Origin of the sequence: uncultured Psychroserpens sp., assembly GCF_947494225.1 — a bacterium.
Lineage (GTDB): Bacteria > Bacteroidota > Bacteroidia > Flavobacteriales > Flavobacteriaceae > Psychroserpens.
In genome coordinates this window covers 865,070-909,340 of record NZ_CANLUG010000001.1, presented here as the reverse complement: position 1 = coordinate 909,340, position 44,271 = coordinate 865,070, and the positions used below count along the sequence as shown (strand labels likewise).

At 30.9% G+C, this 44,271-nt stretch carries 36 protein-coding genes and 1 pseudogene (1 of these 37 running past the window's edge); 21 read left to right on the top strand and 16 right to left on the bottom strand.

Translation table 11 applies throughout. From position 1 onward, the window contains the following. From Q0893_RS04010 to Q0893_RS04000, 3 genes are all read left to right on the top strand, one after another. A partial coding sequence (locus tag Q0893_RS04010; RefSeq protein WP_299272627.1) for a T9SS type A sorting domain-containing protein occupies nucleotides 1-1,275 on the top strand: 1,275 nt, incomplete at its 5' end. Between the two features lie 12 nt (nucleotides 1,276-1,287). Next, nucleotides 1,288-7,749 (top strand): RHS repeat-associated core domain-containing protein, encoded by a 6,462-nt coding sequence (locus Q0893_RS04005; protein ID WP_299272625.1) that lies wholly within the window; start codon nucleotides 1,288-1,290, stop codon nucleotides 7,747-7,749. An 11-nt stretch (nucleotides 7,750-7,760) separates the two neighbouring features. Further along, the gene (locus Q0893_RS04000) at nucleotides 7,761-8,210 is read left to right on the top strand and encodes a hypothetical protein (RefSeq protein WP_298900883.1); all 450 of its coding nucleotides are present in this window, start codon (nucleotides 7,761-7,763) and stop codon (nucleotides 8,208-8,210) included. Between the two features lie 114 nt (nucleotides 8,211-8,324). Here the strand turns inward: Q0893_RS04000 and Q0893_RS03995 are convergent. From Q0893_RS03995 to Q0893_RS03925, 15 genes and pseudogenes are all read right to left on the bottom strand, one after another. Beyond that, a pseudogene (locus Q0893_RS03995) lies at nucleotides 8,325-8,492 on the bottom strand (single-stranded DNA-binding protein); the annotation flags it as partial. Between the two features lie 45 nt (nucleotides 8,493-8,537). After that, on the bottom strand, nucleotides 8,538-9,962 hold the full coding sequence (locus Q0893_RS03990) for a carcinine hydrolase/isopenicillin-N N-acyltransferase family protein (RefSeq protein WP_299272623.1): 1,425 nt from the start codon (nucleotides 9,960-9,962) through the stop codon (nucleotides 8,538-8,540). Between the two features lie 364 nt (nucleotides 9,963-10,326). Next, the gene (locus Q0893_RS03985) at nucleotides 10,327-11,430 is read right to left on the bottom strand and encodes a hypothetical protein (RefSeq protein ID WP_299272621.1); all 1,104 of its coding nucleotides are present in this window, start codon (nucleotides 11,428-11,430) and stop codon (nucleotides 10,327-10,329) included. 1 nt (nucleotide 11,431) lies between these two features. After that, entirely contained in the window at nucleotides 11,432-11,938 is a 507-nt protein-coding gene (locus tag Q0893_RS03980) for a hypothetical protein (RefSeq protein WP_299272619.1), read from the bottom strand. 284 nt (nucleotides 11,939-12,222) lie between these two features. Then, complete coding sequence (locus tag Q0893_RS03975; protein ID WP_299272617.1) at nucleotides 12,223-13,551, bottom strand: hypothetical protein; 1,329 nt, start codon at nucleotides 13,549-13,551, stop codon at nucleotides 12,223-12,225. Nucleotides 13,552-13,698: 147 nt separating this feature from the next. After that, nucleotides 13,699-14,991: a serine hydrolase gene (locus tag Q0893_RS03970; protein WP_299272615.1), complete on the bottom strand. Its 1,293-nt coding sequence runs from the start codon at nucleotides 14,989-14,991 to the stop codon at nucleotides 13,699-13,701. Nucleotides 14,992-15,153: 162 nt separating this feature from the next. Then, complete coding sequence (locus Q0893_RS03965; RefSeq protein ID WP_299272613.1) at nucleotides 15,154-15,591, bottom strand: DUF1761 domain-containing protein; 438 nt, start codon at nucleotides 15,589-15,591, stop codon at nucleotides 15,154-15,156. Nucleotides 15,592-15,661: 70 nt separating this feature from the next. Next, entirely contained in the window at nucleotides 15,662-17,131 is a 1,470-nt protein-coding gene (locus Q0893_RS03960; protein WP_299272611.1) for an amidohydrolase family protein, read from the bottom strand. A gap of 34 nt (nucleotides 17,132-17,165) precedes the next feature. Further along, entirely contained in the window at nucleotides 17,166-18,731 is a 1,566-nt protein-coding gene (locus Q0893_RS03955; protein ID WP_299272610.1) for an amidohydrolase family protein, read from the bottom strand. A gap of 2 nt (nucleotides 18,732-18,733) precedes the next feature. Further along, nucleotides 18,734-20,287 (bottom strand): serine hydrolase, encoded by a 1,554-nt coding sequence (locus tag Q0893_RS03950; RefSeq protein WP_299272608.1) that lies wholly within the window; start codon nucleotides 20,285-20,287, stop codon nucleotides 18,734-18,736. 3 nt (nucleotides 20,288-20,290) lie between these two features. Next, on the bottom strand, nucleotides 20,291-20,869 hold the full coding sequence (locus Q0893_RS03945; protein ID WP_299272606.1) for a hypothetical protein: 579 nt from the start codon (nucleotides 20,867-20,869) through the stop codon (nucleotides 20,291-20,293). Then, on the bottom strand, nucleotides 20,862-21,674 hold the full coding sequence (locus tag Q0893_RS03940; protein WP_299272604.1) for an alpha/beta hydrolase-fold protein: 813 nt from the start codon (nucleotides 21,672-21,674) through the stop codon (nucleotides 20,862-20,864). Before Q0893_RS03940 ends, Q0893_RS03945 begins: the two co-directional genes overlap by 8 nt. Before the next feature lie 7 nt (nucleotides 21,675-21,681). Beyond that, on the bottom strand, nucleotides 21,682-22,380 hold the full coding sequence (locus tag Q0893_RS03935) for a GLPGLI family protein (protein ID WP_299272602.1): 699 nt from the start codon (nucleotides 22,378-22,380) through the stop codon (nucleotides 21,682-21,684). Nucleotide 22,381: 1 nt separating this feature from the next. Next, a complete protein-coding gene (locus Q0893_RS03930; protein WP_299272600.1) occupies nucleotides 22,382-23,872 on the bottom strand; it encodes a serine hydrolase in 1,491 nt (496 codons plus the stop codon). A 108-nt stretch (nucleotides 23,873-23,980) separates the two neighbouring features. Next, nucleotides 23,981-24,487 carry a hypothetical protein gene (locus Q0893_RS03925; RefSeq protein ID WP_299272598.1) on the bottom strand — a complete coding sequence of 169 codons (507 nt, stop codon included), beginning with the start codon at nucleotides 24,485-24,487 and terminating at the stop codon, nucleotides 23,981-23,983. A 119-nt stretch (nucleotides 24,488-24,606) separates the two neighbouring features. Here Q0893_RS03925 and Q0893_RS03920 point away from each other — a divergent pair, with 119 nt between their 5' ends. Further along, nucleotides 24,607-25,515, top strand: a complete 909-nt coding sequence (locus Q0893_RS03920; RefSeq protein ID WP_299272596.1) for an AraC family transcriptional regulator — start codon at nucleotides 24,607-24,609, stop codon at nucleotides 25,513-25,515. 39 nt (nucleotides 25,516-25,554) lie between these two features. Beyond that, on the top strand, nucleotides 25,555-25,812 hold the full coding sequence (locus Q0893_RS03915) for a hypothetical protein (protein WP_299272594.1): 258 nt from the start codon (nucleotides 25,555-25,557) through the stop codon (nucleotides 25,810-25,812). Here the strand turns inward: Q0893_RS03915 and Q0893_RS03910 are convergent. Next, nucleotides 25,809-26,645 carry a hypothetical protein gene (locus tag Q0893_RS03910; RefSeq protein WP_299272592.1) on the bottom strand — a complete coding sequence of 279 codons (837 nt, stop codon included), beginning with the start codon at nucleotides 26,643-26,645 and terminating at the stop codon, nucleotides 25,809-25,811. The two genes, Q0893_RS03915 and Q0893_RS03910, sit on opposite strands and share 4 nt — an antisense overlap. Before the next feature lie 169 nt (nucleotides 26,646-26,814). On the opposite strand from Q0893_RS03910, the gene Q0893_RS03905 reads away from it, so the two are divergent. The 16 genes from Q0893_RS03905 to Q0893_RS03830 all read left to right on the top strand — a co-directional run. Next, nucleotides 26,815-27,729: an AraC family transcriptional regulator gene (locus Q0893_RS03905; protein WP_299272590.1), complete on the top strand. Its 915-nt coding sequence runs from the start codon at nucleotides 26,815-26,817 to the stop codon at nucleotides 27,727-27,729. 111 nt (nucleotides 27,730-27,840) lie between these two features. Next, on the top strand, nucleotides 27,841-28,584 hold the full coding sequence (locus tag Q0893_RS03900) for a hypothetical protein (protein ID WP_299272588.1): 744 nt from the start codon (nucleotides 27,841-27,843) through the stop codon (nucleotides 28,582-28,584). Nucleotides 28,585-28,766: 182 nt separating this feature from the next. Then, a complete protein-coding gene (locus Q0893_RS03895; protein WP_299272586.1) occupies nucleotides 28,767-29,888 on the top strand; it encodes a hypothetical protein in 1,122 nt (373 codons plus the stop codon). A gap of 12 nt (nucleotides 29,889-29,900) precedes the next feature. Continuing rightward, on the top strand, nucleotides 29,901-31,070 hold the full coding sequence (locus Q0893_RS03890; RefSeq protein WP_299272584.1) for a TlpA disulfide reductase family protein: 1,170 nt from the start codon (nucleotides 29,901-29,903) through the stop codon (nucleotides 31,068-31,070). A gap of 8 nt (nucleotides 31,071-31,078) precedes the next feature. Further along, complete coding sequence (locus Q0893_RS03885) at nucleotides 31,079-32,257, top strand: VCBS repeat-containing protein (protein WP_299272582.1); 1,179 nt, start codon at nucleotides 31,079-31,081, stop codon at nucleotides 32,255-32,257. A 5-nt stretch (nucleotides 32,258-32,262) separates the two neighbouring features. Further along, complete coding sequence (locus Q0893_RS03880) at nucleotides 32,263-33,666, top strand: serine hydrolase (RefSeq protein WP_299272580.1); 1,404 nt, start codon at nucleotides 32,263-32,265, stop codon at nucleotides 33,664-33,666. A 76-nt stretch (nucleotides 33,667-33,742) separates the two neighbouring features. Further along, nucleotides 33,743-34,405: a DUF6090 family protein gene (locus tag Q0893_RS03875; RefSeq protein ID WP_299272578.1), complete on the top strand. Its 663-nt coding sequence runs from the start codon at nucleotides 33,743-33,745 to the stop codon at nucleotides 34,403-34,405. Between the two features lie 49 nt (nucleotides 34,406-34,454). Next, complete coding sequence (locus Q0893_RS03870; RefSeq protein WP_299272576.1) at nucleotides 34,455-35,378, top strand: hypothetical protein; 924 nt, start codon at nucleotides 34,455-34,457, stop codon at nucleotides 35,376-35,378. Between the two features lie 17 nt (nucleotides 35,379-35,395). Continuing rightward, on the top strand, nucleotides 35,396-36,649 hold the full coding sequence (locus tag Q0893_RS03865) for a TlpA disulfide reductase family protein (protein ID WP_299272574.1): 1,254 nt from the start codon (nucleotides 35,396-35,398) through the stop codon (nucleotides 36,647-36,649). A gap of 76 nt (nucleotides 36,650-36,725) precedes the next feature. Continuing rightward, on the top strand, nucleotides 36,726-37,742 hold the full coding sequence (locus Q0893_RS03860; protein ID WP_299272572.1) for an alpha/beta hydrolase-fold protein: 1,017 nt from the start codon (nucleotides 36,726-36,728) through the stop codon (nucleotides 37,740-37,742). Nucleotides 37,743-37,794: 52 nt separating this feature from the next. Next, nucleotides 37,795-39,006 (top strand): TlpA disulfide reductase family protein, encoded by a 1,212-nt coding sequence (locus tag Q0893_RS03855; RefSeq protein WP_299272570.1) that lies wholly within the window; start codon nucleotides 37,795-37,797, stop codon nucleotides 39,004-39,006. A gap of 197 nt (nucleotides 39,007-39,203) precedes the next feature. Then, a complete protein-coding gene (locus Q0893_RS03850) occupies nucleotides 39,204-40,442 on the top strand; it encodes a TlpA disulfide reductase family protein (protein WP_299272568.1) in 1,239 nt (412 codons plus the stop codon). Between the two features lie 2 nt (nucleotides 40,443-40,444). Beyond that, entirely contained in the window at nucleotides 40,445-41,293 is an 849-nt protein-coding gene (locus tag Q0893_RS03845; protein ID WP_299272565.1) for a LytTR family DNA-binding domain-containing protein, read from the top strand. A 76-nt stretch (nucleotides 41,294-41,369) separates the two neighbouring features. Continuing rightward, nucleotides 41,370-42,515 (top strand): serine hydrolase, encoded by a 1,146-nt coding sequence (locus tag Q0893_RS03840; RefSeq protein ID WP_299272563.1) that lies wholly within the window; start codon nucleotides 41,370-41,372, stop codon nucleotides 42,513-42,515. Nucleotides 42,516-42,695: 180 nt separating this feature from the next. Further along, a complete protein-coding gene (locus Q0893_RS03835) occupies nucleotides 42,696-43,910 on the top strand; it encodes a hypothetical protein (RefSeq protein WP_299272561.1) in 1,215 nt (404 codons plus the stop codon). Nucleotides 43,911-44,040: 130 nt separating this feature from the next. Then, nucleotides 44,041-44,271: the start of a sensor histidine kinase gene (locus tag Q0893_RS03830; protein WP_299272559.1), read on the top strand. 672 nt of this gene lie beyond the right edge of the window; 231 of the gene's 903 nt are visible here — the first part of the coding sequence; the start codon lies at nucleotides 44,041-44,043; its stop codon lies beyond the right edge, outside the window.

The following is a 44,271-nucleotide window of genomic DNA, read 5'->3' as shown; positions in this document are numbered from 1 at the left end:
AAAGTTGTCAATATTACAGATTTTAAGTTTGCTCCAACAACCACAAAATTGAAACATAGAGCTTATTTGTATTATGATACTAATACATCCGATAGACAGTTTTTTTATGCGCCTAGAGCAGAAATGGTTGATGGTAATGAGCCTCCTCTTGCAGATCTATTAGGACTAAATGAAATTGACACTAATCTTTTAGATGACTCAAGTTGGACAATTGGGTGTGGATCTGTTTCAGGGTTTACTCAATACGGGGTAACTTCAGAAAACTGTAGAGAATTAGGTGAAAATCATATTGGAAAAGACGTCGTTTTATGGAAGGCCATACCTAATAGTGATGGAGCTCAAAGTGGCGGTTTTGGATCATCATATATAAATATTAATCATACAAAGGATTATCGTTTATCTGTTTGGATGAAAAAAACAAATTCTAATGATGGGCTTTCATATTTTAAATTAACCAGTCTTACAGGCAGTTCTCATCATACCCTTAAGTTAAATGGTACTGTCCAAACCTGGCCTTCTTTTTGGAATGGTGACTTACCTCAACTTAATAGATGGTATTTACTAGTTGGTTATATTCATAATAGCAGTTATGCTTCATCTGTTAGTCATGGGAAAATTTATGATGGAGTTACTGGTGAAGTTGTCCAATCAATTACCGATTATAAATTCAAATCTACAGCTACCAATTTACAGCATAGAGCATTTATATATGGAGATACTAATATCAACGACAGACAATATATGTATGCGCCTCGAATGGAAGAGGTAAATGGTTCAGAATGGACTTTAGAAGAATTACTAAGTATTAATCCAGATTCAAAGTTAATATTCAGTTATGATCTTGCAGGAAACCAAAAACAACGCTTCTACTGTGAAGAAGAGGGCTTCTGCTCGCCAGTAGCTCCTGAAAGTAGAATGATCAACGAAGAAGGCGTAAAAATGGAAGAAGAAGGTGTTGTTGTGGCAGAACAAACAGATGTGCCTTTACCTGGTGAAGAAACAAAAGAAGATACAGATTTAACAGATGTAAAGCATACCATTTATCCTAACCCAACTGATGGGAAAATTGCCATTAAACTCTCAGGTAAGGATTACAATTTAACAAACTCTATTAATATTTATACGTCTAGTGGTGCTCTCGTTAGAAGAATCAATATTAATAATCCTACTAATCAAATAGAGCTAAACATTAGTGACATGCCATCTGGAACCTATCATATCCATATGCATTTTACTAATGGGACAGTAAAAACAGAACAAATCATCAAAAACTAAACAACTCAAAAAATGAAATTAAAAAATTACTTTATAGGCTTCATATTATTTTTTATAGGATTTGTTGGTTTTGCACAAACTCCTAATTCTATCCTCGAAGACCCTTCTAACACGATAAAGTTAGATTATAAGAAAATAAATACAAGTAAAAACCAAAAAGCATCTAATGCTAATCAACCAAACGGAGCGGCTAAACAACCATGTATAATCGATCCAAGCACTGGAGATTGTATAGAAACAGACCCTTGCGCAGATTGTGATGGTTTATGTAATCAAATAACAGGAGAATGTTTTGAAATTATTGACCCACCTCCAGGAGGCACTACATCATCTGGATATGCAGGAACGACGGCTGATAAGTTTTCAGTGTCACTGACTGGAGCTGCTACTTATAGCGTGCCTATTAATTTGCCACCTGGAATAAAAGATATAGCCCCCAATATTGGAATTTCTTTTAGTAGCCAAGCAACTAATGGTCTTGCAGGATGGGGATGGAATGTTTCTGGTTTGTCTACAATAACTAGAATCCCTGCCAGCAATCATCACGACGGATTAATTGATGCCGTGGATTTTGATAGTAGTGACAGATTTGCAATAGACGGACAACGACTTCTTTTAAAATCTGGAAGCTACGGTTCAAGCGGTTCAGAATATCAAACCGAAAACTATTCGAACATTAAAATTAAAGCATACGGAACATCACCTTATGGATCTTCTTATGGACCTTCCTATTTTATAGTGTTTTATCCTGATGGTACACGTGCATGGTATGGTAATGGAGGTTCTTCTCGTGGACGATTAGAATGGGCATTATACAAACGACAAGACCCTCAAGGCAATTATATAGAATACAACTACTCTCAAAGTAATAACTTACTTCGTATTAATAGAATTAAATACGGTTCAAGAACAGGTACAACACCACCTAATGATATCTATTTTTATTATAAAACAAGAACACGTCCTGAACTTTCTTACATCAAAGGTCTCACCTTTAAACGCACTAATATTTTAGATCGTATTGAAGTAAAAAGTGGCAATCAATTATATAGAAAGTATCAATTATCACATAATACTACTTCTCTTGGCTATCAAAGAGTGTCGTCAATTCGCGAATATAACAGTGCTAATCAATCATTTCCACCAATTACTTTTTCTTACGATTATTCTTATAGTGGAGTTCAAAGGGATGGTAACACCTTAGATATTTATCCAGGTATTAATTATAATACCGATGCATTAGCCGTTGGTGAATTTAACGGAGACGGAAAGATGGATTTTATCACCTATAACAAGAACACTAGAGATGAACTAAATGTTTTTATGGATATTTTTGATAACTATGGCACTGGAATCTCTATTGGGTATTCTGTAAATGTTGAAAAATTCGATCAAGTTTTTGCCAGTACAATTCTATCTTGGAATGGTAAAATCCTATCTCAACAAGGGGTGACAAATGTTAGAGAAACATTAAATAGTTCTAACTCAACAGCACGTTTTCGAACGTTTGCAATGGCAGCTTATGGGCCAGTACTTCAATATGATAAATTTGTTAATTTCCCAATTGGACCTGTTGGCGATTTTGATTGTGACCCTCCGTCAAATAATGATTATAGAAAAATTCCGAAATCTTATATCAGTGGAGACTTTAATGGCGATGGATTAACAGATGTATTAGCTATTCCTAAAAAGTATTATAAGAAAGTATGTGAATGGGAATATGATTATTGGGATGATTATGACGAGTGTGTTTGTGGTAATGAAACCGTTTCTCAAGGAAATTCTGAAGTTTATTTTGTCGATTTAAAACGTACAGCCAGTACAACTGCTGTTAATATAGGTTCGTTAGCGCATCGTATTCAAGATAGTACAGATAAGCTATTTGGTGTAGACTTCGATGGAGATGGTAAAACAGATTTAATGCATATTCGCGACGGTATAGTTAGGGTTTATTCAATGAACGCTTCAAATCAATTGGTTCAAATTGCTTATTTATCTAATAGTTATATAGATGAAGATAAACCAATATTACTTGCAGATTATAATGGAGATGGCAAAACCGACTTCGCTCAACCATCTGCTAATAATAGCTCAACTTGGCGTTTTTATTTATCTAGAGGCAACAATATTTATTATTACTCGAAAAATATTGGAGTGACTTACACTGAAAACTACGTACATGATGGCAATCGTTATGTTAATGGGGTTTATATGAGTAATCCTCTATATGAGTATCATTATATAGCACAAGATTATAATGGAGATGGTAAAGCTGATATTTTGAAGCATGAAGTCGTCTCCCCATATTCATCTTACATGGTAGTGAGTGATAGGTTAATGCTATACGCTAACAAGCATAATAGTAATGAGAGTACACCTTCTTTTCAGCTAACAACAAACTCTTTGGCAACAAACAATGGCGTTACAAAATTTGGGATTCCTTTGTTTTTAGAAGCGAAGTCTACCAATAGTAACTTAGAGTATGCTTATATAGATGGCAATAATGTCCATACGTATGTCTTTAATCGTGACAGTAAAAAGGATACTTCACTTAATAAAATCACAAATAATGGTCTTGTTACTGATATTTTATATGAACGTATAGGTGAAGATGATGGGTTACCTTATACTCCTACTGCATATTCTCCAGATTATGATGAAGATTACCCTTATGTCAATATTAACATTGCACCTCCTCTTAAAATCGTAAAAGAAGCTAAACAAACAGGTTCTGGGCATGTGCAAACTAAATTATTCCAATATACAGGTGCCGTTTCTCATGCTGATGGTTTAGGATTTTTAGGGTTCAAAGAAGTAAAAAGAACCAATTGGTTTGGATCTGGTGTTGCTCAACTTTGGGATGTATCTATACGAGATATGCAAATGAGAGGCGCGGTAACGCAGCAATGGGTCTCCTCGTCACCATCGAGTTACCCATCCTCAAATTTTGCAAATAGAACGACTTATACGTACTCGACACAATTACTTTCTAATAATGTTTTTGTTAATGTGCCAACTGAAATACTTAAAGAAGATGGGTTGCAAAATATAAGTTCTACAGATACTTATTCTTATGATACTTATAAAAATCCATTATCTATTAATACATCATTTACTGGTGGTTCTACAACAGTAAGTTATTTGTACACTAATAATGTATCTGCAACAAACCAATATTATCATGTTGGTCGCCCTACTAAACGAATTGAAAGTAGTACAATTAATGGCAACACTTTTAGTACAGAAGTCCAATTTACGTATAATAATAATCTAGTTACTCAAACTAAAAAGAAAGGAAATGGTACGCCTTGGCTTACAGCAGACTTTCAATATGATGCTTTTGGGAACAATACAAGAAAAACCTTAAGCGGCACTGGAATAACAAATAGGGTTGAAGAATTTGAATATGACTCTGGCGGTCGTTTCATGACTAAAAGTACTGATGTTCTTGGTCTAGAAACAACATACATATATAACGCAACGATTGGAGTTCTTACGTCTTCTACCTCGCCTTACGGGCAAACTACTTCATATGAGTATGATGCCTGGCAACGCCCATTAAAACAAACCAATTATCTAGGTAAAGAAACTAAATATGCCTATAATACCGAAACTGTTTCAGGTTTGGGTTCGTGTTTAACAAAAAGCACCGATTATCCCGATGGACAAGATGAAAAACTCTATTTCAACAAGTTTGGTTGGGTTGTGCAAAGTAAAAAATTAAGCATTAATGATAAATGGATTCAAAAGCGTTTTGAATTCGATGCTATGGGACGCCAAACGAGAGAAAGTGAACCTTATTTTAGTACAGATAGTCCAACACAATGGAATCAAGTGTACTATGATCAATATGGGAGACCTATTTCACACTCTTTATTTACTGGAAAAGTAATCAACACAACCTATAATGGTCTTTCTGCTACTGTAGATGATGGGACAAAAACAGTAACTACCACTAAAGATGCATTAGGTAATGTAGCAACCCTCCAAGATCCAGGTGGAACTGTTACTTATCAGTATCATGGTAATGGAGAAATGAAGTCGGCCAATTATGGTAGTCATACTGTTTCAGTAACCATTGATGGTTGGGGACGTAAAGCGTCATTAACAGATTCTTCCGCTGGAACGTATACTTATCAATACAATATTTTAGGTGAAATTATTGAAGAAACGACACCAAAAGGCACATCAACTTATACATATGACACACTTGGACGACTGGATTCAAAGGTAGTCACTGGTGACGAAACAGACCTAACATTGAATTACCAATACGATGGCACGACAAAATTATTGGATGTTATTAATGGGTCAAATAATAGAAGTGACACCTACTCTAGCTACACTTATAATTATTATTATGATACTTACAAGCGTTTAAGTAGAATTCAGGAAACCACCGAAACCGGGAATTTTGAAAAGCGATTATCCTTTGATGATTTTGGAAGAATTGAAAGTGAAAATTTCATTTCCAATCATTTAGGTTCTGGAACCAACAGTGACGTGAAAGTAAAGAATGTATATGATACTGCAGGTATTCGAACAGAAATAAGAGATTTTAGTTCCAATAATTTAATTTGGAAAATAAGTGAAGAAAATGCTAGAGGTCAAGCATTAGATATCGAATTAGGAAATGGTATTATTAAAACAAAACAGTATGACCAATATGGTTTTCTAACCCATATTTTAGATAAAGAAGACGCTGGTACAGGTAGTGCTCAAGCTCTAAAAATGGATTATAATTTTGATGCTGAACGAGGTATTTTAAATAGTCGTAAAAATTATGGTTTTTCTAATTGGAATGAAAGTTTTACACATGATAATTTAGACAGACTAACACAAGTTGATGCTCCTGTTTCAAATGTTAAAGCATATGATGGTAGAGGGCGTATTACTAACAACTCATCTGTTGGAGGTTATAATTATGCTAGTAGTAACATGTACCAACTTGCCAATATTGATTTAAATAATCAAGGCGATTTGTATTATCAACAACATAATTTACAACAGATTACTTATAATGCTTTTAAAAAACCTATTGAGGTTTCAGAAAATGAAAAAGGTCGCGTAAGTTTTGAATATGGTCCCTTAATGATGCGTACTCATGCTTTTTATGGAGGACTTCAAGAAGATAAAACGCAACGTCAATACCATAAACAATATTCAAGTATCATTCCTGTTGAAATGGTGCATGACAACATAAACGGAAGTATTAAGATCATTACATATATCAATGGAGATGCTTATACCTCACCTGCATCTTACATAAAGACCAGCGGTATGCCAGGTGGAACTGATATTGATGAATATGTGTATTTACATAGAGATTATTTGGGTAGCATTCTAGCTATTTCAGATGGTTCGGCTAATATTTTAGAAGAGCGTCAATTTGGAGCTTGGGGCAAGACAGATGCATTTAAGAAAGATAATGAGCTTGCAGAATTTAATCACGACTCCTTAATTGGTCGAGGATTTACAGGTCATGAGCATTTCTTTGAGGTATCATTACTACATATGAATGGAAGAATGTATGATGCGCAATTAGGTCGTTTTCTATCACCAGATAATTTCATACAAGACCCATTTAATACCCAAAGTTTTAACCGCTATGGCTACGTATGGAACAATCCGCTTTCATTTAATGATGCCACCGGAGAATTTTTCTGGGCTGTAGTTGCAATAGCAGCAGCAGTTTTTGCAGTTGGGAATACTGTTGCTCATGCTATTAGAGGAGATATTAGTAACTTTTGGGATGGTGTTGGTTACTTTTTCCAAGGTGCATTAGCAGGAGCTATTGTAGGTGCCGGAATTGCCGCGGCTTTAACAATTCCCGTCGTAGGAACTCTGGTCACATGGTCTGGAATTGCATATGGAGCATTTACCGGAATAAGCATTTTAAGCGGAGCTGTACATGGTGCCTTTACTGGCGATTGGAGTAGGCTTGGCAATGCGGCCGAAATACTTGTTGGGAATTTTTACCTCGATGAGAATAAGTCATTTTTTGGAGGTGTATGGGAAGGCGTAAGCAGATATTCATGGCAGTTTTTACAAACATTTGTTGGAGGTTCATATTCTCAAATTAAAAATACTTTTGGAAAGGTTGATAGAGTAGACTTTTTTGGAGGTGCAACTTTCGTGACCAATGAAAATGATTCTGAGACAAATAATGGTAACGGTGTTTCAATAGGTAATTTCATAAATATAAACATCCCAGGAGAAATAGATCAAGACTTTGACAATTATATATTGCAAGATCCGTTATTTATGCATGAATATGGACATTATGTTCAAAGTCAAATATTTGGACTGTCATATTTATTTGCTGTTGGAATACCTAGTGTTATAAGTGCAGCGGGTAATGGAAACCATGATGAAAGATGGTATGAAAGACAAGCTAATAGATATGCGTCAAGATATTTTAGAAGGCATTTTAATGTTGACTGGAGTGATTTTGAAGATGATTTTCCACTTTAAAATATAATAATATGAGACTCATTTTATTTACAATGCTAATTAGTTTAGCTTCTTGCGAAGTAAGTATGGATAATAGGTACTTTATTACTGTAGAAAATGACACGGATGAAACGCTTCAATTTCATGTAGCTAGTGAAAACTCTCCAGTAAAATATCCTGACACTATATTACCTATGAATATGGATGATATTAGTTTGCCTAGTGTAACAAGGACAGTAAATTGGGGTAATTCTCGAAGATGGGAAGATAGAGTTGATGCATTACCTTCGGATACATTGTCTATTTACTTTTTTCATCCTGATACACTATCAACTTATAGTTGGGATGAAATTAGAGATGACTACAATATTTTAAAGCGTTACGATTTGAGTATTGAAGATTTACAGGCGCTAAATTTTAGAGTGACTTATCCGCCAACACCAGAGATGCAAAACATAAGGCAATACCCTCCTTATGAATAGGTTAACCTAAGGAAGAAAAGATTATCATATTGAGAAATATCCTGTAATACAACACGTCTATGTAATAAAAAAGGGAAACTTTAAGTTTCCCTTTTTTATTACTCATTTATAGTTTTAAAACATCAATAACTCATTACAAATGATTTCTGTTGTGTAATGTTTTTTACCCTCTTTATCATCCCAAGAGCGGTTGGTGAGTTTACCTTCAATGGCAATCTCTTTTCCTTTAGTAACATAATCCTCTACAACTTTTACAAGTCCGCCTCGTACAACACTATTGTGATGAAATATATAGTGCAGTTAACTGCCCTTTAGAAATTAAAATTTTTATTTTTTTAAAACTATTTTAGAAACCCTAAACCCATTGGACAGTTTTTCAGAAGAAGGGTTTTTCGGATCTTCTACCCATTTCCCATCAACTTTAAATTTATACTTCAATACTCTTTCATTAGATTTAACACATGTTTTCCAAACCCCATCAATTTTTTTACAAACATTTGTATAGCCTTTCCATTCATTAAAATTTCCAAACAAAACGACAGAACGAGCATTTTTATGCCCTTGCAAAGCAAACCATTTTGTACAGTTGTTCTCACCACTATAGTCTTTATATAATCGATTTGCCCAATAGTTTTCTGGATTAATGTCAAGTGCCTTTTTGAAATGTATCAAAGCAGTATCTATCTCTCCTTTTCTAAGTAAAGATATCCCAACGGCTAACTCTGAGGTATCATTATCAGGAAATCTTCTTTGTATAAAGCTAATTATCTCTTCGTAGTCAAGATTTTTATTTTTTAGAAAAACGTATTCACTAAAATCAACAAGTTGCTGTACGTCAACCTGGTATAATGGCTTTGCTTTACTGTACTCCATTTCAAATTTTTCCATGACACCCTTTAACCGTTTTTTTCTATAAGTTTTAGTTAAAACATCAATCATTCTCATTTTAAATATTTCTCCTTCAAGAAATTTTGGCTTTTCATGTAAACTATCCCTAAAACTGATTGTGATTTTTTCGTTGAAGTTTGAATTATAATATAATTTGGTAGACTTCTCTTTTAAATCATAAATATTAGAATAGACTGTTGCAGCTGGATAGTTTTGACTTGTTTTACTTAATATTTCTTCAAACTCTACTATGGTGTTTTCAAAATGTGTTTTTAAAATACCTTTGGCTATATCATAACGATAACATGTATAATTTTTAGTATTCAAATTCTCCAAATGAAAGTTAGTAATGATTTTAAATTCACCTTCTTTTAAGTGCCCTATATCGGTAGTACCATTAGCTTTGACAATTAAATAACCTCCTGCGGCGTCAACTATTAATACTTGAGCTGTTCGTATGTAAGGGATAAAATATTTATCTATTCTTTTTGCCGCTTCCCCAACTGTTTTACATTCTTTAAGTATATTTTTAAATAGATGAACGGGAGCTGCTTTAAGTTTATGTCTACGCATATTATCTCTGTCAATCTCAATTCTTGACACATAAGTCCCATCAAACATAAGTCCTACTTCGTTCATTCCTCCTTGCGCAAATTTCCCATCTCCTTTAAAGCCGAAAAAAAAGGACTTGTACTTTTCTTCACTATTTTTTGGAACTTCGTACCAGTATTTCGCATTAGATTTGTACCAATCTTCATTATTTCCAACTAGTACTTTTCCATTTTTATATCCTATAACAATAGTACAGGAATGAACTTTTAATATGCATAATAGGAAGAATAAAAATATAACTCTGTTTTTCATTTCTTACTTACTAAATATCCAACAAAGGTTACTCCAGGTAGATACCAAAAATCTACAGTTCCAAAATTAAGAATGTAGGGACTACTTTTAACATCCTTAAAACCAAAAACATAATCAAGTATTAAAGCAAGTAAAAGCAATAGTATTGGAACAATAAAAATCCAAAAAATACTAATATTCAAAAAGTGCCAGATAATTACCAAATAGCTAAGACATATCCAAAAAGAAAAACTGAAAATAAAATAGCAGGATTGTTTAAATATTTTAGGGCTATCCTTGAAATTTATGTAGTTTCTCTTTAAAGATACACTCAAAGAAATTAGAACTAGAACATAAAATAAGCAATAGAATCTATAAACCATGATTACTGCATTATAAGCTTTCCTATGTAAGTTTTATTATCTTTATAATTTAGCAATTGATAGAAAAAAACACCTGAAGATACCTCTCCAAAGTCTAATGTATAATCTGTTTGGTTTGATAAAATTACTCTAGTTAGTGTTTTCCCCGTTGACGAAAGTAAAACAAAAACCCCATCAAACGGATTTTTAAAATTTAATTGGATATGGCCTTTAGTTGGATTAGGATGAATTTTAAACTGCTCTTTTTTAGAATTATTACTAGATAGATTTAAATTACTAATTGTCCTTATTCTGTTTAATTCAACAATATATAAGGTTTCTTCATCTTGCGAAAGACCAATTCCGGTGGGATTATTAAACGTTGCTAGGTTTAGATCCCCATCTATATTACCCTGTGTTCCGCTTCCTGCAAAAACGCTATAGTTTCCATCAAGAGACACATGATATAATTTATGATCTATTGAACCGGTAACTAAGATATCATCACCAAAAAAGGTTAAGTATTGAAATTTTGTATTTGGAATATTGACTAATTCAGTCTGAATTCCATTTGGAGTTATTTTATTAATGACATGTGAGGATTCATGAGATACATATAAATTGTCATTCTCGTCTATGATAATTCCAACAGGCTCGTCTGGTGTATTTGCAAAAATACTTGCATTACCATTTGGTTCAACTTTTATAATTAAATCATTTTGAAAACTAGCTACAAACAAATTCCCTTGACTATCAAAAGCAAGCCCAGCTGGTACTCCCATTCCAGAGGCATAAATTGAAGTAGAGCCGTTAGGTAAAATTTTCCATACTCGGCCTAAATTAAGTTCTGAAACATATAAATTTCCAGAAGAATCAATAGCTAATCCTGAAGCTCCAGAAATACCACTAGCGAATAGGGTTGTGATTCCATCTGGAGATGTTTTATATATTTTATCACCATTAAATGTTCCGTTTCCGAGAAGGTCTGTAGAATAAATACTACCATCATCTCCAATAACACAGCCGTGATTCATAGTAAATACAGGATCATTTACTAAAGTGCCTACTATTTGAGAAAAAGCATTAAAACATACTAAGGATACTATTAAGAGACTAAATTTTTTCATTTCATTCTGATTTAGTTAATTGTATTTCACCTCCGGTATGAAATCCTTCACAATCAGTTCCAATGAAATTTATAGTCATCGTATTAGATGTAAATAAACCTGTCCCAGTCAAAGTACCTTGACAGATAATATTGTTAATACTTGACGTTTGTTGAATAACTGCATTACTCAACTTTCCATCATCAAAATATTGTGCCGTAATCTGCCCATCATTTTCTTGTCCACAGCAGGATGTTATAGTGTCTGAGAAATAAATTTTTCCAATGATATAATCACCAGGAACATTACCGTCATCTATAATTAATTGTTGCTTCACATCAATTGTGAAATTTATACCATTGGGATAGCCTGTATTTTCGTTGTAAAAGCTATCTTTAAGATTGCCGTTCCATATACCAATTAAATTTGTTTGTTGTTCATTTGGTGTTACAGTATCATCATCATTGCTACATGAAGACATGCCAATAGGTAATATGACTAGCCAAAATAATAAGAAAGATTTTTTCATATTAATTGTGATTTGATTAATGAATATGGCTAAATAACCCAAAAAAGACGTGTATAAAGTGGTGATTATTGCTTGTTATTTAATGTTTAAAAGTTTTAACAATCACAGTTATTTATTTTGAAAATTTCTTCATTATCTTTTTTCCAATATGTAGGTATCTGAAACACTTTGGGAATAAAATATAGTGCGAGATATTAATAGGGATTTCATTATTAACTTAATTAGTTTTTCCAATAATTTGTTAATAATAAACAGCAGATTTGTAGTAGATTCTTAATTAGCATTTAGTCACTCTTTTTTAGGACATATACAGAATCTGATTCCTTTACAATTTTATATTTATCTTTTAAATTTAACGTATAACCTTCACCAACTATAGTATTTGAAGAGTAATCTTTGGGTATTCTTAAATAACCTACTCTAAAGTCTGGAGATATTACTATTCCTTTTGTTGCATTTAACTCACCCCATGAATCAGTAACTCGAATAAAACTAAAATGTCGTCCCATGTCATTTAAAAGAAAATCTTCTGGAGAGGTTGACATTGCAGCCTTCTCAAATTTCACCTTTAAGTGAGGACCGTTAAGAAATATCCTAGTAATAGAATCGATACTTCTTTTTTGTTTTTCAACAATATTTTTTTCCTGCTCAAGAATATCTAAAAAATCATATTTTGAAGTGTAATATTTCAAATCTCTCGGCAATTTGTCTACTTTGAAAGCCTTGATCATAAAATCTGTTAAATCTGTATTTGGATTAACTTTCTGAGTCCACAAACTATCACTTTCTCTCAATTTCATTCCATATATTGTTATTGTGAGATAGGCAAAATCTCTTCCATACCTTTCTGATTGGACGAACCTATTGATAAGCATTGTAAAAAAAGATTTAATTTTGATTTTAGTAAGGTTGGCCATAATGATTCCTGAGTAATTTGCCAATCCTTCATTATGTTCTAAACTATTTTCGTTCATTTTAAAACTAGAAAACTCTTGATGGCGCAGTTGCCTAATTGATAAAGCATCTTTTAATAATTGAATATCATTTCTGTCATTTGTAATAAACTTCTTTAAGAGTTCAAGCTCAAGTCTCATTAATATACGTCCATTATATGTTACTAAATGACTCGTGTTTTGTATACCCGTCGAATGCCCTCTGGATTCTAACTCAACATGCGTAAGCTCATGTGTTACCACATCTATATCAAAACCTGGTATAGTTGAAAGAGGCAAAGTTGCTACTGCCCAAACCTTATTCTTCCATTTAACAATTGTATTTGTACCGCTACCAAGCATTTTGTCCTTTGGTAAGGTTCCTTCATAACAAGTATAGTTCTTAGCAAATGCTTCTTCATCTGGATTGGTGTTAGCATAATACTTTCCATTCTTATCATCAATCAACAAGACTGGCCCGTAAATATTCTTGTTCCAGATGTATCTGTTTTTAGCTGTAGTAGAATCAACTTTTTGGAAGAATTTTACTAAATTTTCACATGAATAACTGTTATAACCTTCTGTAAAGTGGGAGTTTTTTTGAATCTTTTTTGTAGACTGCTTTGAGATGCAAATGAAAGTTAACAAGCAGGCAACTAATAGTAATTGAATATATTTCATAATATAATTTATTGATATGATTTCATCATGATCTTAACTATAGCATAAATTGATTATGCCTTTTATAATTTAATTAAAAAATGAAATGAAAAAGTGGTGATTATTGCTTGTTATTTAATGTCTAAAAGTTTTAACAATCGCAGTCATTTATTTTGAGATTTCTTCACTATCTTTTTCTAACATGTAGGTATCTGTAACGCCATTGTATATCCATAGGCATTTACCTTTTTCAGAAAAATCTAATTGTAAATCATAGTTTTTGGAGAAGAAATAATTGGGTTTATAGAGAAAAAGCTCTTCTAAGGGCTCGTTATTGGAAAACACAAATACTCTTGCATCTTTAATGATTATTTCAAAAAAATCTTCAACATCGTCAGGATACATATATTTGCCTTTAATGAAATTATAGCTTGAGATATCTTCTATAGGAATTTCACTCCTAATTTGAGGATTATAAATCTTTTTCTCGTCCACAATAGCGCTCATGGTTCTACTAACATTAAAGACATCTGTATTTTGATGATTATTTAAAGCAATGATACTTCTATTTTTATCCAAATATCTATACATAACAGACTCAAAACCATTAGAAACTCCAGAGCAATAAGACAAAATACCATTCGTTTTCGTTTCAACATTCAACCAACTTCCCAGTGTATATTCTGAATTAGGTAACTTACTAAGCATTAATTGGGTAGAGGACTCATTAAGTAATGTTTTATTTTTTAAGGCCAAATGATAGTTATATAAGTCTTTAACTGTTGAATAAGCCGAGGCCTGTCCTTTAAGGTTGGGAGTAAAAACATATTGAGCTTCTATATTGGTATTGTAACCATCCTTCCCTTCTCCGTATTGATAACCAGATGCAAAGTTTTCGTATGTTTCCTGAGGGTTAAAAACAGCTCCAGTGTTTTTCATCTTTGCAGGTAAAAAAATGTATTCTTCGCAATACTCCTCATATGTTAAACCAGACACTTGTTCTATAATTTTGGTCAACAAGGCATACCCTCCATTAGAATATTCTTCTGAAGTACCAGGCTTAAAGAGGAGTGTTTGTTTACCTATAATACTAATGATACTATCAAAATTAAATTCTCTTTTTTCATGCCAACTCTCTCTCCAATCTTGTGGAAGCCCTGAACTGTGGTTGAGTAGATGTTTAATTTGTATACTTTCAGAATTAGGGAAATCAATCAAAAATTTAGAAAGGTTATCTTCAATTGATAATTTGCCCTTCTCTTGTAATTGTAGAATAGCTACTGCCGTAAATGTTTTTGTGATCGATCCAATTTTAAATTTAGTTTCTCTATTATTTTCAATCTCTTGCTCTCGATTAGCAAAGCCAAAGCCATTAGAAAAAATAATAGAATCATTTCTTGCTACTAACACCGTTCCACTATATGATGCTGTTTGTGATCTAAAATTTAGATAATCATACATCTGAAGCCTCTCTCCTTTATATATGCTTTGATTGTTTTTAGTATTAGAATTACAGGTTATCAGTAATACCGAAAAAATTAATATTATAAAAATCTTAGAGTTGTAATTCATTATTTTTTGCCTTGAAAAGTTATTTAGTAGGTAGAGTTAATGGAGTATAGATTATGACTCATGAGGTGTACTTTCATCAATAGCCATACTTCCAATTATTGCTCCAGCAATAATCCAAGCTATTACGATTTGAAATAATCCAACCATGTATAAAGTGAAATCGTGTAGAGGTGAAAATACATAAGGATAAGATACTAGGGGAATCCCAAAACCTATAGCTGCTTTGATGCTGGCTTTAATTCCGCCTTTAAATCCAGGTAGACCTTGTAATCTAACCATCAAACCAAGTCCCCAAGAAATAAATAATGAAATCAAAATTCCGCCTAAATACCAAAGCGGACTATTATTTGCGTAATCTTCTGGCGTGTATCTATGTGCTTCTACTTGAACATCACTAAACCACCAACCATACCAAATCCCTCCAAACATACTTAGAAAAAGTGCAGATAAAATAATCGAAATTGGACGAATTTTTATTTTTTTTTTCATAAATATCTTATTTAGAATTCCAATCAAAATTGAGATTATTCATTTCTACTAATGTGGTTAAAGTTGCTTTTTATTCTAAATTCTGAGCAGATAATAAAATTCTATCTATTAGTTTCCCTTTTATAATCACTGTTTCAATTGAATTATAAGCATTAATATCTTTTAAAGGATTTTTATCGAGAATTAATATATCTGCTTGCTTACCTTCTTTAATTGAACCTATTTTTTCATCCAAATGAAAAGCTTCTGCATTTCTGATTGTCGCAGCAAGAAATATATCTTCTAAAGGAATACCGAAATCATAGAGCGATTTCATTTCTAACAAACCGTTAAGCCCTGGAGGGTTCCCAATACCATCAGAAGCTGGAGTGTCTGAGCCCAATATGAGTTTAACTCCTAATTGATGAGCAAGTTTAATGCTATTAGCTACTCTGGAATTCATCGCTTCAAAATAAACTTCATTAGGCACTGTATCATCAGGTTTTTTAGATTCATATAAAGATTCTAATTCTAATTGAGACCACCTACCTTCACTGTCTTTTAGAAATTTTAAAATCTCCTTATTGTAGACATGTACTATGTTAGTATTATTAGCAAGAGACCATTTGTAAGTATCATATTCTCCTAAAATCACTCTCGAAGTAGATTGAATATATTTATTTGCATTAGCTATCCTTTTATATAATGATGATAAGGTTTTTGGTGGTTTACTGTCTAATTTATTTGCATTCCAATGCCATAGTCCGTGAGCAAAAACATCTATATTATTTCTAAGACCAGCTTCATAGGCTTCATAAGAAGTAGCATGCAGTAAGACAGGCAAATTATAGCGATGCGACTTAGAAACTAATCTAGATAAAAGTGAATCTGAAGGAACAGGCCAATTAAAGGCGCCACCAAATCCTTTCTCATAATATGTTTTAATAGCAATGGCTCCTTCATCAATAGATTCTTCGATAACAGTTTCTATAGAATATCTATTTAAATCTATATCTTTTGGTAAGGTCTTTAATTGAGAATAGTCATAAATCCATTTAGGAAAAATTTTATAGCGTAATGGTTTAGGAAACAAACTATGCCCATAACCATCAAAATATCTAACTCCTCGTCCTGAGCTAAAAAGGTTTGGTCTCACATTAGCTTGATAAAATTGCTTTTTTGTACGCTCCTTTAAGTCTAAATCTATAAGAGTAGTGAACCCAAAATACAAATAGTTTCTTGGTAGTTGTTTATAATAATCCTTTATTAAATTGGGATATGTTTCGTAATGTTCATCTTTAAAGATTCCCGTGTGCCCAAGATGGACATGGCTATCAATTAAACCAGGAATAATGTATTTATTAGAAATATCTATTGTTTTATAGCTCCCTAATAATTGAGGTGCATTTTTACCAAAATACAATATAGAATCTCCTTGTATTACTAAGTGATTTATGTCTTCAGTAATTTTTCCACTCAAATCGGCAGTAATGACTTTTCCATTTTTAAAATAGATAGCATCTTGTGTATTTATATGGCTTTTTTGGTACTTACATCCCAAAAGACAAATTGTGAAAAGTATTATAAAAAATTGTCTATTCATTTTGTGCAGATAAAACATCTCTATTTATTAATTTGCCATTGATAATTATAGTCTCAATAGAATTATAAGCATTAATATCTTGTAATGGACTTTTGTTTAAGATGAGTATGTTAGCCTTTTTTCCTTTTTCTATACTTCCTATTTCATTGTGGAGGTTAAAAGCTTTGGCATTATTTATAGTCACCGCTTTAAAAATTGTTTCTAAAGAAACGCCAGCCTCATTCCAATGAGTTAATTCAAGAAAACCATTATAGCCTGGTGGATTGGTATACATATTCATAGCCACACCATCTGATCCAAATAACAAATTGGCATCGTTATCAGATAAAAATTTAGTTATAATTTCCAGTCTTTTTTTTACTGATATTGTTAGTCTTTGTCTCATTTCTTCATCGTTTTCAAAATTCATCCTTGCTTGATTGTAAAATTCTGGATTAACTTTTTTAATAAAATTAATTCTATTCAAAAGTTTTCGTTTTATCCATTGAGACTCTTCGGTATGTAACCAGTCTATGAATATTTTCGGAAGCACATTTTTTATTTCTTCGTCTTTAAGAAGGCTTTCTGTTAACACATCATCTTCTGCAAATAGGGTTCTAAAAGTAGGCTGATAACCTATTTTTTTATTTGAAATACTTTTCAACAAGTCCTGATGTGCTTTGGGCAATTTTGTGTATTCCAATTCTCTTGGATTTGTAGTCCAGTTCCACATACCATGAGCAATAATATCTACGTCTACACTCTCAGCGAATGATTGTCCTTCAAAAGATGTGGTATGTAATATGACAGGTAAACTTTCATTATGAGCTTCGGTAATAAGTTCTGTCATTATATGTTTTGTGGGTGACTCCCAGAATTTTTTAAATCCAGAGGTTTCATCTTCATATAATGTTTTTACACATATAGCATTTTCTTTACCTAGGTTCTCAATTACTTTTCTTGGTGTATGCAGCTTTAAATCTATAGAATCAGGAAACTTAATATTCTCATTATAACTATCATACAAAAAAGGGCTTTGATACCTAACTCTTTTTGGCAATTCTTCCATCTCCATCATAAAATCATTCATCACCTGAACTTGCTGTCCGCATGTATAAATATCTGGTTTTAAATTTGATTCATTAATGTTATTAACAATATCTGGAGCATAATTATTCAAATCGATTAAAGTAGTAAAACCATAATATAAAAAACTCTTAGGAAGTTGTTCATAGTAAGCTTTGATCAATTCAGGATATTTTTGTTTCTGTTTGAAATTTAAACCAGGGACATTAGCCAAGTGCACATGACTATCTATTAATCCAGGCATGATATATTTGCCTTTAACATCTATGGTAATGTATTTACCTTTTATTTGGGGAGCTTTTTCTCCAACATAAACTATAGAATCACTTTGAACTATAAGATGACTTTGTTTATTTATAATGTCTCCGTGCTGATTGGCTGTTATGATGGTTGCATTTTTGAAATAAATAGCATCGTCTAATAGTAAATAACTATTTTCATGGTTGCATCCAAATAGAAGTATCCCGAAAATTAAAACTATGCCTTTTTTCATATTTAGTGGATTATTTTTTTATCCATTTCATTTATTTTTTCAATTAAGAATCCATCTGTAGAGTCTATTTCCATCCCTCTTTCAAAAGCCTCTTTTGCTAGCTCATAATTTTCATTTCTTCTATAAGCCATCCCTAAATTAATATAGGTGTCTAATGAATCTTGAAACAACTCATTGTTTATTTTAAAAAGTGCAATTGATTCTTTCATTCTCCATATCTGATATTGAGATGCACCAAAGTCACTTAATTCATTATATATTGCGTTTTTGTTAACATCTTTCTTAGGCTTAAGATTCAACTTGGATTTGAGTTTTTTTAAATCATTATCTCTTATAAATTCATTTATATAGTTAGAAACTATTGACTCTTCTTTTATTTTCACCTTATATGATGGCCACATATAAACATAAGAAGCTGCTCTCATAATCTCTGGAATCATATACCAAGCATTATCAGAATTAGCCATGATTACTATACCTTGTTTAGTTTTAGGTATATAATACATCATTGTTCTAAAGCCCATGTTTCCACCAGGGTGGTAAATTGCCGTGTAATCATCTTGAATATCTAAAAACAATCCCAGTCCAAAAGCCTTATCTTGAGCTTGTTGTGTTTGCATCTCTATGACACTTTTATGAGATAATTGAATTGCATTTTTTTTATAATTGGCCGTATTAAGAGTAATAATAAATTTTGCTAAATCTTTTGGTGTTGTCCATAGACCGCCTCCAGCTCCATTTGAGGCCAAATTATACCAACCACCTTCTAACATTTGATCTCCTTTATAATATTCTTTAGATACGTTTGGATAATACTTCTTTTCCAGTCGCGTTTGCCATACCGTATTAGTTAACTTCAATGGTTTTATGAGTTTTTCTGTAGCTATATCTACAAAGGACCTTCCCGTAACGTCTTCTATTATAAGTTGTATCACTTGATATCCACCTCCAGAATAATTCCATTTAGCTTGGGGTTTCTGTTTAGATACCACCTTTGCAGAATTCGCGGGATATATGCCATTTAGAATTTGATAAATATCTGGAAGGGTATCTGTTTTTTTATAACCATCAAAACCATGAGTAGATAATCCCGAAGTATGACTAAGGAGCATTTTAAGTGTAATTACTTCATTTTTGTTATAGTTATTTTCTGGGATTTTCCAAGTTTTTAAATATTGATTGATGTCAGTATCTAAATCAAGGATTCCTTCATCAACCAATTGCATTACTAATGTAGCAGTCAATGACTTGCCTGTTGAAGCAGATTGAAACATGGTATTAACATTTCCCTTAAATTTTAAGTTTTTATCACTGTAGCCATAGAATTTTGATTTTACGATACTATCATTTTCAATGATAGATAGACTTAAACCTGGAACCTTGTAATAGCTTAATCGATCTTGAATATCCATAAATAACAAACTATCCAAGGACTTTGAAAATTCTGGCAACAAACTGTTTTCAATTGTTCTTTCAAAAGGCTTTTCTTGCTTTTTATTTTTGCATGAGAGAACAACCAGTAATAAACCTACAATAAAAACTATACTTTTTTTCATCCTTTAAATCATTATGTTAAGAGAAAGACCTGCTCCTAATTGTGTTAATTTAGAATTACTCAAAGGCAAGTAAGTCATTAACTCAAGGCCCCAAGATTTTCCTAACCTATACCCAACCCCTATTTGAGATTGTATTGTAAATTGAGTTTTGCTAAACTTATATGTATTGTTAATTTCCAAATTTGAGTCATTTAATATTGCTTTTTGATAAAAATTACTTGGACCAAATTTTATACTTGTTAGTGTAGACAATCGTTTATTAAAAAATAAAAAACGATGTCCAACATTAGCTTGTATATACTGCCAATAACTCGTTCTAGATTGAGTAATCTGCGCATTGTCATTCCCAATAACAGACACGCCATATTGCGTAGATATTCCCACATGTGCTTTGCCAAAACTCCAATAATAGATATCTCTATTAATTTCTATTTCAATACTTGCAACAATATCATCTGCAATCCTATTAATATTGGTTCTAAGCAGTAATTCATCTATTAACCGTCTTTTATTTTGTGCATCTGTTGCGGTTAACGAAACCATTGATATAAATAATAAAAAACTTGATTTCAAACTACTCATCTTCATAAATATAGGTTAACGCCTCTGGATTATTTCTAACATCACTATGATTTGCATTAGGAAGTATCTGAAATTGGGATATTAAACCCAAATAATTTCTACTTAAGAGCTGTGACTTAAAAGTTTCAAAATATAGTTTTTGAATCACTTGTTCTAACTCACCAACACTCACATATATTTTTGTATCTAAACTAGTATGAGCTTCTGAAAACTGTTGCTCTTCATTAAGCATTAAACCATTATCCCACCATAAGCTGGGGCTTTCAATAATGTAATTTTTAAAAACATTAGGATTTTGGTTGTGTTTCAATAGCGCTATTGTTGCAAATAAACCTCCGAGGGAATGTCCTTTCAAGGTATTACCAAAATTAGAATCTACTCTATAATTTGAATTTATATAAGGAATGAGTTCTGTTTTAAAAAAATCATAAAAAACATCTGCACCTCCACTATCTTGAAAATCCTCTAAATATGTTGGCGTAAAATCTCTTTCTCTCTTGTTGTTTCCTAAGTAATCAATTCCAACTATAATAAACTCTTCAATACCTGATAAAGACTCTGCATTTTCTATTGTAAGCTCTACCGTAAAATCTCCATCGAGCTGATATAGTACTGGAAAATCATTAGAACTATTATCATAACTTGGCGGTAAGTATACATATAGCACATAATCTTCATTTACAATATTGGAATGAAAATTAATAATATCTACTTTATCTGTATTAACCGTATCATCATCAATAGAACAATTAGTAAAAACCAATAGTATTATGAGCTTGACAAAAATGATATATCTATACTTCATGACAAAATTATTTGTTGTTATCGAAAACTTTTTTGAAATCTTTTTGGCTTATAGGCATACCTTCTTTTGGTGAAACTATTTCGACTTCATCATAAAATTCTAGAGATTTCAATTTATAATTAAAGTCATTCACTGTTAACTCAACGATGGTTCCTGTTAATCCAAAATATTTACTAGGAAAAACAATCGTTTTATTCTCGACAAACCAAGCTGTAGCCTCAGTGTCCTTTAAAAAATATTCGTTAGCTTTTAATGTTGCAGTCGCTTTTTTGCATTTATAACCATCAATTTCTTTTTCAACGTTATGAATTTTCCATTCTATTTTAGGCAAATCATCCTCAATCGAATACAACTTTGATCCATTAAATAATTTTTTATGAACAAAATTTTTAGATTTTAAATTAGAGAATAATGTATCCGATCCCGTTACTTCTAAATCTGCAAAATTGATATTAATCCTATTATTTTTGGACACTATTAACTTTTCTCTTTTAAATGACATTGTATTACCGTTGAATAAAACTTCGTAATCTGCATTAGACATTTCATAAATTAACTCATCCATTTCATTACTAATGAACATACTTCCTTCTGAGACTTTAGTATCACGCTTTACGTGATAAACTGCTTTTCCTGATTTTTCTTGTGCACATACTGTAAACACAATAAAAACAGAAAACACCATACTGTAAATTTTCAATTTCATATTATTTTATTTTATTAAATATTTCTCCTCCATAAGAAATGGATACTGATTCGTTATTTTCTACAATAAATTTTATGACACTTCCCGAATTAGGAATTAGTTCTACACGCATTGTATCCAACTGAGGGAAAGGTGTGCATACTGCCTTTAGATTCCCAATTTCTATATAATTTTCACCATTATTAAAGGTCACAATGGCAGTGCCAAACTTTTCATTATAATAATGACCTATGTAGTTTTGCTTTTCTAAGGAAAGTTCCCAACTTCTAGCTGCTTGTTTTTTTTCGTGTGCCGTTTGAGACTTTTGAGCAGATTCTAGTAATTTCGGTATCTTTTTTTTCAACGTTTTTTCATGCTTTTTCAAATTAGAGTCATTTCCTAAATACAAATCGTAAGCATATTTGGCTATTAGGTTCGCAATTGGTAATCCTAATTCATGATTTATAAATACGGCTACACCTAAGTTTTTTTCTGGCAAGAAAGAAAGATGCGAATAGTACCCAGAATAACCTCCAAAATGATAAACAACACTATGTTTATTAAAGTTTCCAATGCGCCAACCCTTCCCATAGGCTTTTCCATCAAACACTTTAATCCCATCATGAGAAGTTGAAACATGTTTAGTGTAAGTACTTTCAATTAATGCTTTTGAAACTAAAGCTTCAGTGTTGTGCTTTCCTTTACTCAGGAAAAATGATAAAAACTTACCTATATCATTAGCATTGCTTACTAAACCACCAGCAGCATGCATAGTGGCATCAGATTTTTGCAAATGTATTTTCTTTAATTTTTCCGGAAACACGCTAACATAAGGCTTGGCAATATTTTTTGAACGCGATATATATGCTGTTGTATTTTCCATATCTAAAGGTTTAAACACCTTTTCATCAAGTAGATCTTTCCAACTTAATCCAAGCTCTTCTTTGATAAGGACACCCAATAGATAATATCCAAAATTACTATATTCAAAAGCCTTTCTCTTTTCATTTTGAAAGGTTTCTTCCTCTATAAGTTTCACTATAGTTTCATTGGTATAGTCTCCAGAATAGGCCAACAAAAAAGAAAGATAATGATTATCTATACCGCTTTGATGTGTGATTAAATCTAAAACCGTTATGTTTTTAAAAATATCTGTGTTAGAAAAGTTCTTAAAAGGTTTATAGTTCGTGATTTGTTCGTTGAAATCAATTTTTTCCTCATTATCCAATAGTGTTGCCAATAACCCGAGAAAGCTTTTTGTCGTTGAAGCTATGTAAAAATTAGTGCTGCTATTACATTTTAAGTTATTTTCAATATCATATTTTCCAAAACCATTAGCATAAAGTGTTTCTGTATTATTAGAAATTGCTATACTTACACTTGGGATTATTGGAAGAGTTTTTAAAGTTGTATTAATAAAATTTGATAGTTTTTGCTCTCTACTCTCTTGCGCTGTTAAGGCATTAGACAAAAGCATCACTATTACAATTAAGGTTACAATTATTTTTTTCATATGTGCATAGGTTTTAAAGTTATGAGTTAAAACTATTCACAATAAAAAAACTCCCCTTTATGAAATGTCATGAAATGCATAATTACTGTAACCAATTGTACCAAACTACTATTTATGTATTAGATTGTCTGGTATTTTATTGTTTTCAGATTCATCTTCCCAAATCAAACTAGTAATCCACCATCGACCTTTTTCTTTTATAAGCTGAATGCAATTAATTCCTCTTGCTTCGATTTTACCAGCTTCTGAAAACTTATAATGAAACGCGCTGTATACCATTGCAACACCTCCAAAGACTAATTCTTTTCGTCCAATTTCTTCTTCATAAAAATCACTTTTCTTTAGAAATGCATCATTATTTAGAATATATTGATCTACCGTAAAACCATAAAAACTTCTTTTACCGTCTTTTCCTAAAATAGTAGCTCCCATTTTGGCGGACTGATGAAACAATGCTTTAAAACTTTCCCAATCACGCTCTCCTGCTTCACCAGATAAAATGTCATATGTAGCATTTATGACCCCATCAACGGAGTTGGTATCGTACTTGTTTTGAGAATATAAATTAACTTGGCTTACAAGAATTACTAATATTACTAGAAGGTTTTTTTTCATGATATATGTTAAAATTTTTATAATTTATGTTACGAATTGTGACTTTAAGCGTTTAATATTTAAATAGCTAAAATCATTGTAATACATAATAATTATGTGGTCATTGTTGCTTTTTATTTATGAGAAAACTAACATTACATACATATAAAGGGGAAAAGATTAGAAATGACAAGGGAATCAAGTCTTCTAACAGTATTGTATATTCAGAATTAAATACCTTTGAAACGCAACTCTATTCTGGTCATTATGGTATAAAATTGCCTATCAAAGGTGAAGAAACATATGTTGTTAATGGTAAAAAACATAATATCATTGAAGGGCATTATCTATTAACAAATCCAGGGATGAAAACTGAGGTTACGGTCAACTCTAATGAACTTGTAAAAGGTCTATGTATTGGTTTTACTGAAGATTTTTTAAAAAATTTATATACTAATATAAATTCTGACTTAAAAGATGCTTTGGAGTTAAAAGAGGAAGAGTTTACCTATTTTACCTTAGTTAGTCATAACTATGCTATTAAAAATAGTCAGCTCGCTTGTTTTCTAGAAGCTTTGAAATCAAATTTGATATGTAATCAGTTAAATCAGGATTATAGCGAAGAACAGTTTTTCTTAGATTTAGGAGAACTACTTATTAATGATCAATTAGAACTTAGATCAAAGATTAATAATTTAAACCAATCTAAATTCTCCACTCAAGAAGAAATTTACAAAAGAATCGATTTAATGAATCAATATATTCATGATAATTACCAAAGTAATATTTCTTTGGAGGAACTCGCTAAGATTGCTTGTTTATCTAAATATCATGCGGTTAGATGCTATCAAAAAATTGAAGGCATATCACCTTACCAAAAAATCATAAACTTACGACTCAATAAGGCAGAGCATCTCCTACTAAAAGGCTATAGTATTAATGAGATTTCAGATTCGTGTGGGTTTGCTGACTATAGAGCGTTTTCTAAGTTATTCAAAAAAACTTATCATTCAACACCTTCTCAGTATAAACAAAATATTGCGCAATAATTGCCACAAGTTTTCCTAAAATAGATCTCAAATTTGAGTATGATAAAAAAAATAACTGAAAACGAAGCGATAGAATTATCGGGAGATGCGATAGAATTTCCTGTAATTTCAAAAGAAGAAAATGACAAAACTCAATCTGCAGTTTGCCTAAAAAAAATGCCTGCTGGTTACCTTTTAGGCATTAGCAGTGAGACCAAAAACAAGTTAGAATTATATTATTCTAATGATTATGAAATCATGCAAAATAAATATGATAAGTGTATGAAATTAATGGAAGAAACAGGGTTCCCCTTTTAATGAGTTAAAGAAATACCTTTAAAAAACTGCCAAAAGAGATAATCAATATTTTTTAGCGTTTCTAATATTTTTAATAAAGTCTTGTAAACCTCAATGTCTATGTTAATTTTTGAATCTTTTACCTCATCTAAGTAATATTTAAATTCCTCTTCAATCGCTTTGGTGTATTTAAATCCTTGATCTGATAAATCTATAAAAGCAAATTCGTAATAACGTTTTAATTCCCTTATTACCGTCATTTCAAAAATATCATCTGGATATGCTTTAACAGGGTTTTGTACATTTTCATTTTCGTACTCTTCATCAAGTACTGGGATCCACAAGTCATCATTTTTATAAAAAAACAATGCTCTAGAATTTGGGTCACTAGTAACTTTCTTTACATTATAAACAATACCTCCACTAAAATCTGATGCCCAAGATTCTCCAATTTCCATAAGTATTCTATAATCACTATAATGTGGTCTCATAAAAAAATAGTCTGGATTATTTTCATCAAGTGTTGTTTCCAAGAAACGCCTAAAATCTTGTGGGTTGTTGTTAGGGTTTTGGGTTTTAATACTAAAAAAATGGTTCTTTACTTCAGCCGTAAAATGAAAGCAACCAAATTCTACTAGGAAATTTTTAAAATGAATAGGAAGTCGTTCGTCGTTAGACTCTTCTATATATTTCAAATCTGCATAAACAAATGTCTCATAGGTTTCTATCTTAATACTAGAAACACAATCTATAAACCATAATCTTCCCCACTCATTTTCAATTCTTTTATAATGCTCATTCAGTATACTAACTTCATTTTTTAATATCTTCAAAAAGCGCGTTAAATGATTCATTTTTATGTTTTTAGTATAAACCTTCTTCTTATATCTAAAAATTCAGTGATTTTTATAATGAAGTGTTAAATTTTAATCATTTATAATTACTATTTATATCTTTCACTACATGTCCAACCAAAATTCTGATAATTAAATTTGATCAATGTGGTCAATATTGCTTAACAAGATGAAATCGCTTCAAATAAATAAATTTAAAGGACAAGAGACTGTGCGAGAAAACAAGACTCTAGAGACAAATGCCGCTTTTTATTCAAAAGTCAATCATTTTGAAGGAAAGCTATCTTCGTCTCATTATGTTGTTAAATTTCCAATGACTGGTCTTGAAACTTACTATACAATTAATAAAAAAATTCAGGTTGACAATCTAAGCTATCTTATAACCAACCCGCATGTAGAAATAGAAGCTGTAGTAAAAAGTAAAACTCCTGTTATTGGTATTTGTATTGGTTTTACAGATGAATTCCTAAATAGTTTGGCTACTTCTATTGGTCAAAAAATGAAATTATGCCTTGACAATCCATTTGTTAATAATGAAAGTAATCTAGATTTTTTTACCCAAAAAAATAGAATCAATAATAGTAAATTTGGGCATACTCTTCAAAACATAAAATATCATTTACTAAACGGTACTATTTCTGAAATCTATAACGAAGAGCAATTTTATTTAACTTTTGGCGAATTACTAATAGAAAACGAACTTAATATTCATTCAAAAATCTCGCAATTACCACATTCAAAATTATCGACACGTGAAGAAATCTACAGACGTGTTGATCTGATGAATCATTATATTCATGACAACTTCACAGAACATATTTCCCTAGAAAACTTATCTCAAATAGCTTGTTTGTCCAAATATCACTCCCTAAGGTGTTATCAGGGAATAATGAATACAACACCATATAAAAAAATAATAGAACTGCGACTTAAAAAAGCTAAAGAATTATTAAGCAAAGGACACTGCATTAATTTGGTTGCAGACTTGTGTGGTTTCACAGATTATCGTGCGTTTTCTAAAGTTTTTAAAAAGTACTATGGCCTTTTACCTTCTATCTACCAAAAGCAAATGAATATTAAATAGTATAAATTTATAAAACACATAAAAGTTAAGACTGTTTTTTAAGTCTAATAGCTTTAAGCAATAATGACCACACAAGTCATCAATTGTTTTTGTTTTTTAAAAATAAAAACAATGAAAACAACAACTACAACGTTAATCATCGCACTTTTCTTTCAGTCAATAATTACCTCTCAAAATAATATTGTAACAATCAATAAGAACAATCTAAACACTTCGTATTTAACAGAAGGAAAGAAACAATATCTAGTTTATAGGGAAAGTAAAGATGGTGACGTTTTAGACATCTCTATTTGGGAGCGAACAATTAAGTTTTCAAAACTTAATAATAAAGACGCTATAGTTATTGAGCAACATTGGAAAAAACCTAAGGCTGAGAAGTTTAGAACCGTATATTCTATTTGTCAAAAAGAAAATTTTTACCCAATTTATCATTATGCAAAAGTAGGAACAACTAAAAAAGATGCTTTCGATTTTACATCAAATCATATAAAAGGGTCAGATAGCATTATTCAAAACTCTAAGAAGGATTTCTATTTAAAGCTGAAAGAACCTACACTTAACTGGGAATTAGACTTAGAAACTTTTCAATGTTTACCTTTAAAAAAAAACACGACTTTTAGGATTAATTTTTACCATCCAGGCAGTCCTAATGGCCCCAATTATTACAACTATGAAGTTATAGGAGAAGACACCATAACCATTGGAAGTGCTGATAAAGTTGATTGTTGGTTGCTTAAAATTAAGTATGAAAGAGACAATCATGCTATATTTTGGATTGACAAGAACAATCGGGAGGTCTTAAAAATGGTAGAGGTTTGGGATGGTATAAAACGTTACAAAATCAAGCTGTTCTAAAAATTGTAATACAACTTTAAATCCATGTAGGTTGCGTTTAGAGCATTGTCAATATAAATTGCATATTACTCTCAAGCATACTATTAAGCAATAATCACCACATCATTTTAATAACTTTTTTTTTGATTTGACACATAGATTCCACTTGACAAACATTTACAAATCACTAAATATTTTAAACGATGAAAAAAATCCTAATTGCTCTTCTATTTGTTAACTTTAGTATGAATGCTCAAGATGCTAAAGTTAATTCTATACTCAAAAAACATTTTAAAGCTCTTAATCAAACAAAACTAAATACTGTTAAGAGCTTGAAAATAGAAGGTGCTTTTATACAAAACGGTACAGCATTAAACTTAGAGATACTTAAACAACGCCCAGATAAATGGCGTCGAAAAATAGAATTAAATAAAACCAAAATGCTTGTAGTTATTAATGGCAATTCTGGCTGGGAAATCAATGAATTTGCTGGCGCTAATGACCCTGTTGATTATGATGAAGCAAAACTAAATGCTTATTCTACTAGTGCAACTATAGATAACCAACTTTGGTATTATAAAAACAATGGTGCAAAAATTAAATATTTGACCGAAGAAGTTGTTAATGAAAAAAAAACAATCAAACTTGAAGTTATAGACGCTCTAGGTAAGATTTCTCATATCTGGCTTGACTCAAAAACCCATCTCATAAACCAAACTGAAGATGCAGAAAGCAAGCAAATATTGGTTTATAAAGAATATCAACTTATTGATGGAATTCCATTTCCTAAAAAAGTTAATGGAGGAGTTTATGAACTAGAGTTTAAAAAGATTGAACTAAATCCAAAATTTGAAGCTTCGATATTTACCAAAGGAGATCACATGTCTGTAAAAGATATTGCCAAAATATATCTAAAAGCGTTTTATGATTTGAATTACGAAGTATTAGGGAATTTCTATACAGATGAATCCTTTTGGTATGACCCTTCAACAGCAGTCATTAATCCAGCAGTACAAAAAAGCATTGGTAAAGACAAAATTATAGCTGATCTGAAAAGCGGATTCAACGGAGTACAAGATGCTTCATATACTTTTGAAAAAGCGTTTTACTCTGGACCCTATGTTTCTGTTTGGGGTACATATAGCTACAAAATACCTGCAAAATTCTTTCAAGGTATGATGCATTCCGATGCTGTATTTGAATTCAATATCCCAATGGTAACAAATCTAGTTGTCAGAAATGGTAAAGTACTGGAACACCTAGAATATGCAGACTGGACAGATTGGGCAAAACAAGCTCAAGCTAATGCCCAAAAAGCAAAATAAACATCATTAAAAATGAAGATTAGATTTACATATTTAACCATAGCGACTCTTGTCTTGTTTACAGCAAGTACAAGTTATTCTCAAGATTTAAAAAATGGAATAGATGTGGTAAAAAAAGTAAATGAAGTTTTTGATAAAATTAAGACCATTAGCTATACAATGACCGTAGAAGACAATTATGGTAATATAGCTAAAAGTGAGAATTTACAGGAAAGAACAGATATTGACAATAACAATGGATTTGGTTACTCGAAACAAAAAGCGATAATACAACTAACGGATAAAGTTAAAAAAACTTCAACATTTAGTTTTTCTTATGATGGCAATACGTTGTTTGTGCAACCAAAACAGAATGGAGAAATAACTATTATAGATGACCCAACAATAGAATCTGTTATCGATTTATTAAGTAGTTCGTATTTGTTTATCTATAGAAGACCATTACTTCTTAAAAAAGGTTTTATAATTCATGATGATTTATCATTACTAGGATTAGAAAAAAAAGATGGCCAAAACTGTTACAAACTTATAGCAAAGAAAACAATTGCTTCTCCTCTTTCTGGTGAAAATAAAATATATGAGTACACTTGGTGGATTAACTCTAAGACGTTCTATCCTGTGGCTTATGAAAGTAATCTTCAAAAATTTTCAATAAAGGTAAATCAAGTTAACCAAACTCTTTCTAATGATTCATTTACATTAGTTAAGCACAACAAAATTAACTACACCACAAATGAAAACATTGAAAATACTGGTCTGCTAAACATCGGAGAAAAATTCCCAGCATGGTATCTAAAAGATGCTTCTGGCAATTTAAGATTATCTTCAGAATTTAAGGAAAAGATAGTTGTTATCGATTTTTGGGGAACGTGGTGTCCTCCTTGTAAGAAAGCAATGCCAGATATTCAAAAATTACATGACAAATACAAAAACCAAGATGTTGTAGTTATAGGTATTTCGGTTAACGACAAACCTAATGCCGCCGAAAAGTACTTTAAATCTAAAGATTATACGTATTTACATTTGCCGTATGGTGAAGAACTTGCAGAACAAATAAAAATTAAAATGTACCCTACACTATATATTTTAAATAAAAAAGGAAACATCATTTATGCAGAAAAAAAGTATAATGAAAATGGATTACATGATTGGAGTAAAGTTATAGACCTAACATTAAAATAAATTTTAATTTGAAAAGAACAACTTATATAATTATCTCTTTATTATTTGGTATTACCCTAGAGGCTCAAGAGCTTAAAGAAGTAACATTTACTAATTTGCCAGAAGCGGCAAAACTTCCATATAACTCTATGGATGCAAATGTAGCAGATATAGACAATGATGGTGATTTAGATATTGTAGTAGCAGTAGAATTTTATAAGAATTTGATTTTTATCAATGATGGTAAAGGACAATTCTCAGATGGTAGTCACATGTTACCAGATAAGGATGCAAAAAAAGCAGTTAAGCCTTACCAATATTATCCTTATCATGACTCCGAAGATGTCACAATAAAAGATATTGATAATAATGGTAAACTAGATATATTATTCGTTACAGAAGATGACAAAACAAATGAGCTATACTTACAAAACGAGAGTAATAGATTCATTGATGCATCAGATAAATTTCCTGTAAAAGGAATTTCAAACGCTTTAATGGTTAGTGATTTTGATAACGATGGTTGGAAGGATTGCATTATAGGTAATAATGGACAAAATTATTATCTAAAAAATGAGAAAGGAAACTTGGTTGATGATACTAGAACAAGACTTCCAACCATATCTGATGTAACTCAAGATTTAGAAGTAGGCGATTATGACAATGATGGCGACCTCGATATTTTAGTTGGTAATGAAGGTGACAATCGTTTACTACTAAATAATGGTAAAGGCTATTTTAAAGATGTAACAAATGAAGTCTTTACTTCAGGGATTTCAGAAGAAACCAGAGAAGCTGATTTTGCTGATGTAGATAACGATGGTGATTTAGATATCTATTTTGCAAACGTAAAAATGTTTACTCAAAAAGATCCTATACAACGGCTATTAATCAATGAAAATGGAAAATACATAGATAAAAGCACAGAACAACTTCATTTTGAAAGCACTATAGCTGCCGTTGATGCTGACTTTTATGACATTGATAATGATGGCGATTTAGATTTATTATTAGGAAAAATGAACGGTTTTTCAATAGGTATTAACGATGGCAAAGGGAATTTTAAAGAAAATACAGAACAATTTATAAAATACCCTATTAGCGGATTAGTTGTAGATATAGAGGTTGCTGATTTTAATCAAGACTCAAAACCTGATATTTATTTAGCATGTTTTGGAAGTAATGACAAATTACTTTTGAGTAATTAAAACCTATGACTCTTAAGAAAATATTCATAATAGTTATATTAACCTTTTTAAATAAATCCTATGGCCAAAATGCTGAAATGGCTACAATCAACACTAAAATAGAGTCAACATTAAATGAGTTCAATAGAAAGTACAATATAAACTCTATGACTCCTGGTTATGCCATAGGACTAGTAACTCATGACACCATATTACAATATTTTGAAGGACTGTCTGATTTGACCTCAAAACATAGAATACATTCACTTACTAAATTTAGAATGGCTTCGGTATCAAAACAATTTACTGGAGCAATCATTTTGACACTCATTGAGGAAAAAAAATTGGCTATAAACGATAACGTCATCACCTTCCTACCAAATTTAAACAAGATATATAGTGATGTCACTATTGAGGACTTAATACATCATGTATCTGGAATTAAAGATTATGTCGAGCTTTTTGCTTTAATGGGTTATCCCGAAAATCAACTACCAGTTCCCGAAAAAGTATTTGAAATTATTAACGCCCAAAGCTCTTTAAATTTTATTCCTAAAACACAGTATAGTTATTCTAATTCAAATTATTTTTTACTAGCCAGAATAATAGAAAAAATACTAGGAGAACCATTACATAGTATTGCCAACAAAAGATTATTCAATCCATTGAAAATGAATAACACATCATTTCTTCATGAAGATTATGATTTCGACTCCGTTGCAAGGGGTTATTATTTTTACAATGCACGTTATCATTCTTTCAATTCTAATGATTATGTAACTGGAGATGGAGGTTTGGTTTCCAATTTAAACGACATGTGTATTTGGGCAAAAAACTATTTAACTGGATCTTTTCCTATAGAAAACTTTCTAGCTAAGATGACTAGAGTTGAAAAAACCCTAGACTCATTAACAGACAGTTATGGTTACGGATTTTACAAGGAAACAATTAACGATCATAGTATATACAAACATGGTGGCATATTTTGTGGGTATACACATGATATAGCTGTCGTCTCAGAAAAGAACTTTGCCCTAGTCATTTTAACAAATAGCAATCCAAAATATAATGTGGAAGAACTCACTTATAATATCATAAGTAGTTTAACGAATTGGAATCTATCTAAAACCGCATCAAAAGAAAAAAACATGGCAAAACAAAATATCATTTCTTCCGGTAACTTCTCGGTAAACCAAAAAATGAATGGCAATTGGCATTCAAACGAAATAAAAACCAAATGCAAAATTGAAATCGAAAGCAATACATTGGTTAATGTTTACTTTGAAAACAATAAATACGAATTCACTCCCATTAATAAAAACACAATAATTCTAAATGACATGCAATTCATTTACGATGAAAACAAAAAACTGATGCTCTTGAATACAACAAAAACTAAAAATGTAATATTTAAAAAAGAGATAAAATAAAACATTGAATAGCTTCCTATTAGGGCTTTATTACAATCTTATATTATCAAACTGTCAACACTAAAAACACTAAAAATTGGGACGATTTAAAAAGATAATAACCAAAACAAATGCAAAATACCTATTATCAGAAGTTGTTCTGATTTTTGTAGGTATTAGTTTAGCCATATGGTTTAATAATTGGAACGAAAACAGAAAAACAAATTCAACAAAAAGTATTGTTTTATCTAAACTACAAAGTGAAATAAATAACAACTATGAAGAAATAGAAAACAGTATTCAACACTTAGATACCCTAATTAAAACCCTGAGTGATTTTAAAAAAATAAGTAATTTCAATACTGCCTTTGAAGCATCACTAGAACAACTAAATCAGTTTCAAAAAAATCATCCTAGTTTTTATAAAATACATGAATCTAAAAAAATTACAGGTAGTCACCTTTACAATTTTGATGGATCCATAACAATGTACTTTGAAATAACAAATCTTAGGTTTATAGCATTAGAAACAGCAAAAACTACAAATACATTAGGGAAAATTAAATATGATTGTCTCTATAATTTAGAAGATTTATACAGCCAAAAGTATCGTGTTTCAAGGCTAACTAATAGAGCTGTAGAATTAATGCAAGAAGGTGACTTTGAAGGATTACTTCGAAACTTAAAACAAATACGTCAATTAAACACACAACTTATACAACAATATGAAAAAACTAAATACACCTTTAATGACTGTTAAAATCAAATTTCTAAAATGTGGTTGTTTACTCTTTTTTTTATGTTTAAACATGTTCGCTCAAAAGCCAACGGTTGAAGCAGAGCTAGAAGAAGATTACAGGTATTCGTTTAAACCAGTTGAAAAAAAACACAATATGACTGTGATGATAGATAGTATTCATAATACAATCTACTCAAAACCTCATGGAAAACAAACGGCCAGAGAAATGCTTCGTATTATTGAAGCCGATGGTTTTAATATCAAATTCTCTGGAGAAAAGCTATTAGAAAACCAACTTAACAACCTTAATACCAACTTGCTCATTATCCATGGAATGCCTAATAACGAAAAGGTTTTAGATGATGGGACCAAAAAAGAAATACTCTATACTTCTCCCCTAAGTACCAAAGAGATTAGCAATATTGGAAAATTTGTTTTTAAAGGTGGAAGCCTACTGTTATTCCTTTCGCATTTCCCAGAAGGAAGTGGTGCATTACCACTTGTAGAAGCATTTCAAGTTAAACTAAGAGATGGTTATGCATATCAAGAACAACACCATACAAGTGAAGATGGAATATGTGGTCATTTCGTGATGAATAAAAATAACGAAATGCTTAATCTTAAGCATCCTATTTTTAAAAATTCATTAGAAAAAAAGACAATTCCCAAAAATGTGCGTTTCTATTGTGGTGCTGCAATATTCAGGAATCCCGAAGACGTGATTTTACCATTCCCCAAAAACACAATTAATTACACTCCAGTGATTGGTGAAAAAAAATATCTTGAAGAGAACTCAAGTAGTTATGCAGGAATGATTGGTTTTGAATATGGCAATGGACGCGTCGTAATATGCACAGATCAAGGGATCTTTAGAAGTTTGAACCTGCTTATTAAAGATGAAAAAATAGCAGTTACTATTCATGATCCCGAAGCCGATAATGCTGGCTTGTTTTTAAATACCTTAAGATGGTTAACAAAACTTCAAAACCCATAACTAATTTGCATTTAACAATGAAAAAGAGCCAACTATTTTTTATCTTAATTTTCACTCATTTCTTAAATGCACAAGATATAAATTTTGACATCCAAAATTTATATGTGACCCCATTTGGTATGACATCAGATCTTGTTGGATTTAGTCCATTATTTGAACTAGATTCCGATTCTATTCATAACAAAGTCCAAAGCAAGAAAATACAAAAGCTTCCAAAAAACTTAAATGTATCAAAAACAGCCTATTGTTTTTTTTATTTTACAGGAATAACTTCTTCTTTGTTTGAAAATGAATTAACAGTTTTAATCGAAAATTATTCTACAGATAATCCTTCCATTTTTATAGATAGAAACGGAAACTTGGATTTTACAGATGATGGAATTCCAATATCTTTCGAAAATAATTTAACAATAGCATTAGAAAATGGTAGTAGTTCGTTAGCTAATTATCATTATATGTTATCAAAAAGCCAAATAAGTCCTGAATATCAGGGTAGGCTTAAGCAGAAATATGAAAAAAAGTTTCAAAAAAGTAATCTGGTATTAGCCAAACATTGGTTAGCATTCAAGCGTCTTTCTGTAAGAGTTTCTAAACATTATATAGATAACAAACCAATAACCATTCTTCTAATAGATAACTCTGCTGATGGAATATTTTCTTTCCAAACAGATGAATTAGGTGATCGCATACTCGTCCTAGAAGGACATATTGATACTGATAAAACCTTAGTATCAATGTTAAGATTTGCAGAACCTATAAGTCATAATGCAATCTTCAAAATTTATAACAAAAAATACCACATAAAAAATGTCACATCTAACGGAAACAAAATCACGTTATCAAAAACTTATAAAAAACCAAGTTACGACTTTAAAAAGATTAAAGATTTAACTTCATTATCAATTACACTTTTGGATGGAACTCTAGTATCCTTAAAAGATTTAATGAAAACAAAAAAATACCTACTAATAGACGTTGGCGGCACATGGTGCAAAGGTTGCATTTCTCAAGAACCAATTATAAAAAATATTTATAACAATAGTAAAGTCGAAGTTTTAGGTGTTTTTAAACACGATACTCATAAATCCGTAAAAAATTATCTCAATAATCATAAATTAAAATGGCCTGTAGCACTTACAAATGATAATTTTGATGACATTTTTAGAATAAATACATTTCCTACATATATTTTAATTTCTAATGATGGAAAAGTCATTTTAATAGATATTGATGCTAAAAAAATTGAACGTTATATAAACAAGTTAAGTTAGTTTGGAAAAAAAGTATCATTTCATATCAAAAAAAAGCATTAATCATCTATTCTTTTTAAAAATATCATGTGTGTCTATGTTATTGTTTTTTTCAATAAAAACAAACGCCCAAAACATAAAAACCTTCAACGACATACTATTTGTAAGTTATAAATCATCAACTAAAATAGATAGTGTTCATTTTAATATCAAAGGAGGTCGCTTGCATAATATGCTTTATGACAAAAAGAAAAAATTATGGCAACTTACCAAACACATTCCAAATGCTAATGAATTGATATTACAGTATCAATTTTTAGCTTATCATAATTCTAAATGTACATTAAACAACAAAGGATACTTTATAGGAGATAGCATCCATTTAACAAGCGAAAAAGTAAGCACACTAAAAGGTCGTATAATTCAAGACTCACTGCAAAGTAAATGGTTAAATGAAAATCGTAACTTAAGCATTTACCTTCCGCCAAATTATAATAAAACATCTAAAAAACATCAGGTAATATACCTAACCGATGGAGCTTGGATTACTAATTATGCGGCATATATAGAGCAGCTCATCATAAATAAACAAATCCCTGCCTTAGTCCTAATTGGTGTACATTCTAACGATAACAGCATAAAACAGTTTAGAACATTAGCCTACCTAAAAGACATTCATAAATATATACCTGATACAGATAGCACTTTATACTCGAAACACATGAAGTTTTTTAATGAAGAAGTTATTGAGCATATTGAAGCAAAATTTAACGTATCAAATCAACAAACTGATAGAATAATTTTTGGATGTTCTAACGGGGCAGCCTTTTCTTTGGACGCAAGCATAAATTACCCAAATATGTATCAACACATTATTTTAGGATCGTTTGGTTGGCTACCATTAATAGAAGTAAAGTTTAAAAATACCACATCGAAGTACCATTTATGCGCTGGCACATTAGAAAAAGATTATTCTGAACTAACAAAATTATTAAATGAATTGTTGCTCAAAGAAGGTATAACATCCCATTATCAAATATACGTCGCTGCTCATGATGATATAATGTGGCGTGATTTTTTCCTTAAATCTTTGATTAAAATTTTTAAGCAATAATCACCACTTTTTCTAACTAATTTTTTAGTTGATTAGCTAAAATCAAAAAATCATGAAAGTACTGAAGATCGTTTTTTACCTTTTTACTTTTTTAGGTGTCTCATCATTTTCTTATTCTCAAGAAACTGCAGAAGAAATATTAGAAAAGTCTAATGAAATATGCAAGACAATCTCATCTATAGAATATACAATACATCAGAAAGGAGCTCCAGGTAAATTTGGATATGGAATGCCCAAAATAGAGGCTACAATTATTCAAAAAAAAGATAGTAGTTTAAATGATGTTGGTTTTGACAAGGCCTTAATTAAAGCATCTGGTTTTATTGCAGAAAAAAAGCATAAAAAACCATTTTCTTTTAGTTACAATGGTGACGATTTCATGTATGAAATAGGAAAAAATGTAAGGCAAAAAACCGTCTCGACTCCAACAAGAAAGGTAACAATGGGAAAATTACAACAACATTTATTTATGATGAGAGTTTTTCCATTTACCGAAACTGATCCATTTGAAATGGCAATGAAATCAGGTGAGATTGAAGTACAGTTAATTGCTGTAGAAGAAAAAGATGGTCATCCATGTAGTAAAATAGAAAAATCACTAACATTCAAATTGGCAAATGGGAAAGAAGTCGTTACTAAAAGCATATGGTGGATAAGTGATTTGGATTGTTTACCTAGGGCATATTCTGACGGAATGATTTATAAAGATATTACTATAAAAAAGATAAACCATCCCATTCCAAACTCATTTTTTTCTTTAGCAAACGAAAATGCTAATACAGATTATTTAACATCCGAAGACATTGAAAATGAATTAGCAAAAGTCAACTTATTATCAATAGGTAGTTTACCCGCTCAATGGAGTGCCAAAGATCAATTTGGAAAAACCATCAATTCTGAACAACTCAAAGGTAAAGTTGTATTAATAGATTTTTGGGGAAGTTGGTGCACACCTTGCATCCAAGCGATGCCTGATATACAAAAGCTACAAGACCATTACAAAAACAACTTGAACGTTGTTATCATTGGTATTTCGGCCGGAGAACGAGATAAAAAAGCATCTATCAACTTATTCAATAAAAAAGGATATAACTATACACACATTCCCAACGGAGACAATATTGCCAAATCAAACTATAAAGTAAAAGAATATCCTTCATTGTATATTCTAGATAAGCACGGGAAAATTGTAAGTGCAGAGAAAGGATATCATAAGAATAGTTTTGACCGTTGGAAAAAAACAATAGACAAATTAATTAAGTAATTGCAATTTATGAATTCTCATTTTCGTGTAATTGTAGTGTTTTTTTTAGTGTTGAATTCTAGCTCTTTTGCTCAAGATATTGGCTCAATAAACGACATATTAATTGAGGGCAAAAGGGCTATTTTCAAGTTGAAATTAGGTAAAAAACAAAGTCATAAATAAATGTGACATACTAATCATTTCTAAAAAGATAAAAAATGAAAGAACGAACTCAAATTTTAATATTCATGTTCTTATGCATCACATTATCTAATTTTTCTCAAGAATCAATTGAGACAAAACCTAGGCAAATACCCTTTTCAAGTGAATCCATATCGTTAGATGAGATTCTAAACAAATCTAGAGAAATATTACATTCAATTGAAGTAATCGAATATCAAATAACACAACAAAAAGCCCTTAAAAAACGACATGGTCAACCTTATATTAATGCTATTTTCACTTGTGAAAAAGATTTAACAGTTAAAGATGTTGGCTTCGGAAAATCTAAACTAAAGGCTCAAGGAACAATAGAGTTGAATGGAAAAAACGAAGCCTTTTCATTTTCTTATGATGGTCATACATTTAAATATCGTCGTGGCACTGCAAAAAACAAAGTGATAAAAAACCCAACTCGCAAAATCGTTATGGGATATCTGCAACAGCACTTATTTATGTTACAAGCATTTCCATATACAGACGAGGTTCCATTTATGCCTTTAGGGTTCGGTTATAAGTTTGAAGGGATTGAAATGTTTAATGGGGAGGAATGTTTTAAAGTTAAAACGACTAGCGCAGTAATAAATTCAAAAGGAGAAATTGTAAAAGGAAAGAGAATAAAAGTGTGGTACATAAGTAGCAAAAGTTTTTTGCCTATTGGTTTCTCAGATGAGAAATTTTACAAACAAGAAATCACTATCAAAAGCATTAACAAGAGCGATAAAAAATCTTATAAAAGTAAAAGTACTAATGAAAACACTTTGAGCATTAGCCAAGCCCGAATGGAACTGGCTGGTGAAAAACTCTTAAAATTAATGACAAATACTCCTGATTGGAATGCCACAGATCAAAATGGAAAATCATATAATTCTGAAAGCCTTAAAGGTAAGGTGGTTTTTATAGACTTTTGGGGTTCTTGGTGCGCTCCTTGTAAAAAAGCTATGCCGCAGATAGAACAACTTTATAAGCATTATAAAAACAATAAGAATGTAATTATTTTGGGAATATCGGCCAATGAGAAAGATAATAGCGCTTCAATAAAATACTTCAATAACAAAAAATATAGCTATACTCATATTCCAAATAGAATTGATATAGCGAAAAAATTCAAAGTAGAATATTACCCAACCGTATACATAATAAACAAACAAGGGAAGGTGTCGTATTATGAAACCGACTTTTCTCAAGATGGATTTCACAATTGGAAAAAGATGATTAATAGCTTATTAAATCAATGATTTTGACAAAAGGCCTTTTTTATCGTATAAATTCAAGAGTTTTAGAACCCTTAATGTTAGGTGTTTTATCTAATATTTTGATAAATATTTGCTTTAATCCTAAACATCCTGACTTTATTTTTAAAGAGTTTCTAGTTGCTATATTTTTCGCAACAATAATTACTGAACTTACCAGATATGCCTCTAACAAACTCGACAAAAAACTAAATTGGAGTTCAAATTTTAAATTACGTTTATTTTTAAACTTCATTGTTCTTAGTGCCCTTTTATTCTTAATAGTAAATGGTTTTGGGAATCTTTATATCTGGCTTTCCGGAGATACGTTTCACTCAATAGACGAAACTTTATTAATAAACCTCATAGTACTTAGTATAGTGTTGATCTCATCCCTTATCAAATGGTGTTTCTTTTTATATAACAAATGGGTATTAGTAAATAAAAACTTAATTAATAATCTAAACGAAAATCAAAAACTCAAAAGTTATATAGATAAATCTTCAAAAGAAATAGAACTCGTTAAAGGTAACTTTATCAGTCATATGCCTATTTCAAAAATTAGATATGCAATTATAGAGTCTGGTATTATAAATGTATATGATGCAAATAAAAGGTTAGGAGCATTTAATGGTTCTTTAACTTATTTAGAATCAAAATTACCTGAATATAATTTTTTTAAACTATCTCGTCATATAATTACTCATAAAGAGGGTATTAAAAGAATCATGTCATCCACTTACGGGAAAATAGAAATTGAGCTCAATAATGAGTTAATTAATCATACCGTCATTACCGTAAGTAGGTTAAAGGCATCAAAATTTAGAAAATGGTATAGCAGTTCAGATGTAAATTAATAGCACTTCAGTAAAATCTTACTTCGGGACAAGGAAAAATTTCGTCTCATTGATTTCCTTTGAAAAAAAACGAATTATGAAATATTTAAACTCTTACAAAAAAATCGTCCTATTAGTTTTGATAGGATGTGCGACATTTATGTTATTGTCTTTTGAATCGAAAAACTCAAAATTTAAAAAAATACAATCTATTATTGATAAGGCTACAACCGGGAAATTACAAGGTGTTTTAGTCTCTATTGAAAGCCCTGAATATGAAAAATGGGTTGGTAAATCTGGTTATGCAAACGCAAAGTCTAACAAACTAATTGACGAAAATGCCATTTTTAGCCTTGCAAGTATAGGTAAAACCTATACTGCAACGGCCGTTTTAAAATTAGTCGAAGATGGAAAATTACAACTAGATGATAAAATTGAAAATTATCTCCCCATAGAGATTATAGAAGGTTTACCTAATGCGGAAAAAGTAACCATAAGAAACTTATTAGGCCATACTTCTGGGTTCTACAATTACAATTCTAACCCAGAGCTAAACAAACTTTACCTTTCTGGGAATTTAAAACTAGACACTTTATCTCATATAAACGCTCTAAGACGCTATGCATATGGAAAAACATATTCAAAAGCCATATATGGTAAGTTTAATTACTGTAGTACAAATTACCTCTTATTGACCATGATAATGGATACAATATTACCAGATGGTCATGTGAAATATATGAGAGATTTCTTAAAGCATCATGGTTTTAAAAACACCTACTATAAGCAAATACCAGATTCTAGCAGTCTACAATATTATGGCGACATTAATTTAGATGAAACTCTAGAAAACCTAACATCTCAAACCATAGAAACTACCAATTGGTATAGTGGTGATGATGGTATTTATGCCACGATTGATGACGCTACTAATTTTTTAAAAAAACTTGTAGATGGTAAAATTTTAGGAAAAGAAATACTAAAAGAAATGATGACATGGAATGATGAAAACAATCCTGATTATGGGTTAGGGCTAATGGCTGACAAAAGCTTTCCTTACAAATTTCTTCTTGGACACTCCGGTCGTGGTATTGGTATCACAACAGATTTATATTACTTTCCACATAAAGATATGACCATAGCCATATTTTGTAATACAGGGCTTAGATCAGCATCTCCAATATTTAAAAAAGAATATGGCAAAATGAGAAATAAAATTATAAAGAAACTCTTCTTGTTTTAGCAATAATAACCACAATTATCAAATAGCCTTTTTATATCATTACCAACATGGTTAATCTATTATATAGATTACAAACGATTACAGTTTAATACATAAAATTAACGGTTGATTACTTTTCGTTTTTAATAGAATCAAAAGGCCTCTACTTTTGATTAAAATTAATTAAAAGATAAAACGATTATGAAAAAAGCGGTAATTAAACTATTGGTGATAATAATGACAACAGGATATACAACACAAGCTAAAGCCATATCCGTAGATGCGTCAGAACGTAATAAAGATGACTACTTTAATGTCCATTTTGAAGGAAACATTATTGTGGCTGAAGATGATAAAAGTATTATAAGTATCTCCAACTATGGTTTCATAGAAATAAAGCAATCCTCATTTGGTGTTGAAAGAAGGCTTGTTATTAAATCTGATAATAATGGAGGGCTTATTGAACAGTTTTTTATTAAAAATGAAAAGCAAAACTTTGTTCCTAAGGGAAAGAAATGGTTGTCAAAAGTGTTACCAAAAATTATTAAAACAACATTTCTTGGAGGCAAAAGTCGAGTGGATAGGTCATTTAAAAAAGGAGGCGTCAATGCCGTATTAAAAACTATAGAAGATTTATCTTATGATTTTGTAAAATCAAAGTATATTGATTTTCTTCTCAAAAAGCAACTATCTGTTAATGAATTAAATACAATATTAAAAAACTTAAATGGGCTTATAAAACAACAACTTTATATATTTGAGGTATTAGAGAAAAATCAAAATAGTTTTCTGAAAGATTCCCGAGTAAGCGCTACATTCATAAAAACAATCTCTCAATACGAATCAGACTTTTATAAATTTTCTTTACTTCAAAATGCTATCAAAACGAGCAACGAGCTTACAGAGATGCCAAGCTCTCAAGATATAATGGGTATTTCAAAAAGCATCAACTCAGAAAATTACATAGCAAAATTATGTTATAGTTTGATCGAAATTCAGGGCGTAAATAAATCGCTTGATCAAATTTTAAAGCTCTATAATCAAATTAATCATGAAGAGTTCTATAGTAATAATGTTATAAGAAAAGTACTGACTCAGCCCATAGAATTCTCTCAACTAAAAAAACTCCTTGTTGCAATACAAAATAGTCCTCAAAAAGAATCTAATAATATAGTTTTTTATGAACACGTTTTTTCTAATAATAGCTACTCGGAAAACCAAACATTAGAAATTCTAAGTACTATCCCTAAAAATACAACTGCACCCATCAGTCTATATAAATCAATGATGGGAGTTTCAAAAATAATATCTAAATCATCACAAAAAGTAAAAGGAGAATATCAAAAGATAGCATTACAACTAAAGCCAGATTATGAATTCTATTATGACAAAGTGATAAATGCCATTAGAGAATAATATGTCTATACAATCATTTTTTAAGAAAAGTGTAAATAAAAACATGTTTACATTTTTAATTGGTTTTTTATTTGGAACCCTAATAGGCTACCTACTTTTACTTAACATTTTTAATTATAGTCATAGCTTTATGATAGCTATATCAGGCACTACGGGAGCTGTAGCACTATATCTAATAAACCAAATAAACACTTTGTTAGATCAGAAAATATCGTGGAATAGAAATTTAATTATACGCTTTGTATTTAGTTTTATTATAAACTTCGCTACAGTATACATCGTTTTTATCTTCAATCTGTTGGTCTATAGAATGTTGTTTTACGATTCCGCATTTTTTAGTGTTTTTAAAGAAGATATTTTG

Excerpts from the sequence above, each read along its gene's own strand:
- Q0893_RS03860 (WP_299272572.1), top strand. The coding sequence starts at position 36,726 with ATGTTATTGTTTTTTTCAATAAAAACAAACGCCCAAAACATAAAAACC.
- Q0893_RS03975 (WP_299272617.1), bottom strand. The coding sequence starts at position 13,551 with ATGAAATATATTCAATTACTATTAGTTGCCTGCTTGTTAACTTTCATT.
- Q0893_RS03905 (WP_299272590.1), top strand. The coding sequence starts at position 26,815 with ATGAAATCGCTTCAAATAAATAAATTTAAAGGACAAGAGACTGTGCGA.
- Q0893_RS04000 (WP_298900883.1), top strand. The coding sequence starts at position 7,761 with ATGAGACTCATTTTATTTACAATGCTAATTAGTTTAGCTTCTTGCGAA.
- Q0893_RS03865 (WP_299272574.1), top strand. The coding sequence starts at position 35,396 with ATGAAAAAGAGCCAACTATTTTTTATCTTAATTTTCACTCATTTCTTA.
- Q0893_RS03970 (WP_299272615.1), bottom strand. The coding sequence starts at position 14,991 with ATGTATGATTATCTAAATTTTAGATCACAAACAGCATCATATAGTGGA.
- Q0893_RS03980 (WP_299272619.1), bottom strand. The coding sequence starts at position 11,938 with ATGAAAAAATCTTTCTTATTATTTTGGCTAGTCATATTACCTATTGGC.
- Q0893_RS03950 (WP_299272608.1), bottom strand. The coding sequence starts at position 20,287 with ATGAAAAAAAGTATAGTTTTTATTGTAGGTTTATTACTGGTTGTTCTC.
- Q0893_RS03880 (WP_299272580.1), top strand. The coding sequence starts at position 32,263 with ATGACTCTTAAGAAAATATTCATAATAGTTATATTAACCTTTTTAAAT.
- Q0893_RS03990 (WP_299272623.1), bottom strand. The coding sequence starts at position 9,962 with ATGAAAAACAGAGTTATATTTTTATTCTTCCTATTATGCATATTAAAA.
- Q0893_RS03920 (WP_299272596.1), top strand. The coding sequence starts at position 24,607 with ATGAGAAAACTAACATTACATACATATAAAGGGGAAAAGATTAGAAAT.
- Q0893_RS03955 (WP_299272610.1), bottom strand. The coding sequence starts at position 18,731 with ATGAAAAAAGGCATAGTTTTAATTTTCGGGATACTTCTATTTGGATGC.
- Q0893_RS03910 (WP_299272592.1), bottom strand. The coding sequence starts at position 26,645 with ATGAATCATTTAACGCGCTTTTTGAAGATATTAAAAAATGAAGTTAGT.
- Q0893_RS03940 (WP_299272604.1), bottom strand. The coding sequence starts at position 21,674 with ATGAAGTATAGATATATCATTTTTGTCAAGCTCATAATACTATTGGTT.
- Q0893_RS03900 (WP_299272588.1), top strand. The coding sequence starts at position 27,841 with ATGAAAACAACAACTACAACGTTAATCATCGCACTTTTCTTTCAGTCA.
- Q0893_RS03870 (WP_299272576.1), top strand. The coding sequence starts at position 34,455 with ATGTTCGCTCAAAAGCCAACGGTTGAAGCAGAGCTAGAAGAAGATTAC.
- Q0893_RS03890 (WP_299272584.1), top strand. The coding sequence starts at position 29,901 with ATGAAGATTAGATTTACATATTTAACCATAGCGACTCTTGTCTTGTTT.
- Q0893_RS03835 (WP_299272561.1), top strand. The coding sequence starts at position 42,696 with ATGAAAAAAGCGGTAATTAAACTATTGGTGATAATAATGACAACAGGA.
- Q0893_RS03895 (WP_299272586.1), top strand. The coding sequence starts at position 28,767 with ATGAAAAAAATCCTAATTGCTCTTCTATTTGTTAACTTTAGTATGAAT.
- Q0893_RS03855 (WP_299272570.1), top strand. The coding sequence starts at position 37,795 with ATGAAAGTACTGAAGATCGTTTTTTACCTTTTTACTTTTTTAGGTGTC.
- Q0893_RS03945 (WP_299272606.1), bottom strand. The coding sequence starts at position 20,869 with ATGAGTAGTTTGAAATCAAGTTTTTTATTATTTATATCAATGGTTTCG.
- Q0893_RS03915 (WP_299272594.1), top strand. The coding sequence starts at position 25,555 with ATGATAAAAAAAATAACTGAAAACGAAGCGATAGAATTATCGGGAGAT.
- Q0893_RS03840 (WP_299272563.1), top strand. The coding sequence starts at position 41,370 with ATGAAATATTTAAACTCTTACAAAAAAATCGTCCTATTAGTTTTGATA.
- Q0893_RS04005 (WP_299272625.1), top strand. The coding sequence starts at position 1,288 with ATGAAATTAAAAAATTACTTTATAGGCTTCATATTATTTTTTATAGGA.
- Q0893_RS03925 (WP_299272598.1), bottom strand. The coding sequence starts at position 24,487 with ATGAAAAAAAACCTTCTAGTAATATTAGTAATTCTTGTAAGCCAAGTT.
- Q0893_RS03935 (WP_299272602.1), bottom strand. The coding sequence starts at position 22,380 with ATGAAATTGAAAATTTACAGTATGGTGTTTTCTGTTTTTATTGTGTTT.
- Q0893_RS03965 (WP_299272613.1), bottom strand. The coding sequence starts at position 15,591 with ATGAAAAAAAAAATAAAAATTCGTCCAATTTCGATTATTTTATCTGCA.
- Q0893_RS03930 (WP_299272600.1), bottom strand. The coding sequence starts at position 23,872 with ATGAAAAAAATAATTGTAACCTTAATTGTAATAGTGATGCTTTTGTCT.
- Q0893_RS03985 (WP_299272621.1), bottom strand. The coding sequence starts at position 11,430 with ATGAAAAAATTTAGTCTCTTAATAGTATCCTTAGTATGTTTTAATGCT.
- Q0893_RS03850 (WP_299272568.1), top strand. The coding sequence starts at position 39,204 with ATGAAAGAACGAACTCAAATTTTAATATTCATGTTCTTATGCATCACA.